Origin of the sequence: Gordonia caeni (assembly GCF_039537105.1) — a bacterium.
GTDB classification, from domain to species: Bacteria; Actinomycetota; Actinomycetes; order Mycobacteriales; family Mycobacteriaceae; genus Gordonia; species Gordonia caeni.
Genome location: NZ_BAAAZW010000013.1, coordinates 1 through 56,309, shown reverse-complemented (window position 1 = coordinate 56,309; position 56,309 = coordinate 1). Strand labels below are relative to the sequence as shown.

54 protein-coding genes, 1 tRNA gene and 2 pseudogenes (1 of these 57 running past the window's edge) are annotated in these 56,309 nt (G+C 69.8%); 29 read left to right on the top strand and 28 right to left on the bottom strand.

Translation table 11 applies throughout. The annotated features are described in order from the left end of the window. On the bottom strand, nt 1-1,061 hold the 5' portion of the coding sequence (locus tag ABD732_RS17320) for a linear amide C-N hydrolase (protein ID WP_344785795.1). 58 nt of this gene lie to the left of the window's left edge; the window shows 1,061 of its 1,119 coding nt (coding positions 1-1,061); its start codon is at nt 1,059-1,061; its stop codon lies off the left edge, out of view. A gap of 204 nt (nt 1,062-1,265) precedes the next feature. Beyond that, nucleotides 1,266-2,628, bottom strand: a pseudogene (locus ABD732_RS17315) (FAD-binding oxidoreductase). Nucleotides 2,629-2,749: 121 nt separating this feature from the next. Between ABD732_RS17315 and ABD732_RS17310 the strand changes: the two are divergent. Both ABD732_RS17310 and ABD732_RS17305 read left to right on the top strand, forming a co-directional pair. Next, nucleotides 2,750-3,655 (top strand): LysR family transcriptional regulator, encoded by a 906-nt coding sequence (locus ABD732_RS17310; RefSeq protein WP_344785793.1) that lies wholly within the window; start codon nt 2,750-2,752, stop codon nt 3,653-3,655. Nucleotides 3,656-3,657: 2 nt separating this feature from the next. After that, nucleotides 3,658-4,536: a DNA-3-methyladenine glycosylase family protein gene (locus tag ABD732_RS17305; RefSeq protein ID WP_344785859.1), complete on the top strand. Its 879-nt coding sequence runs from the start codon at nt 3,658-3,660 to the stop codon at nt 4,534-4,536. Here the strand turns inward: ABD732_RS17305 and ABD732_RS17300 are convergent. The 9 genes from ABD732_RS17300 to ramB form a co-directional block, all read right to left on the bottom strand. Next, complete coding sequence (locus ABD732_RS17300) at nt 4,521-5,378, bottom strand: ABC transporter permease (RefSeq protein ID WP_344785791.1); 858 nt, start codon at nt 5,376-5,378, stop codon at nt 4,521-4,523. The two genes, ABD732_RS17305 and ABD732_RS17300, sit on opposite strands and share 16 nt — an antisense overlap. Further along, a complete protein-coding gene (locus ABD732_RS17295) occupies nt 5,375-6,088 on the bottom strand; it encodes an ABC transporter ATP-binding protein (protein ID WP_344785789.1) in 714 nt (237 codons plus the stop codon). Before ABD732_RS17295 ends, ABD732_RS17300 begins: the two co-directional genes overlap by 4 nt. 5 nt (nt 6,089-6,093) lie before the next feature. Then, nucleotides 6,094-6,567 (bottom strand): MTB12 C-terminal domain-containing protein, encoded by a 474-nt coding sequence (locus tag ABD732_RS17290; protein WP_344785787.1) that lies wholly within the window; start codon nt 6,565-6,567, stop codon nt 6,094-6,096. Nucleotides 6,568-6,662: 95 nt separating this feature from the next. Further along, nucleotides 6,663-7,310: a helix-turn-helix transcriptional regulator gene (locus ABD732_RS17285; protein WP_344785785.1), complete on the bottom strand. Its 648-nt coding sequence runs from the start codon at nt 7,308-7,310 to the stop codon at nt 6,663-6,665. Further along, nucleotides 7,307-7,645, bottom strand: coding sequence for a cupin domain-containing protein (locus ABD732_RS17280; protein ID WP_344785783.1), 339 nt, complete (start codon nt 7,643-7,645; stop codon nt 7,307-7,309). The genes ABD732_RS17285 and ABD732_RS17280 overlap by 4 nt, the downstream gene beginning before the upstream one ends. After that, entirely contained in the window at nt 7,638-8,450 is an 813-nt protein-coding gene (locus ABD732_RS17275) for a class I SAM-dependent methyltransferase (protein WP_344785781.1), read from the bottom strand. The genes ABD732_RS17280 and ABD732_RS17275 overlap by 8 nt, the downstream gene beginning before the upstream one ends. A 123-nt stretch (nt 8,451-8,573) precedes the next feature. After that, the gene (locus ABD732_RS17270) at nt 8,574-9,218 is read right to left on the bottom strand and encodes a class I SAM-dependent methyltransferase (protein WP_344785779.1); all 645 of its coding nucleotides are present in this window, start codon (nt 9,216-9,218) and stop codon (nt 8,574-8,576) included. 14 nt (nt 9,219-9,232) lie between these two features. Continuing rightward, complete coding sequence (locus tag ABD732_RS17265) at nt 9,233-9,766, bottom strand: carboxymuconolactone decarboxylase family protein (RefSeq protein ID WP_344785777.1); 534 nt, start codon at nt 9,764-9,766, stop codon at nt 9,233-9,235. A 55-nt stretch (nt 9,767-9,821) separates the two neighbouring features. After that, nucleotides 9,822-11,246 (bottom strand): acetate metabolism transcriptional regulator RamB, encoded by a 1,425-nt coding sequence (gene ramB, locus ABD732_RS17260; protein WP_344785775.1) that lies wholly within the window; start codon nt 11,244-11,246, stop codon nt 9,822-9,824. Nucleotides 11,247-11,284: 38 nt separating this feature from the next. Here ramB and ABD732_RS17255 point away from each other — a divergent pair, with 38 nt between their 5' ends. The 4 genes from ABD732_RS17255 to ABD732_RS17240 all read left to right on the top strand — a co-directional run bounded on the left by ABD732_RS17255 (nt 11,285) and on the right by ABD732_RS17240 (nt 16,001). Further along, on the top strand, nt 11,285-12,025 hold the full coding sequence (locus tag ABD732_RS17255; protein ID WP_344785773.1) for a hypothetical protein: 741 nt from the start codon (nt 11,285-11,287) through the stop codon (nt 12,023-12,025). 352 nt (nt 12,026-12,377) lie between these two features. Then, nucleotides 12,378-13,673, top strand: a complete 1,296-nt coding sequence (gene aceA / locus ABD732_RS17250; RefSeq protein ID WP_344785771.1) for an isocitrate lyase — start codon at nt 12,378-12,380, stop codon at nt 13,671-13,673. A 154-nt stretch (nt 13,674-13,827) separates the two neighbouring features. Further along, nucleotides 13,828-14,718: a 3-hydroxybutyryl-CoA dehydrogenase gene (locus tag ABD732_RS17245; protein WP_344785769.1), complete on the top strand. Its 891-nt coding sequence runs from the start codon at nt 13,828-13,830 to the stop codon at nt 14,716-14,718. A 554-nt stretch (nt 14,719-15,272) separates the two neighbouring features. After that, on the top strand, nt 15,273-16,001 hold the full coding sequence (locus tag ABD732_RS17240) for a heparin-binding hemagglutinin (RefSeq protein ID WP_344785767.1): 729 nt from the start codon (nt 15,273-15,275) through the stop codon (nt 15,999-16,001). A 100-nt stretch (nt 16,002-16,101) separates the two neighbouring features. Here the strand turns inward: ABD732_RS17240 and ABD732_RS17235 are convergent, their stop codons facing one another. The 3 genes from ABD732_RS17235 to ABD732_RS17225 are packed head-to-tail and all read right to left on the bottom strand — an operon-like array spanning nt 16,102 to nt 18,583. Next, nucleotides 16,102-16,965, bottom strand: coding sequence for a polyphosphate kinase 2 family protein (locus ABD732_RS17235; RefSeq protein ID WP_344785765.1), 864 nt, complete (start codon nt 16,963-16,965; stop codon nt 16,102-16,104). A 50-nt stretch (nt 16,966-17,015) separates the two neighbouring features. Further along, complete coding sequence (locus ABD732_RS17230) at nt 17,016-17,804, bottom strand: SDR family NAD(P)-dependent oxidoreductase (RefSeq protein WP_344785763.1); 789 nt, start codon at nt 17,802-17,804, stop codon at nt 17,016-17,018. Beyond that, on the bottom strand, nt 17,801-18,583 hold the full coding sequence (locus ABD732_RS17225; RefSeq protein WP_344785761.1) for a TetR/AcrR family transcriptional regulator: 783 nt from the start codon (nt 18,581-18,583) through the stop codon (nt 17,801-17,803). The genes ABD732_RS17230 and ABD732_RS17225 overlap by 4 nt, the downstream gene beginning before the upstream one ends. A 22-nt stretch (nt 18,584-18,605) precedes the next feature. Here ABD732_RS17225 and ABD732_RS17220 point away from each other — a divergent pair, with 22 nt between their 5' ends. The 5 genes from ABD732_RS17220 (at nt 18,606) to ABD732_RS17200 (ending at nt 22,817) form a co-directional block, all read left to right on the top strand. Beyond that, complete coding sequence (locus ABD732_RS17220) at nt 18,606-19,934, top strand: DUF445 domain-containing protein (RefSeq protein ID WP_425553084.1); 1,329 nt, start codon at nt 18,606-18,608, stop codon at nt 19,932-19,934. A gap of 155 nt (nt 19,935-20,089) precedes the next feature. Next, entirely contained in the window at nt 20,090-20,560 is a 471-nt protein-coding gene (locus tag ABD732_RS17215; RefSeq protein ID WP_344785857.1) for a helix-turn-helix domain-containing protein, read from the top strand. 47 nt (nt 20,561-20,607) lie between these two features. Beyond that, nucleotides 20,608-20,976: a DUF2516 family protein gene (locus tag ABD732_RS17210; RefSeq protein WP_344785757.1), complete on the top strand. Its 369-nt coding sequence runs from the start codon at nt 20,608-20,610 to the stop codon at nt 20,974-20,976. A gap of 16 nt (nt 20,977-20,992) precedes the next feature. Then, nucleotides 20,993-21,772: a MerR family transcriptional regulator gene (locus tag ABD732_RS17205; RefSeq protein ID WP_344785754.1), complete on the top strand. Its 780-nt coding sequence runs from the start codon at nt 20,993-20,995 to the stop codon at nt 21,770-21,772. Further along, a complete protein-coding gene (locus tag ABD732_RS17200; protein WP_344785752.1) occupies nt 21,759-22,817 on the top strand; it encodes an alpha/beta fold hydrolase in 1,059 nt (352 codons plus the stop codon). The genes ABD732_RS17205 and ABD732_RS17200 overlap by 14 nt, the downstream gene beginning before the upstream one ends. A gap of 24 nt (nt 22,818-22,841) precedes the next feature. On the opposite strand, the gene ABD732_RS17195 is transcribed toward ABD732_RS17200, so the two are convergent. After that, nucleotides 22,842-23,927 (bottom strand): UDP-N-acetylmuramate dehydrogenase, encoded by a 1,086-nt coding sequence (locus tag ABD732_RS17195; RefSeq protein ID WP_344785750.1) that lies wholly within the window; start codon nt 23,925-23,927, stop codon nt 22,842-22,844. Between the two features lie 24 nt (nt 23,928-23,951). Here ABD732_RS17195 and ABD732_RS17190 point away from each other — a divergent pair, with 24 nt between their 5' ends. From ABD732_RS17190 to ABD732_RS17170, 5 genes are all read left to right on the top strand, one after another. Continuing rightward, the gene (locus ABD732_RS17190) at nt 23,952-24,443 is read left to right on the top strand and encodes a DUF2505 domain-containing protein (RefSeq protein ID WP_344785748.1); all 492 of its coding nucleotides are present in this window, start codon (nt 23,952-23,954) and stop codon (nt 24,441-24,443) included. Between the two features lie 62 nt (nt 24,444-24,505). Further along, nucleotides 24,506-25,018 carry a DUF2505 domain-containing protein gene (locus ABD732_RS17185; protein ID WP_344785746.1) on the top strand — a complete coding sequence of 171 codons (513 nt, stop codon included), beginning with the start codon at nt 24,506-24,508 and terminating at the stop codon, nt 25,016-25,018. 63 nt (nt 25,019-25,081) lie between these two features. Continuing rightward, nucleotides 25,082-25,900 (top strand): hypothetical protein, encoded by an 819-nt coding sequence (locus tag ABD732_RS17180; RefSeq protein WP_344785744.1) that lies wholly within the window; start codon nt 25,082-25,084, stop codon nt 25,898-25,900. A gap of 53 nt (nt 25,901-25,953) precedes the next feature. After that, a complete protein-coding gene (locus ABD732_RS17175) occupies nt 25,954-26,769 on the top strand; it encodes a carbon-nitrogen hydrolase family protein (protein WP_344785742.1) in 816 nt (271 codons plus the stop codon). 6 nt (nt 26,770-26,775) lie between these two features. Further along, complete coding sequence (locus tag ABD732_RS17170; RefSeq protein ID WP_344785740.1) at nt 26,776-27,936, top strand: LmeA family phospholipid-binding protein; 1,161 nt, start codon at nt 26,776-26,778, stop codon at nt 27,934-27,936. Nucleotides 27,937-27,946: 10 nt separating this feature from the next. Here ABD732_RS17170 and purU read toward each other — a convergent pair whose 3' ends face one another. Next, nucleotides 27,947-28,825 (bottom strand): formyltetrahydrofolate deformylase, encoded by an 879-nt coding sequence (gene purU / locus ABD732_RS17165; RefSeq protein WP_344785855.1) that lies wholly within the window; start codon nt 28,823-28,825, stop codon nt 27,947-27,949. 51 nt (nt 28,826-28,876) lie between these two features. On the opposite strand from purU, the gene deoC reads away from it, so the two are divergent. Beyond that, on the top strand, nt 28,877-29,551 hold the full coding sequence (gene deoC / locus ABD732_RS17160; protein WP_344785738.1) for a deoxyribose-phosphate aldolase: 675 nt from the start codon (nt 28,877-28,879) through the stop codon (nt 29,549-29,551). A gap of 13 nt (nt 29,552-29,564) precedes the next feature. On the opposite strand, the gene sigM is transcribed toward deoC, so the two are convergent. Continuing rightward, nucleotides 29,565-30,131 carry an RNA polymerase sigma factor SigM gene (gene sigM, locus ABD732_RS17155; protein ID WP_344785736.1) on the bottom strand — a complete coding sequence of 189 codons (567 nt, stop codon included), beginning with the start codon at nt 30,129-30,131 and terminating at the stop codon, nt 29,565-29,567. 332 nt (nt 30,132-30,463) lie between these two features. Then, on the bottom strand, nt 30,464-31,234 hold the full coding sequence (locus ABD732_RS17150) for an SDR family oxidoreductase (protein WP_344785734.1): 771 nt from the start codon (nt 31,232-31,234) through the stop codon (nt 30,464-30,466). 41 nt (nt 31,235-31,275) lie between these two features. On the opposite strand from ABD732_RS17150, the gene ABD732_RS17145 reads away from it, so the two are divergent. Beyond that, a complete protein-coding gene (locus tag ABD732_RS17145; RefSeq protein WP_344785732.1) occupies nt 31,276-32,421 on the top strand; it encodes an ROK family transcriptional regulator in 1,146 nt (381 codons plus the stop codon). A gap of 155 nt (nt 32,422-32,576) precedes the next feature. Further along, on the top strand, nt 32,577-34,403 hold the full coding sequence (locus ABD732_RS17140; protein WP_344785730.1) for an HNH endonuclease signature motif containing protein: 1,827 nt from the start codon (nt 32,577-32,579) through the stop codon (nt 34,401-34,403). Between the two features lie 6 nt (nt 34,404-34,409). Here the strand turns inward: ABD732_RS17140 and otsB are convergent, their stop codons facing one another. From otsB to ABD732_RS17115, 5 genes are read right to left on the bottom strand one after another with little or no spacing between them, the layout of a single operon-like run. Further along, nucleotides 34,410-35,210, bottom strand: coding sequence for a trehalose-phosphatase (otsB, locus tag ABD732_RS17135; protein WP_344785728.1), 801 nt, complete (start codon nt 35,208-35,210; stop codon nt 34,410-34,412). Between the two features lie 6 nt (nt 35,211-35,216). After that, entirely contained in the window at nt 35,217-36,623 is a 1,407-nt protein-coding gene (locus tag ABD732_RS17130; protein ID WP_344785726.1) for an alpha,alpha-trehalose-phosphate synthase (UDP-forming), read from the bottom strand. Nucleotides 36,624-36,627: 4 nt separating this feature from the next. After that, on the bottom strand, nt 36,628-36,792 hold the full coding sequence (locus tag ABD732_RS17125; RefSeq protein WP_344785724.1) for a hypothetical protein: 165 nt from the start codon (nt 36,790-36,792) through the stop codon (nt 36,628-36,630). Nucleotides 36,793-36,802: 10 nt separating this feature from the next. After that, on the bottom strand, nt 36,803-37,624 hold the full coding sequence (locus ABD732_RS17120) for a MerR family transcriptional regulator (RefSeq protein WP_344785722.1): 822 nt from the start codon (nt 37,622-37,624) through the stop codon (nt 36,803-36,805). Nucleotides 37,625-37,662: 38 nt separating this feature from the next. After that, entirely contained in the window at nt 37,663-39,081 is a 1,419-nt protein-coding gene (locus ABD732_RS17115; protein ID WP_344785720.1) for a threonine/serine exporter family protein, read from the bottom strand. Nucleotides 39,082-39,087: 6 nt separating this feature from the next. Between ABD732_RS17115 and ABD732_RS17110 the strand changes: the two genes are divergently transcribed. Continuing rightward, nucleotides 39,088-39,159: transfer RNA gene (locus tag ABD732_RS17110), tRNA-Thr, on the top strand. 219 nt (nt 39,160-39,378) lie between these two features. Here ABD732_RS17110 and ABD732_RS17105 read toward each other — a convergent pair. Genes ABD732_RS17105 through ABD732_RS17095 form a run of 3 tightly spaced genes read right to left on the bottom strand, consistent with a single transcriptional unit; the run spans nt 39,379 to nt 42,543 of the window. Beyond that, nucleotides 39,379-39,843, bottom strand: a complete 465-nt coding sequence (locus tag ABD732_RS17105; RefSeq protein ID WP_344785718.1) for a GyrI-like domain-containing protein — start codon at nt 39,841-39,843, stop codon at nt 39,379-39,381. Nucleotides 39,844-39,892: 49 nt separating this feature from the next. After that, nucleotides 39,893-41,242, bottom strand: a complete 1,350-nt coding sequence (locus ABD732_RS17100; protein WP_344785716.1) for a lipase family protein — start codon at nt 41,240-41,242, stop codon at nt 39,893-39,895. Between the two features lie 11 nt (nt 41,243-41,253). After that, nucleotides 41,254-42,543, bottom strand: coding sequence for a hypothetical protein (locus ABD732_RS17095; protein ID WP_344785714.1), 1,290 nt, complete (start codon nt 42,541-42,543; stop codon nt 41,254-41,256). A gap of 334 nt (nt 42,544-42,877) precedes the next feature. On the opposite strand from ABD732_RS17095, the gene ABD732_RS17090 reads away from it, so the two are divergent. From ABD732_RS17090 to ABD732_RS17065, 6 genes are read left to right on the top strand one after another with little or no spacing between them, the layout of a single operon-like run. After that, complete coding sequence (locus ABD732_RS17090; protein ID WP_344785712.1) at nt 42,878-44,461, top strand: carboxylesterase/lipase family protein; 1,584 nt, start codon at nt 42,878-42,880, stop codon at nt 44,459-44,461. Further along, complete coding sequence (locus ABD732_RS17085) at nt 44,458-44,859, top strand: RidA family protein (RefSeq protein ID WP_344785710.1); 402 nt, start codon at nt 44,458-44,460, stop codon at nt 44,857-44,859. Before ABD732_RS17090 ends, ABD732_RS17085 begins: the two co-directional genes overlap by 4 nt. Beyond that, nucleotides 44,840-46,036, top strand: a complete 1,197-nt coding sequence (locus tag ABD732_RS17080) for a winged helix DNA-binding domain-containing protein (protein WP_344785708.1) — start codon at nt 44,840-44,842, stop codon at nt 46,034-46,036. The genes ABD732_RS17085 and ABD732_RS17080 overlap by 20 nt, the downstream gene beginning before the upstream one ends. A 53-nt stretch (nt 46,037-46,089) precedes the next feature. Beyond that, the gene (locus tag ABD732_RS17075; RefSeq protein ID WP_344785706.1) at nt 46,090-46,803 is read left to right on the top strand and encodes a response regulator transcription factor; all 714 of its coding nucleotides are present in this window, start codon (nt 46,090-46,092) and stop codon (nt 46,801-46,803) included. Nucleotides 46,804-46,806: 3 nt separating this feature from the next. Then, nucleotides 46,807-48,261 (top strand): sensor histidine kinase, encoded by a 1,455-nt coding sequence (locus ABD732_RS17070; RefSeq protein ID WP_344785704.1) that lies wholly within the window; start codon nt 46,807-46,809, stop codon nt 48,259-48,261. A 10-nt stretch (nt 48,262-48,271) separates the two neighbouring features. Then, nucleotides 48,272-48,709, top strand: a complete 438-nt coding sequence (locus ABD732_RS17065) for an HIT family protein (RefSeq protein ID WP_344785702.1) — start codon at nt 48,272-48,274, stop codon at nt 48,707-48,709. 10 nt (nt 48,710-48,719) lie between these two features. On the opposite strand, the gene ABD732_RS17060 is transcribed toward ABD732_RS17065, so the two are convergent. Continuing rightward, nucleotides 48,720-49,340 (bottom strand): TM7S3/TM198-like domain-containing protein, encoded by a 621-nt coding sequence (locus tag ABD732_RS17060; RefSeq protein ID WP_344785700.1) that lies wholly within the window; start codon nt 49,338-49,340, stop codon nt 48,720-48,722. 61 nt (nt 49,341-49,401) lie between these two features. Further along, the gene (locus ABD732_RS17055; RefSeq protein ID WP_344785698.1) at nt 49,402-51,492 is read right to left on the bottom strand and encodes a RecQ family ATP-dependent DNA helicase; all 2,091 of its coding nucleotides are present in this window, start codon (nt 51,490-51,492) and stop codon (nt 49,402-49,404) included. Nucleotides 51,493-51,598: 106 nt separating this feature from the next. Between ABD732_RS17055 and ABD732_RS17050 the strand changes: the two are divergent. The 3 genes and pseudogenes from ABD732_RS17050 to purD all read left to right on the top strand — a co-directional run bounded on the left by ABD732_RS17050 (nt 51,599) and on the right by purD (nt 56,167). Next, nucleotides 51,599-52,869, top strand: a pseudogene (locus ABD732_RS17050) (bifunctional glycosyltransferase family 2/GtrA family protein). Next, nucleotides 52,866-54,872: an ArnT family glycosyltransferase gene (locus tag ABD732_RS17045; protein ID WP_344785696.1), complete on the top strand. Its 2,007-nt coding sequence runs from the start codon at nt 52,866-52,868 to the stop codon at nt 54,870-54,872. The pseudogene ABD732_RS17050 and the gene ABD732_RS17045 overlap by 4 nt, the downstream one beginning before the upstream one ends. Before the next feature lie 41 nt (nt 54,873-54,913). After that, entirely contained in the window at nt 54,914-56,167 is a 1,254-nt protein-coding gene (purD, locus tag ABD732_RS17040; RefSeq protein ID WP_344785694.1) for a phosphoribosylamine--glycine ligase, read from the top strand. The last annotated feature ends 142 nt before the right edge of the window (nt 56,168-56,309 follow it).

The following is a 56,309-nucleotide window of genomic DNA, read 5'->3' as shown; positions in this document are numbered from 1 at the left end:
GCCCGGCTCTCGGCCGACTTCACGCCGCCGAGGGCCTTGCCCGCTTCGACGACGGCTTCGCCGATGAGCTTGGCCTGTTCGATCGAGACGATGTGGAACTTGTGGTGCTTCTTGAAGTGCTTGTGCACCTCGCCGGCGATGCCGCCCTCGAGGGCGAGGTCGCTGAGCAGATCCAGCTTGGCCTCCCCGGACCCCTCGGAGAAGTCGAGGTCCTTCAGATCCACCCACACCAGATTGGGGCGGGTGGACGACTCGAACGCGTACCGCAGGTTGGTCAGGTCGATCACCACCTGCCACAGCGTCTGGGAGGCATCGGGCTTGCCCGGCTCCGGGTTACGGAACGGCTGGGCGCAGTTGCGGATGATGCTGAGCATCGCGGCCATCGCCTGAACCTGCGAGGTCGGCACCGGCTGATCCTTGACGTAGTACAGAGCGCGCGCGAACCGGTCGGCGGCGTCGCAGGTGCCCGGCAGCGGCTTGTCACCGCCCAGGTTCTGGTACTGCTTCACCAGCTCGAGCTGCTTGTCGTAGGTGGGGGAGTTCGTCATCACCTGGTAGTCGCGGCTGTGGTAGATGTGCAGCTCGCCGTCGATGTACTCGAAGATCACCGAGTCGCCGCTGGCATCGTCGAGCGCCAGGTGCAGCGCCGGCGTGCTCTTGCCGGTCGGATCGGCCATCGGGATCACCTGCGGCTGATTCTTCTCCGACCAGGCGACGGCTTCGCCGACGGTGGCGAAGTTGTCCAGGTAGTACTGCAGCCACACCGACATGGCCAGCTGCGGCCGCGAATCGTCGGGCGTGCCGTAGTCCGACTCGGCCAGCCACAGGATGTGCCCGGCCAGACCCTTCTCGTTGACGCCGTCGGTGGAGAGGATGTCGTACACGCCGGCGATCACGCTGCCGTACTTGGCCGTCCACTTCAGTTCGCCTTCGACGCGGTCGTTGCGCTTGATCCCGCGGGGCAGCTTCCAGAGGTTGGTGTGAAGATCCTGGTGGAAGTCCATGTTGCGGCCGACGATGACGGAGCCGTCGGCATCCGGCCAGATCACACGAGTGCACATTGCGCAGTAGTTCCCTTCAGAGTGGTCGGCCCTTGGCCGGTCGACGGTGCCGAACATCGCCCGTAGGAGGGCACTGCCGAATCCGACTCCGGCGCAAGCGGTGTCGGATCGAGCTTACGGTCGCCGCGTCGCCGCCACCGGCCGATGCCGCAGATCGGCACAAGAGGGGGGCGGCACGGCACAGAATCACTCGCCGAATCGTGCTCAGGAGAATCGGAGGATGTGTGGATTGAGGACCGCGGTCGGGTCGAAGGCGGTCCGGACCGATGCCATGACCTGCCGGTCGACGTCGGCGCGGCCCAGTCCGATCCACGGTAGTTTGGCGCGCCCGACGCCGTGCTCGGCGCTGATACTGCCGCCGAAGCGGGCCACCGCCTGCAGCACCGCATCGGTCACCCGATCGCGTCGGTGTGCCGGTACGTCGAGCAGATTCACGTGGACGTTCCCATCCACGAAATGCCCGAAACAGATCGGCCGGACGCCGGGAAAGTCGTTGTGCAGCAGGCTGGAGAGCTCGTCGAGGAAGCTCTGCATCCCCCGGAGGGGCACGGCGATGTCGAGTTTGAGCACAGGTGTCGACGAGGCGGCCGCCACCGATTCGGTGTGGCTCTCCCGGTAATGCCACAGTCGGCGACTGTGACCGCCCGCCAGGGTCGCGTCGACGATGCCGTCGGCGCCGGACAGCGCGCCGAGGAGCGGCTCTGCCGGGTCGGCCGGCCCGGAGACCTCGAAGAGCGCGGCGTAGGCGGTGCGTGCTTCGAGCGGGTGACGCACGCCCTGCTGCTCGCACACCAGGTCCAGGCCGGCCGCGGTCATCAGTTCCCCGGCTTCGAGGGTCAGTCCGGCTGCCGAGATCCCGTCGCGAAGGGCGAATGCGTCGGCGACGGTGTCGACGCCGGCGACGACGGTCGCGGTGGCGTGTGCCGGGACCACCAGGCGCAACAGGACCCGGGTGAGCACGGCGAGGGTGCCTTCGGCTCCGGCGAGGAGACCGGGTAGGTCGTAGCCGATGTTGTCCTTGGCGAGGGCGGTCCAGCGGGTCACCACCCGGCCGTCGGCCAGGACGGCTTCGATGCCGAGCAGCCGGGAAACGGGTGCTGCCGTTCTTGACCATCGCCACGCCCCCGGCGTTGGTCGAGACCATTCCGCCCAGTGTCGCCGACTCTCGCGAGGCGAGATCGGTGCCCAGGGCGAGGCCGTGCTCGGCAGCGGCCCGTTGGGCCTCGGCGACCCGGACGCCGGCTCCGGCCGCGAGGGTGCGGCCGACCGGATCGACCTCGTCGATCCGGTTCATTCTCGTCGTCGACAAGACCACCTCGCCGTGCATCGGGATCGAGCCGCCGACCAGGCCGGTGTTCCCGCCCTGCGGGACCACGGAGAGTCCGGTGCGGTGGCAGAAGGCGAGGACGGCCGAGACCTCGGTGGTGTCGGCGGGGCGGACCACCGCGGCGGTGTGACCGTGCCAGTGTCCGGTCCAGTCGGTGACGTAGCCGGCCACTACGCCGGGGTCGGTGAGTACGTGGGGCCGCCCGACGATGTCGGCCAGGGCGGTGTGCAGTGCGGTCATGGGGTGGGGCTCCTGAGGGGCGCCGGGGGTGGGTTCGGGCCCCTCAAGCGTCGGCCGTCCGCGGCGGATGCGTCCAACGCAGATCTCCGATCAGGAGATCGATGTTGCTTATAATCGCTGGGTGAACCTCAAGCGGGCGGGCTATCTGGTGGCCGTCGCCGAACACCTCAGCTTCACGCGTGCGGCGACCGAACTATTCGTCGCGCAGTCCGCGCTCAGCCAGCAGATCAAGGTGCTCGAGCGGGAGCTGGGGGTGGAACTGTTCGACCGGAGGGGACCCCGGATCGCGCTGACTCCGGCGGGCGAGGTGGCGGTGCGCGAAGCGAAGTACCTGCTGGCCGCTGCAGACCGTGCGGCCGGGCGCATCCGGAGAGCCGCACGGGGCGCGGGCGGAACGTTGACGCTGGCGCTGACGCGGTCCTGGGCCGGTGGGCGCGTCGGCGAGGCGATCGCCGAGTTCCGGCGCCGTCCCGAGGTCGAGGTGATCGAGCACCGTGGATTCTCGGCGGTGAACCTGCGGCAGGTGGTTGACGGGGCCGCCGATGTCGGGGTGGTACGCCAGCCGGTGGACGCCGTCGACGGGGTGACCGTCCGTCGGGTGGATACGGAACCGGTGCGACTGGCGGTGCCCGCCGGGCACCCGCTGGCGGCGGCCGAACGGATCGACCCGCGGGACCTCGACGGTGAGCCGATGGTGCTGTGGCCGCGCGAGAACGCTCCGGGCTTCTACGATCGGCTCGCCGGAATCTGGCCCGGGGGCACCCCGCGCACGGTCCGCCACGAGGCCGACGACGAGCTGGTCCTGCGGGCCGTCGCCGATGGGGTCGGCGTCGCGCCGATCCCGGCGGGGCGTGCGGCCACCATCCAGGTGCCCGGTGTGGTGCTTCGCGAGCTCGCCGGTCCGGCTGTTCGACTGGCGGTCGGGATCGCGAGCCTGGACGAGAATCCGAACCCGGCGGTTGCGGACTTCCTGGGCATAGTCGATCAGCTCTCGCCTCCGGTGGCCCCGGCTCGACGGGACCGGTGACCGTGCCCGACCTCGAGCTGGTGCGCCGCTGGCGGCCGCCCGGCGCGCTGGACGTCGCTGTGGTCTTGGGTGTGCATCAGCGCGGCGCCCACGATCCGGCCTACCGGCGCGCGCCGGACGGCTCGGTGTGGCGAGCCAGCCACACGCCGGACGGCCCGGGCACCGTCGCGGTGACCGCCGACGCCGGCGAGGTGGTGGGCCGCGCCTGGGGTGCCGGCGCAGCTTGGCTGCTCGACCGGCTCCCGGCGATGCTGGGGGCCGACGACGATCCGGCCTCGCTGCCGCTCGACTCGCCCGCCGTGGCGCGACTGGCCGCCCGGGCGGGCGGCCTGCGGATCGGCCGCACCGACCGGGTCTGGGAAGCGCTGGTACCGGCGGTGATGGAACAGAAGGTGGTCTCGGCGGAGGCCTACCGGGGCTGGCGGCATCTGCTGCGCCGCTACGGCGAACCCGCGCCCGGGCCGTGTGACCTGCGGGTACCGCCGCCGCGTGCGCGCTGGCGCGAGATCACCGAGGCCGACTGGCATCGCAGCGGGCTGGAGCCGGTGCGGATGCGGATCATCCGGAACGCCGCCGCCGTCGACGTCGAGACCAAGGCCGGCGTGCTGACCGCGCTGCGCGGCATCGGGCCCTGGACGGCGGCGCATGCGCGGAGCCGTGCGCTCGGGGACGCCGATGCCGTGCCCTACGGCGACTACCACGTGCCGTCGATCGTGGGGCAGACCCTGATCGGCGAACCCGTCGACGACGCCGGGATGGCCGAGCTGCTGGCGCCGTACGCCGGGCACCGCTACCGTGTGATCCGGATGTGCGAGCTGTACGGCGTCCGCCCGCCGCGCCGCGGCCCGCGCAGGCCGGTGCGCGACTACCGGGAGTTCTGAGGCAGCCGCGGACTCCGGGCCGGGCGGCCCGGGCGGCGGCGCAGCGCGACGGCCGCGGCCCCGAGCACGAAGACGGCGGCGCAGATCGCGCCGAACCACACCAGGGCCCCGGTCACGCCCCACGGGGGAGTGATCACCAGGTCCTGGCCGGTGCCCCAGACGCCGTTGAGGAACGGCATGAACGACTGGATCTTGCTGCCGTTGGGAACGAAGATGATGGCGTCCTCCATCACGAACACCCAGAACAGCAGGATCGCGAGGGTGCCGGCCGGATGGCCGATCAGCCCGGCCAGCCCCACCCCCAGACCGCAGGCGAAGAAGGCGTAGATCGGCACGGTGATCAAGAACCGGATCCCGGCCGGCGAGGTGAGCGCCACGTCGCCGTAGACGGTCGGGAAGGCCACCGGGAGCGCCGACATCACGACGGCCACCAGCACCGCACTCACGACGGCGGTGAGCAGGCCGTAGTAGATCCACCGCGCCGCCGCCGACGTCCACGACCGCGGATACAGGTAGCGGTCCACGTCCCGGGCCGGGCCGCGCATGCTGGTCGCCTGCGCGTAGGCGGCGGCCAGCGCACCGACCACCGCGGTGAAGGTGATGATCCAGTAGACCGAGTTCGACGAGGTGGCCGCGCTCACCGAGATCGCGCTGCTGTTCAGCCGCGAGATCCGTTCGGCCACCGCGGCGATGCCGAAGGTGATGATCAGTGGGAGGACCACCCCGGCCGGCAGGGCGCAGAGGATCAGGAAACTGCGCAGTCCGGTGGTGCGCACCCGTTCGGCGTGCACGCCTCGACCCACTTGGGCCGCGGCATCGACGGCGGCTGACCCCGGGCTCATGCGGTCACCGGCTCGGTGAGGGCGGCCAGGTAGGCCGTCTCCAGATCCGGATGATCGCCGGTGAACTCGGCGACCGACAGGGCGGCGGCGATCCGGTGGTCGTCCACCAGTGCCACGCGGTCGGCGCTGCGCGCCACCTCGCTGAGCAGATGCGAGGCCACCAGGACCGCCCGCCCCTGTGCGGTGAGACCGGTCAGCAGTTCGCGCAGCCAGACGATGCCCTCCACGTCGAGACCGTTGAGCGGCTCGTCGAAGACCAGTGCGCCGGCGTCGGGCAGCAGTGCGGCGGCGATCCCCAGCCGCTGGCGCATACCGAGCGAGTAGTCGCCGATGCGCTGCTGACCGTAGGCGCCCACCCCCGTGCGCTCGAGCACTTCGTCCACGCGGGCGCGGTCGATGCCGGCCGCGGCGGCGATCCAGCGTAAGTGCCGGCGCGCGGTGTGGCCGGGGTGCACCGGTTCGATGCCCAGGTGCATGCCCAGCCGCCGGGCGGGCGAGCCGAGCCGGCGGACCGGGGTGCCGTCGAGGGTGACGGTGCCGGCGGACGGGGTCACCATGCCGCACACGCTGCGCAGCAGCGTCGACTTGCCGGCGCCGTTGCGGCCGAGCAGGTAGACCAGCTCACCGGCGGCGACCGACAGGTCGGCGTCGTGCAGGATGGTGCGGCCGCCGAGGTCGACGCGCAGTCCGCGCACCTCGATGCGGGCCACGGCCGTCAGGCGTTGCAGTAGATGTTCAGGCCGACCGTCTTCACACCCTGGCAGATCGAGTTGTTCGCCAGGCGCCAGTTGCCGTCGATCTTCTTGAACTCGACGGTGGTGTTCACCGTCGGCCGGCCGGCCGAGGAGGCCTGCAGGGTGGCGTGCACGGTGTCGCCGCTGCGCTGCGTCACCTCGGTGATCTGGTGGGATCCGCGCGGGGCGCGGAACAGTCCGAGGTTGTACACCGTCTTGGGCACCACCACCGCGTCCATGCCGCCCTCCAGGTTGCGGGCCTTGGCCTCGTCGGAGGCATCGGTGGCCACCAGGAACTCGATCACCTCGCCGAGCTCGTCGGCGGTCGGCTCATCCGCGGTGAGGGTGAAATCGGCGGGCAGCGCGTGCGCGGCCGGTGCGGACAGGGTGAGGCCGGCGGTGGCGGCGGCCACGGCCAGCACGGTGAGCAACAGCAGGCGGAAACGGCGGATCATGATGATCTCCTCAATGGTTGTAGAGCGGTGGTTGCACAGCAGTGGGGGAAGGGAAGCGGGTTCCGGGTCCGGTGCGGGGATGCGCCGGGCGGCGTTCAGTCGCGCGAGGCCGGTGACAGTTCGGCCAGGCTGAGTCGCAGTTCGCAGGCGCCGCCGCTGTCGGGCCGGACGGTCACCCCGTAGTGCGCGGACAGGTCGGCCGAACCCTCGTCCAGCGCGGCTTCGAGGATGCCGCGGACCACGCCGCAGGCCACCTCGGGCAGCTCGGCCTCCAGGTCTTGCAGGGGGCAGCCGCAGAGGGTGACCTCGTGGTCGCCGAAGGCGGAGACGACGCCGGTGATCCGGAATCCCAGCCGGGTGAGGATGGTTTCGGTCAGCACCACCGGATCGGGGATGGCCTCGTCGAGGTCACCGGGCGGCAGATGCTTGGCCGCCCACGCGCGTCCCACCTCGGCCGCCAGCGCCTCGCGGGCCTCCGGCGTCTCGCCGAGCCGGGCGATCAGCATCACCACCAGATCGCCGATCGGCGGCGGAACGACGATGCGGTAGCCGATGCGCGGGCGTCCCACCCCGTCCGGCGGCAGGACCACGGCCACCGCCGCCCCCTCGTCCACCAGATTGTTCAGGTGGAAGCGGGCGGTGGTGACGTGCACCTCGAGGTGCGCCGCGATGGTGTGCGCGTCGATGGGTTCCGCGGCCTCGGCGACGAGGGAGCGCACGCGGTCGCGCTGGCGGGGCGTCATCGGCCGTGCACCAGGATCAGCGTGGCGGCACCGTCGGTGCGCGCGGTCAGCGCGTGCGGGATCCGGGTGTCCACGCGGACGGCCGTGCCGCCGCGCAGTTCACTGGTGACGCCCTCGACGGTGAAGTCGACCCGGCCGGACTGGCCGAGCACCACGATCGGATGCGCCGCGGTGTGCTCGCGCATCGCCTGGCCCTCGCGGAAGGAGAGCCGGAGGATGGTCTCCGAGTCCCCGCGGTGCACCACGGTGATGTCGGGGCGATCACCGGTCCCGTCGGAGTTGGTTTCGGCGAGGCCGGTCAGGTACGACCAGTTCGCGTCCGGGTTCTCACTCATGGCTGGCAGGCTTTCGGGCGATGATCTCGATGGCGGCGAGCTCGTTTCGGTACTTGCGGAACACGCTGCGCATGCCCAGGATACGTCGTCGCGCGTCGCCGTTGCGCAGCACGTTCCCGACGATCTTCAGCGCACGCAGCGGGCCCTCGTCGGAGATCACCCGGCGCGGCTCCAGCAACGCCATCCGTGCGAAGCGGACCCGCTCGATCTCGAAGCCGGCCGCGGTCAGCCGCTCGCGCCACTCCTGCTCGGTGAGCGGACGGGCGTTCACCTTGATCGACCGGGCGAGCGCCTTGCGGATCTCGGTCTTCTGCTCGTCGCTCAGGGTGTCCGGTTCCAGGGCGAGCTCGTGGATCGCGTAGCGGCCGCCGGGGCGCAGCACCCGGAAGGCCTCGGTGATGATCGCATCCTTGCCGCGCTCGGACTGCATGGTCAGCATGGCCTCGCCGACCACCACGTCGCCGGTGCCGGCGTCCAGCCCGGTCGCGGCGGCGTCGGCCTCCACCAGCCGGCCGCGGTCGCCGATGGCCTGCTGGGTCAGGGTGACGGCGTCGGGGTCGGCCTCCACGCCCACGTAGCTCTTCGGTCCGGCGGCGAGGATGTCGGCCGCCGTCTTGCCCAGGCCGGGGGCCAGCTCCACCACGTCGGCACCCTGCAGGGCGGCGTCGTCGAGCAGGTGTCGGGTCAGTTCCAGTCCGCCGGGGCGCAGCACGCGCTTGCCCATCCGGGCGAGCAGCCAGTGGCCCGGCATGTCCTCGTCCTTGCGGGCGGCGAGGGGTAGATCTGCGGGCGTGGTCTCGGACATGGACGGCTCCTGACATTGGAAGGAAGTGGTTCCGCTAAATAGCGTACCCTTACCTAAAATCCGGCGACATAGTCCATAGGTCCCTGATCGGGACGGGGCCGATCTGGACGAAGTCGGTCGAGGTCAGCGCAGTGGCTTGCGGGCGTGCACGTACTGACCGACGCCGGTGATCGTCTGCTCCACTTGGGTCAGCTCGTGCGCCGCCAGCCGGGTGAGCAGTTCCGTCCGGCCGAACAGGCGCAGCCCGGTGAGGCCCGCGAGGGCGGCGGCGCCGGGGAGCGCGGCCACCGACGCGCGGACCGAGGTGAAGATGATCAGTTCGCCGCCGGGCGCCACCACGCGCGCCATCTCGTCGAGCACGGGGAGTGGATCGGGGATCAGGTACAGCGCGGCCAGGCAGGTGACGGTGTCGAACGATTCCGACGCGAACGGCAGGTGATGGGCGTCGCCGCGGACGAAGCAGCCCCGCTCGATCGGATTGGCGGTGGCGGCCTGGGTGAGCATGGCCTGCGAGTAGTCCAGGCCGACGTAGACGCCGTCGCCGGTGAGTCCCCGAGCGGCGTCCTGCGCGTAATTTCCTGGGCCGCAGGCGATGTCGAGAACACTGCGCTCGCCCGGGCGGACCAGATAGGCGCGCAGGGCGCGGTCGTAGGTCAGCGTCGACGATCCTCCCAGGCTGAAACCGCGGGTGAACACCGGCCGCCAGGCGCGCTCATAGAGCTGCGAGAAGACGCGGTTGTGCATCAGGCGTTCGGCGGGAGAGGCCATGGTGATCGCCGCCTTCAGAACTCGTCGCGCTCGATGCGCAGCGTGGAGATGGTGGTGGCGAGCATGTCGTACTGGCCGACCAGCAGCACCAGGGCGATCGCCTTGCGTTCGGACAGGTGGCGGCGCAGCGCGGACCAGGTGTCGTCGGAGACGTCCCGCTCGCGCACCAGCTCGTCGGTGGCGCGCAGCAGTACCGCCTCGCGGTCGCCCCAGCCGGCGTCCGGGCCGTCGATGATCTGCTGGAACTGCTCCGGCGAGATCCCGGCCTTGGCCCCCAGTCGGCGGTGGTGGTCGAGTTCGTAGTCGCAGTTCCGCAGATGGGCGACCCGGATGATGATCATCTCGGTCTCGCGCCGGGACAGTTCCCCGAAGGGCATCATCCGGCTGGAGTAGTGCAGCCAGCCGCGGAACAGGCCTTTGCTGCGGCCCAGGGTCGCGAAGATGTGAGCGTTGTCGGTGCCGGTGGCCAGGGACATGGCCCGGACGATGGCCCAGTTGATCGGGCCCAGCTCACGCAGGTGGCCGGGGGTGATGCGGGGAGTGCTCATGACTCGACGGTAGCCGAAACGCTGTGGGATGGATCACCGTGCGGTGCGGCGGCGATCAGGCGTCCGAGCTCATGTACGGCGAGACGGTGCTGCGATGCTCGTCGATGGTGAGCGTGGTGCCCAGCGGTGGGAAGGCGCGCTGGGCGCAGTTGGGCCGGTCGCAGACACGGCAGCCGGCGCCGATCGGGGTCACCCGGGCCTGCGGGCCCAGTTCCAGACCGTCGGAGTAGATCACCCGTCCGGCCTGGCGCAGCTCGCAGCCCATGCCGATGGCGAAGGTCTTCGGCGACTGGCCGTAGCGGGCGGCGCGGCGCTCCACGGTCCGGGAGATCCAGAAGTACTCGCGGCCGTCGGGCATCTCGGTGATCTGGGTGAGGATCTTGCCGGGGGAGCCGAAGCTCTCGTAGACGTTCCACAGCGGGCAGGTGCCGCCGCTGGCCGAGAAGTGGAAGCTGGTCGCCGACTGGCGCTTGGACATGTTGCCGGCCCGGTCGATCCGGACGAAGGTCCACGGGACGCCGCGCAGGTTCGGTCGTTGCAAGGTGGACAACCGGTGGCAGATGGTCTCGTAGGAGACCGAGTAGAAGGCCGACAGCCGCTCGATGTCGTACCGGAAGTCCTCGGCGGCGCCGTGGAACTGCGCGTAGGGCAGCACCGCAGCCCCCGCGAAGTAGTTGGCCAGGCCCTGTCGTGCCAGGGCCACCGCGTCCTCGGTGGTGAAGGTCCCCTCGTTCACCAGTTCGTCGATCAGGTCGCCGAACTCCAGGTAGCCCAGTTCGGCGGCGATCCGGAAGGTGCGCTGACCGAGTGAGAGGGAGGCGGCGAAGTCGAGCTGTCGCGCGTCCCGGTCGAAGCGGTGCAGGACGTTGTCGCCCAGGTCGACGCGCCGGTTGATCCGGATGCCGTGCACCTCGGCCAGGCGGTCGGTCAGCCCCGTGCGGATGTCGACCGAGTGCATGCGCATCCGGGAGGTCAGCTCCTCGGCGGCCACGTCGAGCTCGTGGATGTAGTTGCGGCGGTTGTAGAAGTAGTGACGCACCTCCTCGTGGGGGGCGCTGATGGAACCGCGCAGCCCGGAATCGTTGCGCCCGGAGGTCACCGCCGCCAATTGCTCGGAGACCAGGCGGTACTGCCGGTGCAGGTTCACCATCGCCTCGGCGATGGTGCGGTGCCCGCTGACCATCGAGCTGATCTCGGCGGCCTCGGACGCCGACGGGTCGGACTCGAGGTCGTCGTCGAGCAACGCCTCGCGCAGCTCGGCGATCAGCCGGACGTCGTCCTGCGGATCGAAGAAGCCGATGTCGATGCCGAAGACCTCGCTGATCCGGCCCAGCACGGAGGCGGTGAGCGGCCGGGAGTCGTGCTCCATCTGGTTCAGGTACGACGCCGAAATGCCCAGCGTGCGTGCCATCGCCTGCTGCGACAGGCCGCGTTCGCCGCGCAGTTGCCTCAGTCGTGATCCCACGTAGGTCTTGCTCATCGGGAGTCCCCTCTGCCGGCGGCCGGTACGGTGACCGCGTGTCCATCATCGCGCCGCGACGACCGATCCTGTCTGTTCTGGCCCTGGCCGCCGGGGCGGCGACGCTGCTGAGCGCCTGCGGCACCGACGAGGCCGAGCGCCCGCTGACCGGACTGGTGATCCCCGCGGCGAGCATTCCCGGCGGCTACACCGTGGTCCCGGCCCAGGTGGACGACCTGGTGGCCGGCAACCGCGAGACCCTGGAGCAGGCATCCTCGGTGGAGTTCACCCCGGCGCAGTGCGCGCCGACCGCCGACGCCGCCTTCACCCCGCAGTTGACCGACACGAACACGGTCCTGCTGGTGGCGCAGTCCGAGGAGGCGACGCTCTCGGAAGTGGTGAGCACCGCCCGGCGGGACGTCGATGCCGACCGTCGCGCCACCACCGGGATGTGTCGGGTGGTGACCGCCGCGCCGAGCACCGGGTCGCTGGCCGGGGCCCGCATCGTCACCACCACCTCGGAGCTGCCCGCGCCCGGCGGAGACGCCGTGGAGCAGGCTCTGGTGGTCCGGTCCGACAGCGTCACCACGCTGGCCGGCGGAGGGGTCCGGGTGCGCAGTGCGCTGCTGTCCAATGTGCTGGTGCGCCGGCCCGGCGGCGAGATCGTCACGGTGCAGCTGAACGTCGGATCCTCCGATCCGAGCGTGCAGGCCGCCGCGCCGGAGCAGATCAGCCCGCCGATGCCCGAGGACGAGTACCTCGGGCTGGTCGACGAGGCCGTCCAGCGCGCCGCCGGCTGACCGGCGGCCCTGTGAGATCGCCCACGATCTCCGCGGTGGCCGAACCGTGCGGGCGCACCGAGGGCCTGGCGGGGCGGAACCGCAAGTTACTCGCGAGTTCGAGGTTTTCCCAGTACGCGCGTACTTTTTAGCGAGCTTGCGAATCCGAGGCACCCCTCAATCTTTGCAAGATTTGCAAAAGCTGACAAAAAGCTGGCCGGGGTTTGCAGTCGGCATCGTCTGGACCAGGGCATTTGCGTTGTGGCACTCTGAATCCAGGCAACGCCTCGAGGTGTCCTCTGATTCGCAAGTCGGAAGACCCCGGAATCAACAAGCACTGCCGCACAGGCAGTGGAGTAGAAAGCGAAGGCTTATGAGCAACGTCGGACAGCCCCGTACCGCCGCGGAGATCCAGAAGGATTGGGACACCAACCCGCGCTGGGCCGGTATCACCCGTGATTACACCGCCGAGCAGGTCGCCGCGCTCCAGGGCACCGTCGTCGAGGAGCAGACCCTCGCTCGTCGCGGCGCTGAGATCCTTTGGGACGCCGTCAGCAAGAAGGACGACAGCTACATCAACGCGCTGGGCGCCCTCACCGGCAACATGGCCGTGCAGCAGGTGCGCGCCGGCCTGAAGGCCATCTACCTCTCCGGTTGGCAGGTCGCCGGTGACGCGAACCTCTCGGGTCACACCTACCCGGACCAGTCGCTGTACCCGGCCAACTCGGTCCCGCAGGTCGTCCGCCGCATCAACAACGCCCTGCTGCGCGCCGACGAGATCGCCCGCGTCGAGGGCGACGATTCCGTCGACAACTGGCTGGTCCCGATCGTCGCCGACGGTGAGGCCGGCTTCGGTGGCGCGCTGAACGTCTACGAGCTCCAGAAGGCCATGATCGCCGCAGGCGTCGCCGGCTCGCACTGGGAGGACCAGCTCGCGTCGGAGAAGAAGTGCGGCCACCTCGGTGGCAAGGTGCTGATCCCGACCCAGCAGCACATCCGCACCCTGACCTCGGCTCGCCTGGCCGCCGACGTCGCCGACACCCCGACCGTGGTGATCGCCCGCACCGACGCCGAGGCTGCGACCCTGCTGACCTCGGACGTCGATGAGCGCGACCGCCCGTTCCTGGACGGCACCCGCACCGCCGAGGGCTTCTACGGCATCAAGAACGGTGTCGAGCCCTGCATCGCTCGTGCGAAGGCTTACGCGCCCTACTCCGACCTGATCTGGATGGAGACCGGTGTTCCGGACCTCGAGGTCGCCAAGCACTTCGCCGAGTCGGTCAAGGCTGACTTCCCGGACCAGCTGCTCGCCTACAACTGCAGCCCGTCCTTCAACTGGAAGGCTCACCTGGACGACGACACCATCGCGAAGTTCCAGCGCGAGCTGGGTGCGATGGGCTTCAAGTTCCAGTTCATCACCCTGGCCGGCTTCCACTCGCTCAACTACGGCATGTTCGACCTGGCTTACGGCTACGCCCGCAACGGCATGACCGCCTTCGTCGACCTGCAGGAGCGCGAGTTCAAGGCTGCCGAGGAGCGCGGCTTCACCGCCATCAAGCACCAGCGTGAGGTCGGTGCCGGCTACTTCGACCAGGTCGCCACCACGGTGGACCCGAACACCTCCACCGCAGCCCTGAAGGGCTCGACGGAAGAGGGCCAGTTCCACTAGGAACCAGCTCCTCTCGCTGAGAGGCAGACACCATGACGATCCCGGGGCAGGCAGAGAGATCCGCGCCTGCCCCGGGATCAGTGGTAACCGGACCCGTTCGGTGACCGCCGCGCCGCCGCCGGCACCCGGGTCCACGCAATCGCAGGAGCCAAGAATGACGACCGAAAAGATCTCGCGTGTCGGCGTGATCGGTGCCGGACAGATGGGCGCCGGAATCGCCGAGGTGTGCGCCCGGGCCGGCACGGAGGTGCTGGTCTACGAGCCCACCCGCGAACTGTCGGCGGCCGGTCGTGCCCGCATCCTGGGATCGCTCGATCGCGGGGTCTCCTCCGGCAAGCTCACCCAGCGTGAACGCGAGCAGGCCACCTGGCGGCTCCGCTTCACCGAAGACCTGAGCGACTTCGCCGACCGGGAACTGGTGGTCGAGGCCGTCGTCGAGGACGAGGAGATCAAGACCGCGATCTTCGCCGAACTCGATCAGGTCGTCACCGATCCCGGCGCCGTTCTGGCATCGAACACCGCTTCCATTCCGATCATGAAGCTGGGCATGGCGACGCAGAACGCCGGCCGGGTGATCGGCATGCACTTCTTCCATCCGGTACCGGTGCTGCCGCTGATGGAACTGGTCACCACCTTGATGACCGCCCCCGAGGTCTCCGATCGGGCCGAGGCCTTCGCGCACGACGTGCTGGGCAAGCAGGTGGTGCGGTCGGCCGACCGCTCCGGGTACGTGGTCAACGCGCTGCTGGTGCCGTACCTCCTGTCCGGAATCCGGATGGTCGAGAGCGGTTTCGCCACCGTCGAGGACATCGACAAGGCGATGGTGCTGGGCTGTGCGCACCCGATGGGCCCCCTCAAGCTGACCGACCTGGTGGGCCTGGACACGGTCAAGGCCATCGCCGACAAGATGTACGAGGAGTTCAAAGAGCCCCTCTACTCGCCGCCCCCGCTGCTGCTGCGCATGGTGGAGGCCGGGCGCCTCGGCAAGAAGGCCGGCCGCGGTTTCTACCGGTACGGCGCCAACGGCGTGAAGACCGCCTCCTGACCGGGTTCTCCCCGCGCTGATCGAGTCCGCTTCAATTCGTTGCTCGAGTCGGCTCCAGTTCGCCGTTCGAGTCGGCTCCAGTTCGCCGATCGAGCGCAGTCGAGATCATCCGGCAGAACAGCCGCACTCCGGCTGCCGCAGAGGGCGGCAACAAGAACACCTGATCGCGATCAACCGGCCGATAATCCTTCGCCATCCACCCATTATCCCAGGTCAAACCCCATAATCACGGGTGCCGCGCCGTCAAGAACGGGACCTCAAAACGAAACAGCCCGGAATGTCCCCCTGTTCCCGCCCAGGCGCCGCTCTTCGTCGAGGCGAGCCGAGTAGTCGGCATCGACCGAGTCTGATAGTTGACGCAGGAGCGTGAACTCAGAGAGTCGGCAAGCATAACCGCACATATCCTCGGCGTCGACCGGGTGAAATGGACCACAAGTGCTAGCACGTTGCTAGCTTTTGTTAGCACTTCGCTGCATAATCAAAGTGTCAATCAATCCGGATCCGGACTTGTGGGACCCCCCACAGGAGAGCGCGGATCGAACAAAGGAGCCGATATGAGCACCGCCGAACGCACCCTCCCCACTCCCGTCTACGCCGTCGTCGGCGCCGGTGACGTCGTGGTCCAGGAGGCCAAGGACGTCCTCGACCGTCTGCGGGACCGCGCCGAGAACGCGCAGACCCGTCTGGCCGAGACCCGCACCCGTCTCGCCGACCTGCCCTCCGAGGTGGACGTCGACGAGCTGAAGGCCAAGCTGACCGTCGACGAGATCAAGACCAAGCTCAACAAGGACGAGCTGCGCAAGGTCACCAAGCCGTACGTCGAGACCGCGACCGACTTCTACAACGACCTCGCCGAGCGCGGCCAGGGCGCCGTGGAGCGTCTGCGCACCCAGCCCGTCGTCCAGGAGAACCTGGATCGTGTGGGCAAGGTGTACAACGACGCCGTCGACCTGACCGAGGAGGCGCTGGGCGCCGTCTCGCACCAGACCCGCACCGTCGGTGAGCGCGCCGCGTCGCTGGCCGGTATCGCCGCCGACCGCGTCGAGGATGCCGCCGTGGACCTCGAAGAGGCCGGCAACAAGGTCAAGGCCGACGCCAAGACCGCCGCTCAGAAGATCGACGGCGCCGCCGGCACCGTCGAGGCCAAGGCCCGCACCGCCAAGAGCTCGCCGGCCAAGCGCATCGCCGCCGCCGAGGCTCCCGCCAAGGCCAAGAAGGCTCCGGCCCGCAAGGCTCCGGCCCGCAAGACCGCTGCCAAGGCTGCTCCGAAGACCGCCAAGTGATTCGGCTCGCCTGAACGGGCGAGACACGCACGGCAGAACCGGCCCCGCACCCGCAAGGGTGTGGGGCCGGTGTCGTTGTGCGGGTCAGTCGTTGTGCGGGTCAGTCCTCGAGCGCGGCGACGAGGCGCTGCTGCTCGGCCACGTTGAAATCGGCGGGCGGCCACTGCAGATCGAGTCCGTCCAGGGTGTCGCGCAGCAGTCGGGCGATCGCGAGCCGCGAGAACCACTTGCTGTCGGCCGGGATCACGTACCAGGGGGCGACGGCGGTGTCGGTCAGATCGAAGATGTCCTGGTAGGCCGCCAGGTAGGCGTCCCAGTGAGCGCGCTCTTCGATGTCGCTCGGATCGTACTTCCAGTACTTGTCCGGGCGGTCCAGACGCTTGGTCAGGCGCTTGGTCTGTTCGGCTTTGGAGACCACGAGCGCACACTTGATCACGGTGGTACCGGCGGCGACGAGTTCTCGTTCGAACTCGTTGATCAGGGCGTAGCGTCCGCGCCACTTCGCCTCCGGCACCAGGCCGTGCACGCGCACCGGGAGCACGTCCTCGTAGTGGGAGCGGTCGAAGATGCCGATCTTCCCGGCCGGTGGGAGGGCCGTGCGGATGCGCCAGAGGAAATCGTGCGCGAGTTCTTCGCGGGTGGGCTTTCCGAAGCCGCGGACGGTCAGGCCCTGCGGGTCCATCATTCCGCCGACATGCCGGACGATCCCGCCCTTGCCTGCAGTGTCCATGCCCTGGAGGACCAGCAGCACGCTGCGGCTGCCGCCGGAGCGGCCTTCGGCGAACAGTCGCTCCTGGAGATCGGACAGGTCGCGGCCGTACTCGGCGAGCAACTTCTCGCCGGTCTTGCGGTCGCCGTCGAAGCCGGGCTTGGACGCCGGGTCGAAGTCGGCGATCGGCCCCACCGTCGAGGCGCGGAGGGACTTCTCCGGATCGATGCTCCACGCGTCCTTCGTCTTGCCCATGGCTTCCCCTCTGCTGTGCGGTCGGTGCTGTGCGGTCGGGCAGGCCGGAGTCAGGCAGGCGGGAACAGCGGGCCGCCGCCGAACGGTCCGCGATGCGAAGCCGGCGCGGTGCCGTCGTCGTTGGCCAGTCCGTATTCGGCCCCGAGCTCGGCGGTCACCAGCGTGTGGCCGCTGCGGGCCGCCAGTTCCGGGTCGCGTGCCAGCCGGTCGATCACCCGGCCGATGAACGTGGGGTCCTCCGCCTCGGCGATCGGGAAGCCCGCGAACTCGGCGATCCCGGCCGACAGCAGCAGTTCGGTGCGCACCAGCCCGGGCCAGAGCGAGACTGCGCTGACCCCGGTGTCGCGCAGTTCATGGGCCATGTCGTAGGTCATCTTGTCCAGGCCGGCCTTGCTCATCCCGTACAGGACCGAGTGCAGGTGCCCGCGGGTGCCGAACGACGAGATCGACGTGATCAGACCCGAGCCGCGCGCGGTCATCATGCGGGCGGCGTGCACCGAAGCGACGTAGTGGGCTCGCAGCCCCACGGTGATGAGGGTGTCCCAGTCGTCGATCGGGCGCTCGTAGAACTTCTCGGTGAATCCGGCGAAGCCGCGCGGGGCCGCCCAGACATTGTTCACCAGCAGGTCCAGCCGCCCGACGGTGGAGGAGAGGCGATCGAAGACGGCGGCCACGGCCGCATCGTCGGTGTGATCGCAAGCGAGACTGGTGATTCCGTCCGGGCCGCTGCCGTGTCGGGAGGTGCCGAAGACCTGCCAGCCGGCGTCGCGCAGCGCCGTCGCGACGCCCTTGCCGACGCCCCGGCTGGTGCCGGTGACCAGGGCCACTGGTGCGGTCATGACCGATCCTGCCGCAGGATCTGGGGCACCGGCGGCGGGTTCGCCGCGAACCCGGCGGTGGAGCCGCGGGCCTGCATCACGCCCGCGACGCCGCCCCAGACGAGCATGGCCAGTTCGTCGACCAACCGGGCGGCGTCGATCCGCTGATCGTCCAGCCAGCGACAGACGGCCAGCTCCACACCGCCGACCATCATCAGGGCCCAGGTGGTGGCCCCGCCGGTCTCGGCGTTCCGGTCGATCAGGCGGCTGCGCACGGTGGATTCGATGGCGTCGGAGAAGACGCGCTGCGCCGCGGCGATCGTGCCCGGTCCGGAGTTCTCGGTGGCCACGCAGTAGTGGTACAGGTTCGGATCCTCGGCGACGGAGCGGACGTAGACGCCGATCACCGTGTGCACCAGTTCGTAGTCGCCGAGGTCTTCGGTCAGGGCCTCGGTCAACCGGGGCAGCACGGTGTTCTGGATGTAGGCCTCACTGACCGCGGACGCCAGATCGTTCTTGTCGGTGAAGTAGCGGTACAGCACGGTCTTGGAGATGCCGATGTGTCCGGCGATCTCGTCCATGCCCGCCTCCGGCCCGAGGGTGCGCACCGCGTCGATGGTGCCGTTGATCAACTCGGACCGGCGGGCCTCCTTGTGCCGAGCCCAGCGCTGCTTGCGGCCGTCGGAGGCCACCGCCTCCACGGCGGGCCCCAACAGACGCTGTTCCAGTTCACGGGTCAGCGTGGCGGCAGCATTGACCGCAGCGCGTGCAGCGCTGGCGGGACCCGGTGCAGTAGCCATCATCTAGCAACCCTAATCGCTCATGGGTGACACTGGTTTGATGTCGACCAGCTTCTCACCGACCACGTCCGCGCCGACGGCGCCGTCCGGGCTGACCGAGCCGGATACCGAGCGGGTCCGCAACCTCCGCAAGATGAAGTTGCTGGCGGTCTCGCTGCTGCTGGTGGCCGCGATGATCTACCTGTTCACGCGGTGGCTCGAACACCGCGACGGGCAGGACGTGGCCGCCTGGGTCGGCTACGTGCGCGCCGCCGCCGAGGCCGGCATGGTCGGTGCGCTGGCAGACTGGTTCGCGGTCACCGCGCTGTTCAAACATCCTCTGGGAATTCCGATTCCGCACACCGCGCTGATTCCTCGGAAGAAGGACGAGATCGGCGAGCAGCTCGGCGGATTCATCGAAGAGAACTTCATGACCCCCGAAGTGATCGAGGAGCGGGCGATCTCGGTGGACCTGCCCGGCCGCGTCTCGAACTGGCTGGCCGATCCGGCCCACGCCGACCGGGTGAACGCCGAGGCCTCGCGGGCCATCGCACTGCTGGCCGAGATGCTCGGCGACGAGGACATCGAGAAGTTCATCCAGGCATGCCTCAAATGGGCGGCCGAGCCGATGTGGGCGCCGCCGGCCGGGCGGATCCTCGAGCAGTTGGTCGACGAGGATCGGCTGGAGCCGGTGATCCAGCTCCTCTGCGACCGCGCGCACGACTGGGCGCTGGGCAGCCAGGACCTCATCGATCGCGTGGTCGACCGGGACGGGCCGGCATGGACGCCGCGGTTCGTCAACAATCTGGTCGGCGACAAGATCTACCGCGAGCTCACCGAGTTCACCTACAAGGTGCGCGACGATCCGCAGCACGAGTTGCGGCTGGCGATGAACGAGTTCGTCCGCACGTTCTCCGACGATCTGCAGAACGACGAGGCGATGATCGCCAAGTTCGAGGAGATCAAGAAGGAGCTCCTCGGCCGCGACGAGGTGACCGGTGCGGCATCGACGGCCTGGCAGGCGGGCAAGGCGGTGATCGAGCAGATGCTCGAAGACCCGCAGTCCACCCTGCGCACCTCACTGTCGGAGGGGGCGATCCGGCTTGCCGTCCGGATCCGTGACGACCAGCCGCTGCAGGACAAGATGAACACCTGGGTGGCGCGGGCCGCCCGGCACGTGGCCGAGAACTACTCCACCGAGATCATCTCCGTCATCACCGACACCGTCCGCGGCTGGGATGCGGCGGAGACCAGCCGCAAGCTGGAGCTGCAGGTGGGACGCGACCTGCAATTCATTCGCATCAACGGCACCGTCGTCGGTTCTCTCGCCGGTCTCGCGATCTACACCGTCTCGGTGCTGCTGTTCCATTGATCTCATTCCCCGGCCGCGCTTGCATTTGTTAGCGCCGGTTCGGGATACTCGGTGGTGAGAGGATGGCAGCGGTGAGTAGCAACGAAAACGGGCAGGTCGTGACACCTTCGGAAGAGGGCGCCGGCGACGGCGAGCACTCGGGTCCGGTCGATGTGATGGCCACCGCGGCTCAGGACATCGGGGGCTTCATCCGCACCCAGCGCATGGCGGCCAAGGTCTCGCTGCGCCAGCTCGCCGAACGTGCCGGAGTCAGCAATCCGTACCTGTCGCAGATCGAGCGCGGCCTGCGCAAGCCGTCCGCGGACGTGCTCGCCCAGATCGCCAAGGGACTGCGCGTCTCGGCCGAGGTGCTGTACGTCCGCGCCGGCATCCTGGAGGAGCGCCCGGCCAGTCCGGTGCGCGACGCGCTCCTGGTCGACACCTCGATCAGCGAGCGCCAGAAGCAGATGCTCCTGGAGATCTACGATTCCTTCCGCAACGAGAACGCCGCCCAGCTCGCGATCGACGCCGCCGAGGCGAGCGCCGGCGAGACCGGTGCCGCCGCGATGACGGCCGCCGAGGCGAGTGCGGCTCAGCTGCTCCCCGAGACCACGTCGGCCCCCGGGCAGACTCCGACCGCGGACTGAGAGCGGCGGTCGATGAGCCGGAGCGGCACGCGGTTAGAGTGGTTCTCGTGACTGTTGGCTGGGTCGTGAACCTGTTCATCTTCTACCTGATGCTCGTCGTCACCGGTGTGACGCTGATCGGCGGTGCGGCGGCGCTGGTGCATGCCATCGCCACCCGGCCCGACGCCTTTCCGGCGGTCGACACCAAGAGCAAGGGGTTCTGGGTGGCGATCCTGGCGGTCTCGACCGTGGTCGCCGGGTTGCTGGGGGTGCTCCGGCTGCTGTCGCTGCCGGTGATCGCCTCGGGACAGGTGCTCACTTCGTTCACCGGACTGCTGTTCCTGGCGGCGGTGATCGGCATCTGCGTCTACCTGGCCGAGGTGCGCCCGCGCGTCGACGACATTCAGGGCCGGTCCTGGTTCCGGAAGGCCGCGTGAACGGCGGGATCGGTCGGTGACCGAATACCGCATCGCCGAACTCGCGGAGGCCTCGGGAATCAGCGTCCGCAACATCCGCGTCTACCAGGACCGCGGACTGCTGCCTCCGCCCGAGGTCCGCGGCCGCACCGGCTGGTACTCCGAAGAACACCTGGTGCGCCTGAATCTGATCTCGAGGCTGCTCGAACGCGGCTACACCTTCGCCACCATCAGTGAACTGCTGATCGCCGCCAGCCACGGCATGAAGGTGGAACACGTGCTGCGCGACAAACCGCGACCCGGCCGGCTGCGGAGCTGGAAGCGCGCGGCGACCATCACCATCACCGAGCTGCGCAAGACTCTCGGGGCCAGCGACTGGAGCATCGGAGTGAGTCAGAAGCTCGGGCTCCTGGTCAAAGACGGCACCAACTTCGCCGTCCGCAACCCCGAACTGCTCGAAGGCGCCGAGGTGCTGGTCAAGGGTGGGATCGACATCGATACGCTGCTCGACCGGTGGCTGCGCGTGGAATCGGATCTGGCCGACGTCGCGGCCAGCTTCGTCGCGATCATCACCGACAAGTACTTCGACGAGAATCTGCCGAACCTCAGCGAGAAGTCGGTCTCCGAACTGGCCGAGCTGATCCAGACGGTGCGCCCGATGGCGCACGACATCGTCGAGACCGCCTTCGGGAAGGCCCTGGACGCGGAGATCTCCAAGGCCATCGGCGAGGCGAACAAGTATTACGACGGTGGCGAGGCCCTCGGGGGCCTCGCCGTAGAGGAATCCGAAGAGGGGACATCCGATGGGCTGGCCTGAACGACGGCGCCGCGCGGCGTGGATCGGGGCCGGCGCGGCCGCCCTGGTGGCGGGCGGTGTCGCGACCACACTCGGCGGCATCGTGCTGGCGGCGCGCCAGTTCCCGGACCCGGTCGACGACGGTCCCGACCCCCTGCTGACCGACCCGAGTGACACTCGGTCGTCCGTGGTGGCCACCGCCGACGGCACTCTGCTGCACGTGGAGACCTCGCTGGATCTGGACGAGTACCCCGGCGACGAGGTGGTGGTGCTGGTCCACGGCTGGACGTGCAGCACCCGGTTCTGGAATGCGCAGATGAATCATCTCGCCGGCGACCGCCCGTTCATCGCCTACGACCACCGCGGCCACGGCCTGTCCGAGATGGGCAAGGCCAAGGTGACCGTCGAGATGCTGGGCCAGGACCTCGAAGCCGTCCTGGCGTCGGTACTGCCCGAGGGCAAGCGTGCGGTCCTGGTCGGCCACAGCATGGGTGGGATGGCGATCTTGTCGTGGGCGGCGCAGTTCCCGTCCGCGGTCACCGAGCGCGCGGCGGCGGCGATCCTGGTGTCGACCACCCCGCGGGAGGTGGTTCAGCAGCAGCTGCTGACCCCGGCGAACCTCCCGGCGTACACCCGCGTGGTGCGGCCGCTGGTGGCGCGGTCCTTCGTCTCGACACCGATGCCCTTGCCGAGTAACAAGCTGACCAGCAGGCTCACGCATTACATGGCGCTCGGCCCCGGAGCGCGGGCCGCGCACGTCGACTTCAGCGACGAGATGATCTCGCGCGGGTCCCCGAAGTCCCGGGCGGCCTGGGGGTCGGCGCTCTACCGGCTGAACGTGGTGGCCGGCCTCGAGGCGCTGTCGGTCCCGACCGCCGTGGTGGTGGGCAGCGACGACCTGCTGACGCCGCCGGTGCACGCCGACTTCATGGCCGAGGCGCTCGACCGCAACGGCGTGCTGCTCGAGTACAGCACCTATCCGGGTGCCGGGCACATGGTGCCGATCGAGCGGGCCCCGGAGTTCAATCAGCTGATCGACGACGTCCTGGCCGCGCTCACCTCCTGAGTCCCACCACCGACGCGGGCGACCTCAGCCCAGTTCGCAGCCGACGAAGACCGGCTCGGGGTGCAGCGTGACCCCGAAGGCCTCGCGGACCCCGTCGCGCACCGTCGTCGCCAGGGCGAGGAGTTCGGCGGTGGTCGCCGCGCCCCGATTGGTCAGTGCGAGAGTGTGTTTGGTGGACAACCGGGCCGGCGCTTCTTCGCCCGGGTAGCCGCGGGTGAACCCGGCCCGTTCGATCAGCCAGCCCGCGGACAGCTTCACGCCGCCGTCGGCGGGGAACTGCGGGACCGTCGTCTCGGCGCCCACCCGCGCGGCGATCCGGTCCAGCACGCCCGGCAGGTCGGTCTCGCCGACGATCGGGTTGGTGAAGAAGCTGCCGGCGCTCCAGGTGTCGTGGTCGCCGGCGTCGAGCACCATGCCCTTGCCGCGCCGGAGGGCGAGCACCCGTTCGCGCGCGGCGGCGGCGTCGGTGCTTTCGCCTTCGGCGACGCCGAGCTCGCGGGCCAGTTCCCGGTAGCGGATGGGCGCCGAACGGCCGTCGGGCTTGAGCCAGAAGGAGACGCTCAGGACCACATGGTCGTCGCGGCCCTTGAGTCGGCTGGTTCGGTAGGCCAGTCGGAGCCATTCCGGGGCCACCTCGGTCACCTCACCGTTCGCCCGGTCCAGGAGCCGGACGCTGCGCAGCATGTCGGCCACTTCCACGCCGTAGGCCCCGACGTTCTGCACCGGCGTGGTGCCCGCGGCGCCGGGGATTCCGGACAGGCATTCCAGGCCGCCGTAGCCTTGTTCGACGGTGGCGGCGACCAGGGCATCCCAGTCGGTGCCGGCTTCGGCCTCGACATACGGTGCGGTCTCGCCGTCGCGCAGGTCCGTGCCGAATTCGATCCCGGCGCCCTCGATCAGCACCGCGGTGCCGTCGAAGCCGTCGTCGCTGATCACCAGGTTGGAGCCACCGCCGATCAGCAGGATCGGCTCGCCGGCACGGTCGCTGTCGACCACCGCGTCGATCAGCGCCGCGGTGTCCGGGCAGCGGCGTACGGCGCGTGCCGGACCGCCCAGGCGCAGGGTGGTGAACTCGGCCAGACGGGGGCCGATCGGATGCGGAATGCTCACCCGGCTAACGGTAGCCTGAGCACCATGGCGAGCAACTTCGAGTATTCGGTCAGCTACCCGTTCGGCGTGGCGGCACTGTGGCCGCTGTTCAGCAGTGAGCAGTACTGGCGCGACCTGATCGAGGCGACCAACGCCGAGCACGGCAGTCTGGTGTCGTTCAGCCACGACGGCAACAAGGTGACGGTCGCCACCAAGCAGGGCGTCGGCGCGGAGGAGCTGCCGTCGGTGGTCACCGCGGTGCGCCCCGGCGACGTGGAGATCCCGCGCACCATCGACTTCGTCAACGCCGGCGACCAGATCATCGGCCAGATGGAGGCCTCGGTCTCCGGTGCCCCGGCAAAGATCCACGGCGACATCACCATCGGCGGCGATCCGGCCCGGGCGGAGTATCACGGCAACTGCGAGGTCGGCATCCCGTTCGTCGGCAGCAAGATCGAACGGGCCGTGATCGACCAGGTGAAGCACCTTCTGGACGCCGAGCGGGACGCGACGATCGAGATCGCACAGCGCGGCTGACCGCCCGCGCCGGCGGAGCGGGGATTTTCGTCTCCGGCGCTCGCTCGTTACTCTCAATCCCCATGGCACGACGGCTCAGCTATTCAGCGCGCTTCGACTTCTCCGCGGAGAAGCTCCACGAGGCGCAGATGGAACGGCAGTACTGGCAGGATCTTGCCGACGGCTTCCGCATGTTGACCCCGATCTCCGAACTCGACGAGTTCTCCTCGGGCCCCGACGGCATGCGAGTGGTCCTCAAGCAGGCCATCACCCGGGACATGCTGCCGCCCGTGGCGCAGACGGTGATGATGAAGGACATGATGATCACCCGGGTGGAGACGCTCGGCTCCTACCACCCGGAAGAGACGCCGGGGACTTACACCGCGTCGATTCCGGCCGGCCCGGGCAGCCTGACGGGCGAGCAGGTCCTGTTCCCGACCGAGACCGGTTGCACGCTCCGCAAGACCACCGAGGTGAAGGTCTACATCCCGTTCGTGAACGCGAAACTCGAGCAGCTGATGCTGATCAACCTGGTCGATCTGTTCCGGGCCGAGGCTGAATACTCCCAGTTCTGGGTCGGCAAGCACCTGGTCTGACCACGGGCGACGCCGGTCCTCCGAACGGCCGACAGTGCGACCTGCGCAGCTACGATGGCGCACATGACGACGCCTGGTGGGTCCGGAAAGGACCGCGACGAGGACGGGCAGCCGCCGTCCCTGGCTTACAGCGCCGAGCCGGCCCGGCCCGGCCCGGGGCAGCCGCAGCACACGTCTCCCTACCCGGGAGCCCAATACCCGAGCGGCCAGTACCCCAGTGCCCAGTATCCCGGTGCGCAGTATCCGGGCGGCCAGTATTACGACCCCCAATACCCGGGTGGCCAGTACCCGGGTGGCCAGTACCCGCCACCGCCGCCTCCGTCGTCCTCGTCGAGGACGGTGCAGATCGTGCTCAGCGTGGTCATCATCGCCCTGCTGGCCGCCGGCGGGGTAGTTGCCTGGCAGTGGGTGAAGGGCGGCGACGGTGCCGATCAGGCCGATTCGCCGCCGGCGACGCAGACCGACGTCACCACCACCACGACGACGACCACCACGCCGGCCGCGCTGGGAGACCAGCTCCGCGAGCAGGCACAGCAGGACCGCACCGAAGTGATGGGCGGGTCGAACGGGCGCTGGGCCGTCCAGCTCAGCTCCAAGCACGAAGGGCTGGTGGCCGAGGGGCGCACCTGGACCGAGGCCGACATCCTGGCCGAACACCAGCATCTGCGGTCGCGATACGGCCAGACCCGCCTGCTGTGGAGCACGGACTGGCCGGTCTTCAGCTACGACGGCTGGTGGGTGACGGTGGTGACGGGCGACTTCGCGAGCCCCGAACAAGCGAACGCCTGGTGCCGCAAGGAGGGCTTCGACCGCGACCACTGCTTCGCCAAGCTCCTCCGGACCACTGGCGGCCCCGAGGGCACCACGGTCTACTGGAGGTAGTTCCGAGGCCGGCGATAGGGTCGGCGGAGTTCCGGACGAGTGGAGGTACGACGATGCGGATCGCGCTGGCGCAATGCAGTTCCGGGACCGACCCGGCCGAGAACCTGCGGCTGGTCGGCGAACTGACCCGGGAGGCCGCTGCTGCTGGGGCCGAGCTCGTCGTCTTTCCGGAGGCGATGATGTGCCGGTTCGGGGTGCCGCTGGGCGACGTCGCCGAGCCCCTCGACGGGCCGTGGGCGCGCCGGGTCGCCGAAATCGCCGAGGAGACTGGAACCGCGGTGATCGCGGGAATGTTCACCCCGTCCGGCGACGGCCGGGTGCGCAACACGCTGGTGATCGCGGTGCCCGGCGCACCGATGCGCGGCTACCACAAGATCCACCTGTACGACGCCTTCGGCTTCGCCGAGTCGGCGACCGTGGCACCCGGCGACGAGCCGGTGGTGGTGGAGATCGCCGGGCATCGCGTCGGCGTCGCCACCTGCTATGACATCCGGTTTCCGGCCTTGTTCACCGAGTTGGCGGGCCGGGGCGCCGAGTTGATCGTGGTACCCGCGTCGTGGGGTGCGGGCCCGGGCAAGCGGGAGCAGTGGCAACTTCTCGCGTCGGCCCGCGCACTCGACAGCGCCACCTTCGTGGCGGCGGTGGGACAGGCGGAACCGGACGATCCCCGGGTGCGAGAATCTAAGGCTCCCACGGGTATCGGGTACAGCCGAATCTCAGATCCCTTCGGTAGCGTGGTCGCCGACCACGGCTCCGGGCAGCAGCTGGGAGTTCACGACATCGACCTGTCGGTGGTCGGGAAGGCGCGTGAAGCGTCCGCCGTGCTGGCCAACCAGCGCGACATCCCCCGATCCGGCCCGAACGAGTAGAGGCGCATGAGCGACGAGGAGAACCCGGACAACGGCGGCACCCCCGACCCCGCACCCGACCCTGCGTCCGACTCGGCCGCCGATCCCACTCCGGGCGCGGACGCGGAATCGGCCCCGGAGCCGGCGACGCCCGCGGACGGCGCACTGCCCGAGGTGCCCGGCGAGACGCCTGCTCCCGACTCTTCCGCGCCCGGGACTCCCCTCCCTGAGGCGCCGTCCCCCGAGGCGGCGTCCGACGAGGCCGCTGCGTCCGACGACGAGCCGACCACGGATTCCCTGCCGCAGGTGCCCGCGCCGAGTGTCGACGGGCCGCTCACCGTGCCGGTGACCCGGCAGCTGCCCGCCGACGACGGCTTCGCCTCCGTGGACCCGATGCCCGGCGAGAGCCCGCCGCCGTCGGAGCAGACTCCGGTGGTGCGCACCAGCCCCCGCCGCCGCGGCACGTGGCGGACGGTCGCACTGATCTCCGCCGCGGTGGTGCTGCTGGTGGTGATCGCGGGCGTGGGCACCGAGCTGTATCTGCGTAATCGCGTGACCAGCTGTCTGGAAACGGCGTTCGGTGATCTGACCGGCACCTCGACCAGCGTCTCGGTGCCGCGTGGTCCGATGCTGGGCGCATGGATCACCGGTGAGGTGGCCTGGGTGCAGGTGGACACCAACGACTCCGCGTCGAGCTCGGCCATGCGGCTGCATGCGCGCGCCGACGAGGTGAGCCGTGACGGCCGCTCCGCACAGAGCCTGCGGGGTACCGCGTACGTCCCGTACGACCGCGTCAGAGAACTCGCCGGCCAGGAGGGGAACGACGGCGCCCAGATCGAGTCGATCACCGGCAACGGTGCCGACGGCACCCTCACCGTCGAGTCCAGCTATCGCGTGGCCTTCCTGTCGGTGCCGGCGACCGTCGTCGTCACCCCGGCCGTCGAGGACGGCCGGGTGGTGTTCCGTGTGGACGAGGCCAAGGCCTTCGGGATCGGCCTGCCCAACGACTTCGCCCAGCAACTGGTGGACCAGGTGGCCGAGGCGATGCTCGGCCCGATGTTCTCGGAGATCTCAGTGGACTCACTGGAAGTGTCCGATCAGGGGATCGACTTCGCCTTCGCCGGGCAGGACGTGAACCTGCAGGCGGCCTCGCAGGTCAGCGGCACCGGCGGTCAGTGCGGCGCCTGAGCCGGGCGGCTCAGGCGAAGACGACGGTCTTGCGGCCGTGCACCAGTACCCGGTCCTCCAGGTGCCAGCGCACCCCGCGGGACAGGACCAGCGTCTCGATGTCGCGGCCCTGCCGCACCATGTCGGCCGGCCGCTGCTCGTGATTGATCCGGCCCACGTCCTGCTCGATGATCGGGCCGGCATCCAGGTCGGCGGTGACGTAGTGGCACGTCGCCCCGATCAGCTTCACGCCCCGGTCGAAGGCCTGATGGTACGGGCGGGCGCCGACGAAGCTCGGCAGGAAGCTGTGGTGGATGTTGATGGCACGACCGGCCCACGCCTCGCACAGCTCGGCCGGCAGGATCTGCATGAACCGGGCCAGGACGATCGCGTCGGGGGAGTGGGCGTCGACGATCTCGCGCACCTGCGCGAACGCGGCGACCTTGCCCTCGGGATCGCCGGCCGGGAACGGTACGTGGTGGAACGGGACGCCGAACCGGGTGGTCAGCGATTCCAGGTCCCGGTGGTTGCCCACCACCGCGCGAATCCGCGCGGGCAGCTCGCCTCGCTCGGCCCGCGACAGCAGATCGGTGAGGCAGTGACTGTCCTTGCTCACCAGCAGCACCACCGACTTGGGTTCGCCGGTGTCGGTGAGCCGCCACTCGGTCTCCGGGCCGAGCTCGGCGGCGACGGCGGCGAAGCGGGCGCGGATCTCGTCGACGGGCATCTCGACCGAGGCGGCGGCCACCGCCTGCCGGGTGAAGAACCAGCCCGACGTCTGGTCGGAGTGGTAGGCGGCCTCGGTGATCCAGCCGCCGATGTCGGAGATGAACCCCGAGATCGCGGCGACGATGCCGGTGCGGTCCGGGCAGCCCAGGGTCAAGACGAAACTGCGCCCGTCGTCGGGCATGCGGGAGGTGTCGGCAACGTTCACGCGGTCCAGTGTGCCAAGCTCGTTGTCGTGACTGAAACCAACCTGCGCCGGGCCGAGGTCGCGGCCATCGTCGACCACACACTGCTCAAGCCGGAGGCCACCCGGGCCGACGCCGAAGCGGCGGTCGCGCAGGCGAGCAGGCTCGGCACGTACGCGGTGTGCCTGTCGCCGTCGTTCCTGCCGATCGACACCGGCGACCAGAAGACGTGCGTGGTGGTCGGGTTCCCGTCCGGCAAGCACCATTCGCTGGTCAAGGCGGCAGAGGCGCGACTGGCGGTGGACTCCGGGGCCGACGAGGTCGACATGGTGATCGACGTGGGCGCCGCCGTCGACGGCCGGTACGAGGAGATCTTCGCCGACGTCATCACCGTCCGGGAGGGCGCCGCCGACGCGGTGCTGAAGGTGATCGTCGAGTCGGCGGTGCTGCTGGAGACGATCGGCGCCGAGGGGCTGGCCGAGGTGTGCCGTCAGGCGGTCGCGGGCGGTGCCGACTTCGTGAAGACCTCGACCGGATTCCATCCGGCCGGCGGGGCGAGCGTGGAAGCGGTGCGGGTGATGTCCGAGGCGGTCGGCGGCAAGGCCGGAGTCAAGGCCAGCGGCGGTATCCGGGACGCGCAGTTCGCGGCCGAGCTGATCGGTGCGGGCGCCACGCGGCTGGGCCTGTCGGGCACCGAGGCAGTGCTGGCGGGCTTCCCGGAGTAGTCGCGCCCGGGCCTCAATCGTCGTCACGCAGGTGGCCCAGGACCAGGGCCAGCTTCAGCCGCCCGCGTGCGCAGCGGCTCTTCACGGTGCCCGGCGCGATGCCGAGCAGCTCGGCGGTCTCGTCCACGGAGCGGCCCTCGAAGTCGACGGCGATGATCGCATCCCGCTGACCGGCCGGCAGCACGTCCAGGGCGCGGCCGATCGACAGCCGGAGGTCGATGTTGTCGGTGAAGTCGGCCTCGGACCGGTCGGGGAGAGTGTCGTCGCGCTCGGGGAGCGGACTCGTGTCGTGGTGCCGGCGCCGCCGGATCCGGTCGAAACCGGAGTTCACCACGATCCGGTGCATCCAGCACAGCACCGACGCGTCGGCCCGGAACCGTGCGGCCGTACGGATGATGCTCACGTACGCCTCCTGCAGGGCGTCGGCTGCGTCATCGAGGTCGCCGGTGGTCCGCAGAGCCACCGCCCAGAGATACTTCTGATGCCTGTCGAACAGCTCGCCGAAGGCTTCGCCGTCGCCCCGTGCCCCCGCACGCAGCAAGTCGGCATCGCTCACCGCTTCCAAGATCCCCCGAGTCATGCGAGTGACTGTAAACGTACGACCGGGCCTGATTCAGGCGTTTCTAGAAGGGTTGTGGATACGGCTTTTCCGTGTGCATCCAACCGTTGACAGAACGGACCGCGTGGTCTGTGACCAGCGTGAACACTCGGGTGTGCGCTGTCTCAGCACTGCCCCGACGGACGCGTCGTGTGGCTGGGCGCCCCCGATCGCGCCACCGGCTGACACCTGCCGCGGATTTTGGCTCTTTGACCGACCATGACGGTCGGTTCAAGCACCAAGATCGCAGCGGCTACTGCCAGACCAGGTGCTTAGTGCTCGGAGCCAGGCGGCAGTTCAAAAGTCTGCGGGTCCTATCCGGTGCGGATGTTGCGGCGGGCGTCGACCTGATCGCGGGGCTTGATGACGATCTGATCCAGGTTCACATGCGGCGGCCGGGAGGCCGCGAAGGCGATCACATCGGCGACGTCGTCGGCGGTCAGCGGGGTGAGTCCGTCGTAGACCTTCTCGGCGCGTTCGGCGTCGCCCTCGAAACGCACCAGGGAGAACTCGGTCTCCACCATGCCCGGGCAGACCTCGGTGAGCCGCACCGGCTTTCCGAGCAGTTCCGGGCGCAGGGTGCGGTGCAGAACGCCCTGTGCGTGCTTGGCAGAGGTGTAACCGCCGCCGTTGTCGTAGGTGTCCAGCGCGGCGATGGAGGTCACGGTGACGATGAGCCCGTCGCCGGAGGCGATGAGCGCGGGCAGCAGGGCCTTGGTGATACGCAGGGTGCCGACCACGTTGGTCTCCCACATCCAGCGCCAGTCGTCCAGATTGGCCTCGGCGATCGGCGCCAGACCTTTGGCGCCGCCGGCGTTGTTCACCAGGACGTGCACCGTGTCGAGGGTGGCGGCGAAGCGTTCCACCGAGGCGGGATCGGTGACGTCGAGATACATTGCGCGGCCGCCGATCTCGTCGGCGAGTGCGTCGATGCGGTCGGTGCGCCGGGCGCCGACGACCACGAAATAGCCGTCGCGCGCCAGGGCGCGCGCCGTCGCCGCGCCGATACCAGAGCTGGCACCGGTCACCACCGCCACCCGTCGTGCCTGCCCACCTGCCGTGTCCGTGCTCTCCGAGATCGTCATGGCGCCCAGTCTAGGCGCCTGCGGCTGCTAGATTCGACGCCATGACCGGCACCGGAGTGGCTGCGGCGAGACTGCGCGTGGGTACGGCGCCGGCCAGCCTGGTGCTCAACGCGATCCGCATCGGCGGACCCTCCATGCGGGACCAGATCACCGCCCGGACCGGCCTGTCCGCGGCGACGGTCAACCGCCAGATCACCGCGCTGGTCGCCGCCGGAATGGTCGACGAGCGACCCGAGCTCCTCGACGGCCGCGGCGTCGGCCGCCCCAAGATCCCGATCACCCTCGACCGGGATCGCTTCTGCGTGGCCGGCATGCACATCGGCGCGCGGCGGACCGCTCTGGTGATCGCCGACCTGGGCGGGCGGACGCTGTACAGCCACGCCATCGCGACCCAGGAGCTGTCCGGGGTGAACGCGCCGAATGCGGTCGATCGGCTGTGCGGGCAACTGGCCGAACTCACGGCGCGATTCTCCGGCCGCCGTCTCCTGTGGGCGGGCGCCGCGCTCGGTGGTGCGGTCGACGCCGACACCGGCGTCGTCGACCACCCGATCCTGCGCTGGCGCGGCGAGCCGCTGGGGCAGCGGTTGACCGAGGCGCTGGGGGTGCCGGTGTCGGTGGCCGAGCACGTGCAGGCGATGGCTGCCGCAGAGCTGCTGCTGGGCGGGGAGGTGGTGCCGCACGGCGCCGCCCTGTTCTTCTATGCGCGGGAGACCGTCGGCATGGCGGTGATCGTCGAGGACGAGGTCTATCAGCCCACCCGCGGCGCTGGGTCCATCGCGAGTCTGCCGGTGCAACCGGGGCCGCTCGACACCGAGGCAGTGGCGCCGCTGCAGTCGGTGGTCGGCACCGCGGCACTCAAGGCCGCGGCCGCCCGGCTCGGGACCGGCGATGACGCCACCGTTCTCGCCGACGCACGCGCTCGGGTGCTGGGTGAGGCGGTCGCGATGATGCGCGACGTGATCAACCCCGATTCGGTGATCGTGGCCGGGGACGCCTTCTCTGCGCACCCCCGTGGCCTGGCCCCGGTGCAAGCGGCCTTCGATGCGGTCAGTACGACGCCGTGGCCACTGGAGATCACTCCGACGCGTTTCGGCGCGCACGTGCCGGAGATGGCTCCGATCGCGGTCGCACTCTCGGCCGTTTACGTCGATCCGCTGGCCGTCGCCGGCGAGTTGTCGTCGCGCTGAAACTGCTTCGAAAAAACTTCGCTCGAACACTTGTGCCCATGGATCGATGCCTGTACATTGAGATTAGGGAACACTTGATCGATAGCTCAGTGGTACTGATCTCAGTATTCGACGGGCGCGGCAGAGGGTTCGGCCACCTTGGGGGAGGTGAGCTCATGGGGCGACACCGCGACTCGCGGGCGTTGCCGCCGTCGGCGTGGCCGACTGCCGATTTGTCGGGCATGGGGCTGGCACCTGCCACCGGAGACCTCACCGAGCTGTCGCTGTCTCAGCTTCAGCACAACCTCAACATCGGCAAGAACGGCCAGGCCTTCCTGGACTGGAGCCAGTTCCAGTACGCCCTGGCGATCTACGACAGGGTGGCCGCCGGAATCGCCGAGGAGAAGCTCGGGGCCGTCGAGCGCAGCGTGATCGACGTCTACTCGCGGGCCGTGCTGCCGGTGCAGACCGCGATGGAGTGCACCGACTACCAGGCGCGGATGCTGCTCGACGATGCCTTCGCCGCCCGCGACCGGCTCCCGCGGTGCGCGGAGCTCCTGCGAGTGGGCCGGATCGACCGCCGCCGCTTCCACAAGATCGTCACCGAGACCGATCTGCTCACCGACGAACTCGAAATCGCCCTGGCCGACCAGCTGATCGCCGCCGAGATCGCTGGCCTGCGTGGATCGGCCGGCCTGTCCGAGGCGGAGGCAGCCGGCATCGCTCGTCGCCACGCGATCGAGATCGACCCCGACGCCGAGCGTCGCAAGCGCGAGAACGCCAAGGCCAACCGCACCGTGCGGTCCCAGTCGCTCGACGACGGGATGGCTCAGCTCACCGTGGTCGCCTCGGCCGAAGACATCCGCCTGGCGGTCAAGACCCTCGACGCCTTCATCGCCGGGCTGTGCCCCAACGACCCCCGCACCAAGGGCGCCGCCCGCTCGGACGCCGCCATCGCGCGGCTGCTGGGTCGCGCCTTCGGCTGCCAGTGCGAGCGCGAAGACTGCACGGCCCGCTTCGACGACGCCGCCCTGGACACCCGCGCCGCCCGCGTCGTGGTGCACGCGATATGCGACTCCACCACCCTCGACGGCGGCGACAAGTCCGGGGTCCTCGACGGCTACGGGGTGATCTCCGCCGATCACGTCCGGGAACTCGCCGGCCGCGACGACGCCGCCGTCCACCACCACGATCTGAACGACCTCTGCGACGACGAGCCCGCCGACGGGCCCGGTGACCGGGTTCTCCCCGGCGAGGACGACCGTGCCGGCGATGAGGCGGCCGTCCATCGACGACCGTCCCGCCCCGACACCCCGGACGAGTGCCGGGGCGATACCCCGTGCCCCGACCCCGAAAACAGCGATCAGGACCCGCGGCCTCCCGGCGACGCCCCCGGTCCGCCCGCCGTGATCTCCCGGACGGCCTTGCCCAGCGACCCGTATCGACCCAACACCCTCACCGAGGTGGTGACGCGGTTCCTCTGGGGCACCTGCTCGATGCCCGGTTGCGAGCGGGCGGCGTTCTCGTGCGACCTGGACCACGTGGCCGAGTACGACAACATCTGCCCGGAGCAGGGCGGCCCGACGTGCATCTGCAATCTTCAGCCCAAATGTCGCTTCCATCATCTCGTGAAAACGAGCTTGGAGGGATTCGTCGACGAACTGTGGATCGACCCGGACGGGATCTACCGCTCGGCCGTCACCACGCCGGAGGGGGTCACCGTCGAGTCGGTGGCGCCCAACCAGTGGATGTTCCCGACACTGGCGACGATGCGCTGCCGCCACCAGCTCGCCGGCACCGTCGCCACCGGTACCGCAACCGCCACCGACCCGGACGCCCTGCCCGCCCGCACACGCACCCGCACGCAGAACAAGCACGCGCGCCGCCGGGCCGAACGCAACCGGAACCGCCGGGACCGCGAGGCCCGGGCCGCCGCCGAGCAGAAGGAAGCCGAGCGTGCACGCCAGGCCGAGTTCGACGAGACGGGCGACCCGCCTTTCTGAAAGACCTCAGGCGCCGGGGCGATGGGCGGCGACGTACTCCAGGACCGCGGTGACCCCGTCGGTGGTCGGCACGCGGAACTCGGCGGCGGTCTTGCCGTCGCCGACCTTGATCCCGACGTCCTTGCCGCGCCCGTCGTGGGGTGCGCCGTCTCGCCGGAGCAGGTGGGCGAAGGCCTTCTCGTCGGTCACATCGTCGCCGAGGTAGAGGACCGCTTCGGCGCCGTAACCCTCTCGCAGGCGATCGAGGGCGAGACCCTTGCTGGTCTCGATCACCGCCAGCTCGATGACGGCCTTGCCCTTGGTCGCGTGAACACCGTGCCAGCCCGCCGGGCCGTCGTTCGCCAGCTGCAGCGCCACATCGCCGTCCTCGGGGGTGGCGTTGCGGACGTGCAGGGTGGTGCTGGCGGGTTTGGTCTCCACGCTGGTGCCGGGGATCTTCTCGGCGATGGACCTGAACTCGGCGATGATCCGGTCCAGCAGTGTCTGCTGGTCCACGGTCAGGGGCTGATCGAAACCGGTGTCGAATTCGGCGCCGTGGCTGCCGACCAGGACCAGCGGATCGCCGGCGCCGGAGATGGCGGCCAAGTCGTCGCGGGCGCGGCCGGAGATCATCGCGGCGAGGGTGTCGCGCCGTTCAGCGCAGGCCAGCAGGGCCGCGAGCGAATCCGGGTTCGGCACGGCCAGTTCCGGTCTCGGCTGAATCGGGGCGATGCAGCCGTCGTAATCGGAGGCCACCAAGACCCGTCCCAGACGGCAGAAGTCGTCGAGCGCTTCCCGCAGTTCGTCACCGATACCGTGTGCGCTCAACGTGATTCACTCCTCGGTCAGCGTGTCCAGGAAGCTTCGTGCCCACTGGTCCACATCGTTGTTCATCACCTGATCACGCAGGATCGCCATCCGGCGGCGGCGTTCGGCATCGTCGTCGGTCACCGCGGCGATCACCGCGTCGTCGGTGGACGCCGGATCGTACGGATTCATCACGTACGCCGCGTCCAATTCCATTGCCGCCCCGGTGAATTCGCTCAGGACCAGTGCCCCGTCGAGATCGGGGTGGGAAGCGATGTACTCCTTGGTCACCAAATTCATGCCGTCTCGCAGCGGGGTCACCAGGGCGACGTCTGCTGCCACGAAATAGGCGAGCAACTCGTCGCGCGGGACCGGCTGCAGAAGGTAGCGGACCGGCGGTGAGGCGACGGTCCCGTAGGTGCCGTTGATGTGCGCCACGGTCCGTTCGACGGTGTCGCGCAGCACGGCGTAGCTTTCCACGTTCTCCCGGCTGGGACTGGCCAGCTGAACCAGGACCGTGTCGGCGGGATCGAGCCGGCCGTCGGCGAACAGCCGCTCCAGCGACTGGATCCGGACGTCGATGCCCTTGGTGTAGTCCAGGCGGTCGACGCCCAGCAGCAGCGTCTTGGGATTCCCGAGCTGCTCGCGGATCTCCTCGGCGCGCTGAATCACCGGCGCGGCGGCGGCCTGCTCGGCCACTCCCGCCGAGTCGATGGAGATCGGGAAGGCACCCACTCGCACGGTGCGGTCGCCGAAACGCACGGTGCCGAAGTCCGACCGGACGCCGACCGGCGCATCCGAGGTTTCGGCGCCCAGCAGCCGCCGGGACAGGGTCAGGAAGTTCTGTGCCCCGCCGGGCAGGTGGAAGCCGATCAGATCGGCGCCCAGTAGGCCCTCGAGGATCTCCCGTCGCCACGGCAGCTGACTGAACAGCTCGAACGGCGGGAACGGGATGTGCAGAAAGAAGCCGATCTTCAGATCGGGGCGCAACTCGCGGAGCATGGCCGGAACCAGTTGCAGCTGGTAGTCCTGCACCCATACGGCGGCGCCGGGAGCAGCCGCCGCAGAGGCGGCCTCGGCGAATCGCCGGTTCACCTCGACGTAGACGTCCCACCAGTCCGCCCGGTACTCGGGCTTCACCAGCACGTCGTGGTACAGCGGCCACAGAGTCGAGTTGGCGAAGCCCTCGTAGTAGTCCTCCACCTCGCGGGCGCTCAGCGGGACCGCGTGGATGTCGATGCCGTCGACGTGCGGATCGTCGGACGAATCGGCGCTGCCGGTCCATCCGACCCACGCGCCGGGCTGGCTGTCGAAGATCGGCGCCAGGGCGGTGACGAGACCGCCGGGTGCGCGCGTCCAGGTGACGGTGCCGTCGGCGGCGACCTGCTTGTTGACCGGCAGGCGGTTGGCGACGACGACGAAGTCGGCCCCCATGGATCTAGTCGTCTTCTCCCGGAGCAATGCCCAGCATGGCGAACAGCATGCGGGCCTCGTCGGCGTCGGTCGCGTACGCGGCCACCACGCGGCGGGCCGAGATCGCGGTCTCGTCGGCTACGGGTTCCAGCTCTTCTTCTTCGACGATGTCAGTGGTCTTCGGAGGCATGGCACTCATTCTACCTGGTAGTGCGCTGGTTGGTCTCCTTCGCCTCTCGCCGCCGCCGGTCGCCCCGGTCGGCGGCGGCGACGATCGCATCCCGGACGTACTGAGCCAGACCGGGTTCCAGGTCGTCGTAGGTGGCGGTGAACCGAGGATCGCTGACGTACATCTCGCCGAGGTTGCGGTGGAAGTCGTGGGAGCAGTCGTAGAAACGGGTGTGGATCTGCAGGCGGGCGCGTTCGGCCGCGTCCATGGCTTCGGGGCCGTCCGGCGGCAGGCCGGCGCGCTTGGCGGCGACGAAGGCCGCGTTGATGGTGTCGGTCTCGGCCTTGATCTCGGTCCAGTCGGCCGTCGAGTACGACGCGGTGCGGGCCGCGGACTGGCGCCAGGCGTCGGTGTCACCCCAGCGTTCCTGTGCTTCGGAGCGGTATTCGTCGGTGAAGGCGTCGCCGAAGAGGTGACGGAGTTCGGCGTCGGTGGCGGGACGGTTGTTCACGGTGGTCTCCAATGCTCGGTCGATGGCGGCCAGGAGCTCGGTGAGCTCGGCGTGCCGGGTGAGGACGGCGGCGCGCTGCCGCCGCAGGTGCTCGACGGGGGAGGTGTCCGACGAGAGCAGATCGGCGATCTGATCCAGCGGCAGCTCCAGCCGGCGATACACCACGATCTGCTGCAGTCGCTCCAGGTCGGCGTCGTCGTACAGGCGGTAACCGGCCGGCGATCGCCCGCTGGGCGTCAGCAGCCCGATGGCGTCGTAGTGGTGCAGGGTGCGCACGGTGACGCCGGTCAGGTCGGCCAGCCGGCCGACCGTCCATTCCCGGGGCTGCGGTGCTGAGGTCATGCATTCATGGTGGTCCCTGACGCCGGGGGAGGGTCAAGTCACGGTCGTCGCAGATACCGGACCTGGCGCAGCGCTTGCGGCAGCGCCGGGATGTTCGGGCGCCGCAACCGGCGCGCGATGAACTCACCGAGCGTCACCCCGGCGGCCAGTGAACAGCCGATGCCGAACGCTGTGGCCATCTCGGCACCACCGGCGGAGGGGTCGTCGTTCAGGAGTCCGTACATGCCGCGGTAGATCGCCAGACCGGGCAGCATCGGGGTGATGCCGGCGACGGCGACCACCAGCGGGGGCGTCAGTGCGCGGCGGGCGGCCAGACCACCGATCAGGCCCACCAGGACGGCGGCGACGGCGCAGCTGATCAGCGGGCTGTGGGTGTACACCATCATCAGGCCCTGGATACCGCCGCCGAGAGCGCCGGCCACGAGCGCCGCCGGAAGTGCGCGGCGTTCGGCGTAACTCGCCATGGCGAAGGCGCCCGAGGCGATCGCACCGCCGATGATCCGGGCGGGCAGTTCGGAGGCGCCGAACGGGATCACCGTGGTCAGTTCGGGCAGCTCGATGTCGAAGAGCCCGACGAACCGCACCGCCAGCGCGACGCCCACCAGGATGCCGCCGGTCATCACCAGCACCTCGGTGAACCGCGCGGTCCCGGTGATCGGAGCGCCGGTGATGGCGTCCTGCACGGCGCCGACCAGGGACAACCCGGACAGCAGCACGATGATCCCGGTCGCGATGATCTGGGACGGGGGGACGGTGAGGTCGGTGTTCTGCACCAGCCGGAACAGGAAGGCGGCCGGTAGCACCGCGATGAATCCGCCCGCGAACTGCTGGAAGAAGATGGGCGTGCCGATGCGATTGAGCTGCCGGTTCACCACCACGATCGCCGCCGAGGTGAGGAACGCGGTGATCGCCACCAGCCACGAGGCGCCAAGGAAGGTGGCGATGCCGTAGGCCATGAGGCCCCAGGCCATGGTCGAGATCCAGCGCGCGTACGGGTGCGGTGCGGCGACGATGACGTCCACGATCCGGTGCGCGGACGCCGGGGTGATGGCCAGCCGCCGGATGCGGCGCACCAGCCGGTCGATCTCGGCCAGCCGGGTGAAGTCGAGCGAGCGGTAATGCACCGTCCGCGAGATGGTGATCGGCGGCAGCGTGCTGCCGCGGCGCGCGCAGACCAGCACCGTGTTGAAGGTGACGTCCACATCGATGTCGTCCAGGCCGTAGATGCCGGCGACGAACTCCACCTGATCGCGGGTGTCGACCGCACCGGTGCCCGCGTCGAGCACCACGGCGCCGATCCGCGCGGCCAGATCGAGCACCTCGGTGATCGCCGCCTCGTCGTGCAGGTCGATGGGCTTTCGCGGGGCGACGACGATGCTGCCCGGCTCGATCGTGTCGGCGGTGGCCTGGGCGGAGCCGAGGACGGCGTTCAGACCGCGGCGGATATACTCACGCACGCGCCCGCCTCCTTAGCTCAGTGGTAGAGCAACGCTCTTGTAAAGCGTAGGTCGTCGGTTCAATCCCGACAGGGGGCTCAACGAACACTCTGGCCGGAGCGGATTTCGCCGTTCCAGCCAGGGTGTTTCTCGTATCCCTGATCGTCACATCGCCTCGCTCGCTGGGTGGATCTGCCTCGCAGCTTTCCACGCCCGTGCGCGGCCGTGCATCCGGGGCTGATCGTCGATGGTGAAGCTGCAGATGAAGGTGGCGGACGTCGCCGTCGCCGTCGACCACGAGGGCCGTCGCGAGCTCGCTCAGTAGGCGACGAACAGATCGGCGCGCAGCTCGGCGGCCGGGGTGACCGACGGGTCGGTCACGTAGACCTCCGCGATCAGTCTGGGCTCGCCGAGGTCGCGGGCGGTGAAGTCGTCGATCAGCCGCTGCCAGCTCTCCCCGAGGGTGTCGTAGCCGCCGAGATGACTCAGGGCGATGGCCTTGCCCGCCGGGAACGTGCTCGCGGTGAAACCGTCGGGAACCACGGCCACCGGGAACCCGATCTCCAGGTCGAACCAGCCGTCGGGAATTCCCGAATAGACGGCGTACCCGGGGCCGATCGGGCCGGCCGCGGCGAGGCCGGTGTAACCGGCGTCGAAGATGGACGGCAGGTCGGCCATGGTCACCGCTTCGGAGAACTCGGTCACCGTGGTGACGCCCTCCGGCAGATCGACCGGGGTCGGGGTGGTGAAGGGGTCGTCGCGCAGAATCAGGGGGACGCTCATGCCCTCACGGTAGTGCCGATCAGCCCTTCGGTCATCCCCCGAGACCGGCTCAGTCCTTCAGATTGGCGGCGAGCCAATCGACGGTCTGCATGCCGAGCAGATCGGTGCCCCAGCCGTACAGGTCGGTGATGAACTTGACCATGCTGCAGTCGGTCGGCTGGTAGTCGACCTTCGCGTCGCGCCCCCGCCACGCCTTGGCGAGCTTGCGCGAATCGGCGGCCGGCACCAGCGACATCGGGGAGTCGTCGGCGGCGCAGGAGGCGATCAGCGTCCGGTTGCCCTCGGCCGGTGTGCCCTTGCCGAGCAGATTGTCGCGGTAGGCGTGCTGGAAGTCCGGGATGTCCGCGGGAGCCTTGCCGTTGAACAGCGTGTGCAGCGGCACCATCGGCATCGTGAAGTAGGCCGGGGTCTGGCACTGGGTGCGGTAGTAGTCGGCGACGGCCTTGCCGGCGTCGTTGAGCTTGTCGTCGACCTTCATCTCCGGATAGTGCGGTTCCAGCCCCAGGAGGGTGGCCATGGCGAATCCCGAGCCCACCGAGCCGTCGGCGGTGCGGATGAAGTTCTTGTAGTCGACCACCATGCCCTCGAGCACCGTCGCCCGGATGTTCAGCTCCGGCGCGTACTGCTCGTGGAGCTCGGAGGCGAAGCCGATCCCGACGCCGCCGCCGGCGATGCCGAACAGGCCGACCGGGGCATCCTTCGACAACCCGATCTCCTCGCGGCCCATCGTGGCGCGCAGACCGTCGAGGGTGGTCATGGCGTTGTACTTGCCGGCGAAGACGCCGTGCGGGCTCATGTCGCCGTTGTTGCCGACGTCCGAGATCACCACGGCGTAGCCCTTGCCGAACAGCTGGGCCAGCGGGCCGAGTGCCGACCACGAGGCGCCGTCCATGGGGTCGGCGCCGGTCCACATCGCCGACGGATGACAGTTGCCGCCGACGCTGTCGTTGGCCATCTGATAGCCGATCACCTTGCGGTCGGCGTTGTTCTCACCGTCCCGCGGGATCATGACGATGCCGGTGGAGATGTCGCGGCGGCCCTGCAGGTCCGTGGTGACGAACATCGTCTTCCACGCGTCCAGGTCGGCCGGGCGCACGCCGGTGAACTGGACGGCGACCTTCTTGGCGCGCAGCAGCGTGCCGGGCTGGTCCGAGTCCTTCAGCGCCGGCTCGTCGTAGAACGGGTCGTCGCCGCGCAGCGGTTCGACGATCTGGTCCGGGGTGGCGAGCTCGCCCTTCTGCAGGGCGCCGACGACGTATCCGTTGAACACCTCGTCCAGGCCGGGAGTGCGGTTGGGGGCGGCGGCCGACGGCGCGGCCACCGCACCGAGAGTCACGGCGGTCGCGCACAGCGCGGTCAGTGCGGTCACCATGCCGCGTTTCCCTGATAGGCGGCTCATCGGTAGGCGTTTCACTGGTAAGTCACCTTCATCGTCTCCAGGGCGGACTGCAGGGTGGGCGCGATGTTCCAGATCGGCCGATGGCTTTCGAACTGCTGCTCGTAGGGCACCCGAAGCTGGGCGCGGAGGGTGCCCCAATGGTTGTCGACCAGGTCCTTGTACTTGGGCAGCAGCTGGGAGGTGATGTAGTCCCAGCGTTCGGGGTACACCGACCAGTTCCAGGAGGCCAGCGGCAGCGTCAGGGTCGCGGTTCGCCCGTCGGCGGCGGTGCCCGAGACCTCCAGCGGCCGGTACGACCGCGGAGGCAGCACCCCGGCCACCGACGGTGAACCGGCGACAGTGGTGGCGTAGGTCAGGGCCTCGCCGACGTCGCCCTTGTAGGCGCGGACGGCGTCCCACTGGTCCTTGATCACCTCTCCCTGCTCGCGCTGCAGCAGGCGGGCGTTGCCGGCCGCTACGGCCGCGGGCTCGAGGGAGGCGATCTGCTCCCAGGCGTGCAGGATCTCGTCGTCGATCAGGTCGGCCGAACGCATCTCACGCAGCGCCTCCAGGCCGCCGCGGACATAGGCGCGGTGCTGCGGCATCAGGTCGGTGAAGATGTTCTTCTGCATAACCAGGATCTCGCCTTGTACCGCACGCAGATCGTCGGCCGAGATCACTGCGCCCACCCGGGCCAGGGCGCGCAGCCCCGACGGGAGCTCGTCGACGAAGACCGGTCCGAGCGTGCGGTTGGTCTCGGTGACGATCGCGTTGGCGACGGGCTGCAGCCGGGCGATCTCGTACACGTTGGTCGCGAGCTCGAAGTCGGCCAGCCCGCCGCCGAAGTCGGCACCGACCATGCCCGCCATGCCCGCCCACTGCAGTTCGCGATGCGCCAGTTGCAGGTCTTCGTAGTAGCGGTACGACCTGATCAGGTTGCCGCGGTTGGCGGAGACGCCGGCGCGCGGATTCCAGGACGCCAGGTCGATGCCGGCGGCGCGCGTGGTGTCGGCCAGCCAGTACTGGAGCAACAGGGCGCGGTACGACGACGGGGCGACACCGGTCTGCCGGGCCTGATCCACGAGTCGCTTCAGCGTGGGGACGTCGGTGGGGAGCTTCGGATGGATGCCGCCGGGACCGTGGGCGGCATCGCGATTGACCGTCGGCAGATTCAGGTACTGCTGCAGCGGGCCGGCGGCCGCGGCCGGCGCGGCGAGGTCGGTGCCGCCGCCCACTGCGCCCCCGAGGGTCAGTGCGGCAGCCAGGGTGAGTGCCGCGGCCCGGAGCAGTCCGGGACGGCGGCTGACCGTGGAACGGGTCATGTCGGTTCCTTCTCTTCTGGCGCTGCGCGCCCGGACGGTGGGCGGATCGCAGAACTGTGGCCCGGCGAGATTGAGACAATGTGTGCGAAGTGTCCAATTGCCGGAATGGGAGCAGTGGATCACACGACAACACGCGTTGTCACGAAACGGCTGCTGCGTGGTGACGATCGGGTAACGCAGTGGGGTCGGAGAATCTGCTGGTCACCGCACGTTCTCGGTTCGAGTGCAACCCTGTCGGCCCGACGTCGATCCGAGAGATACCTCCACATACGGCACAAAAGTGATTGATCGCACTCCCGTGAGGAGCCGACCGGATTCCGGCACACTGGTCAGAGTGAGCGATGAGGCGGTAACGGTCGAAACGAGCTTCGGCCCGGTGCGTGGAGAACGCGGTGCCGAGGTGGATGTGTGGCGCGGGGTGCCCTTCGCCGCGCCTCCGGTCGGTGACCTTCGCTGGCGCCGGGCGCGGGACCCGCAGCCGTGGACCGAGCCCCGCGAGGCGACGGCCTTCGGCCACGTCTGCCCGCAACCGGCGATGCCGGTGATCGACCTGGGACCGGGGACGTCGCAGAGCGAGGACTGCCTGTACCTGAACATCTGGTCGCCGGCCGGCGCCGCGCAGTCGGGCGCGCGGCGCCCGGTCCTGGTGTGGATACACGGCGGGGCGTACATCTGCGGTTCGGGTAGTCAGCCGCTGTACGACGGCACCGCCCTGGTCCGCACCTCCGCCGAGGAGGGCCTGCCGGCCATGGTCGTCACCATCAACTACCGGATGGGTGCTTTCGGCTTCGCCGAATGGGGTGACCTGCCCGGGGCCGACCGAGAGTTCGACAGCAACTGCGGGATCTCCGACGTGCTGCAGGCGCTGCGCTGGGTGCAGGCGAATATCGAGCGCTTCGGCGGTGACCCCGATCAGGTGACCGTGTTCGGCGAATCCGCCGGCGGCGGCATCGTCACCACCCTGCTGACCGTCCCGGCTGCGAAGGGGCTGTTCGCCCGCGCCATCGCGCAGAGCTCGCCGGCCACCAGCATCTACGACCGCGAGCGCGGCGGCCGCCACTCCGGCATGCTGCTGACCGAGCTCGGGGCCCCCGCGGACGCCACCGCCGAGGCCGTCCGGAGACTTCCCACGCAAGCGCTGATCTCGGCCGGCACCCGCGTCTTCAATCAGGTCCCGATCACCTATCCGGGCACCATCGCGTTCACCCCGGCCGTCGACGGCGATCTGGTGCCCCGCGATCCGCTGAGTGCCATCCGTGACGGTGAAGCCCACGACGTGCCGCTGCTGATCGGCACCAACCGGGACGAGACCTCCCTGTTCAAATGGATGAAGGCGCCGCTCATGCCGGTCACCCAGGAACAGGTCGATGCCATGTTCGAGCTGATCGCGCAGGAACAGCCCGAGATCGCGATCCCCGCCGACGAGGCCGTCGCCGACGCCTATCCGGCCACCACCCGCAGCCTGGGCAAGAGCAGCGCCAAGTCGATGGGAATCTCCCGCGACCTCGCCTTCCGCATGCCTGCGGTGTGGATCGCCGAGGCGCACAGCCGCCGCGCGCCGGTGTATCTGTATCGCTACGACTGGGCCACCCCGCTGTTCCGCGTCCTGGGCGTCGGCGCCACCCATGCGACCGAACTCCCGTACGTGTGGGGCAACCCGGCGTCGACCAAGCTCGACATCAGCTACCGTCTCGGCGGTCGGCGCACCGGAGCCAAGGTGCAGCGCCGGATGCAGCAGCGCTGGCTGGGCTTCGCTGCCGGCCGCGATCCGGACTCGGCGGAGTCGCCGGCCAGGTGGCGGCCCTACACCACGGACGACCAGCATTCGCTGCTGATCGGCGCGGACGACACCGCGGTCACCGAACTGGACCGGAACCTGCTGCGCGCCTGGGGCGCGGAAGTGCTGAGCTTCCGGTGAGCGGGGCACCGGTGCAGCGGCTGCAGGCGTCCGGGCTGCACGACGGCGGCTTCGCTCACGTGTCGGTGGTGGCACCCGGATCGACGGTATTCACCGCCGGGATCTCGCCGCTCGACAAGAACGGCGAACTGGTCCTCCCCGGCGACGCCTTGGCCCAGACGCGTCGCTGCCTGGAAGCTCTGGCCGAGGTCCTCGCCGAGGCGGGCGCGGGCCCGGAGACCGTGGCCAGGCTGACCGTCTACGTCGTCACCGACAGCAACGACGTGCTAGGGCAGGTCTGGCGGATAGTCGACGACTGGTTCGCCGTCACCCCGGCCGCGATCGTCCTCGGCGTGCAGGTGCTGCCCTACCCGGGACAGGTCGTAGAAGTGGAAGCCGTTGCGGCCGCACGTCTCTGACGACCAGCGACGGGCGCGCCTGCTGCGCAGGCAACTGCTCGATCCGACCGCCCCGGACTCCCCGGAGGAGCTGGTCGACACCGTCGTGGGGTTGCACGCCACGACGGCGTCGACCGTCCACCTGTCCGCATGGGCACGCGACCCGCGGCTGCGACCGGAGCGGCTGGAACAGGCCATGTACACCGATCGTTCCCTGGTGAAGCAGTTGGCCATGCGCCGCACCCTGTTCGTGCTCACGCGGCCCCTGCTGGCCGCCGCCGTGGGCGCCGTCGGCGCCCGGGTGGCGGCCTCCGAGCGCACCAACCTGTTGCGTGATCTGCGTCGTGACGGCCCCGGCGATCCGGAGGGCTGGCTCGCCGCGGCCTGCGAGGCGGTGGTGGAGACCCTCGACGGCGCCACCTGCAGCACGTCGGAGCTGCGTGCCGCGCTGCCCGAGTTCGATCGCACCGTCGAGATCTCACCGGGCAAGTCGTACGGCGGCCCCTCGCCGCTGTTGCCCCGCGTGGTCAACCATCTGGCCGCGCGCGGGGAAGTGGTCCGCGGCGCGAGCACCGCGCCCTGGCATCAGGCCCGCAACACCTGGACGGCGATGCGCACATGGCTGGGCGAAGATCTCGAGCCGCTCGACCCGCACGACGGCCACGTCGACATGGTCCGGCGCTGGCTGCAGGCCTACGGTCCGGGGACGGAGGCCGATCTGGTCTGGTGGCTCGGTTCCACCAAGACCGCGGTGCGCAAAGCCCTCGCCGCGCTGGAGGCGGTGGAGGTGGAGCTGGACTCCGGCGCGGTCGGTTACCTGCTGCCCGGCGATCTGGACGACGTCGAACCGGTGGCGCCGCGGGCGCTGCTGCTGCCGGCGCTGGACCCCACGACGATGGGCTACATCGAGCGCGGCTTCTATCTCGGCGACCACGCCGGTCAGATCTTCGACAGCACCGGCAACGGCGGGCAGACCGCGTGGTGGGACGGACGCATCGTGGGCGGCTGGGTGCAGCGCCCGGACGCGCAGGGCGTCGAGGTGGTGCTGCTCGAGGACCTCCCGCGCGCCGGACGGACAGCACTCGACGAGCGCGCCGGCGAACTTTCGGCCTGGCTGGGGGACGACCGCCCGGTCGCCGGCTTCCCGTCACCGCTGATGCGCGCGGCGCTGCGCGGCGAGCGCCCCGGTGCACAGTGACCTCACAGGAAACCTCCAGACAGTTCCCCGGTGCCCGGTAGACACTGGTGCCCATGAGTGCTGCCCAGCCTGATCGGCCCGCGAAGGTTCTCGTCGTCGACGACGAGGAGAACATCCGCGAACTGTTGTCCGTCTCGCTCAAGTTCCAGGGGTACGAGGTGACCGCTGCCAAGGACGGCCCCAACGCCGTCGACCTGGCGCGGTCGGTGCGCCCCGACGTGGTGGTGCTCGACGTGATGATGCCGGGCATGGACGGCTACGGGGTGCTGCGCCGGTTGCGGGCCGACGGCATCGAGGCCCCGGCCCTGTTCCTGTCCGCGCGGGACACGGTGGAAGACAAGGTGACCGGGCTGACCATCGGCGGCGACGACTACGTCACCAAGCCGTTCAGTCTGGAAGAGGTGATCGCGCGGCTCGAGGTCCTGTTGCGGCGCAGCGGATTCGGCGACGTCGGAGCCGACCCGACCCGTATCCGGTTCGCCGATCTGGAACTGGACGACGAAACGCACGAGGTGTTCAAGAACGGTGAACTGGTGGCGCTCTCGCCGACCGAGTTCACGCTGCTGCGCTACTTCATGGTGAACGCGGGCACCGTGCTGTCCAAGCCGCGGATCCTCGACCACGTCTGGAACTACGACTTCGGCGGCGAAGTGAACGTCGTCGAATCCTATGTCTCATACCTGCGCCGCAAGATCGACACCGGAGACAAGCGGCTCATTCACACCCTGCGCGGCGTCGGGTACGTGATGCGCGAACCCCGGGGCTGACCCGTGAACCGACACCCGGCCACCGCACCGCCGGCCGCCGCACCCGCGCGGCGGGGCATCCCGCTGCGCATCTCGCTGGTGGTGCTCACCCTGGCGCTGGTGACGGTGGGGCTGATCGCCTCCGGACTCGCGGTGACCTCGGCCATGCGCAGCGACCTGATCAACCGCGTCGACACCGGCCTCGTCGAGGCCACCAACACCTGGGCCCGGCCCGGGCACGGCCCGCTGGACGGCGAACCGGGCCGCGGACCCGCACCCGGTCCCCGCAGACCGCCGTCGAACTTCTTCGTCCAGGTCGACAACGGTGTGGTCAGCCAGACCACCAGCGACTACGACTGGTCGCCCGACCTGTCCGGTCTGCCGGCCGAGAACTCGGGCCCGCGCACGGTGCAGTCGGAGGGGGCCGGCCCGGACTGGCGCGTGATCAAACGGACCTACGGCAGCAACAGCGTGGTGGTGGCGACCCCGCTGAAGGACGTCGACGCCACCCTGAGCCGTCTGATCTGGCTGCAGGTCGGGATCGGCGTGCTGGTGGTGCTCGCGCTCGGTGCGGCCGGCTATCTGCTGGTGAGGTCGTCGCTGCGGCCGCTGCGGCAGGTGGAGGAGACCGCGCACGCGATCGCCGAGGGCGACCTGAATCGCCGCGTGCCGGATCTGCGACAGGGCACCGAAGTCGGCAGCCTCGCGACCTCGCTCAACGGCATGCTCGGCCAGATCCAGCGGGCTTTCGCCGCTACCGAGGCCTCCGAGCAGCAGGCCCGGGCCTCGGAGGAGCGCATGCGGCGCTTCGTCGCCGATGCCTCGCACGAACTGCGGACCCCGCTGACCTCCATCAAGGGCTTCGCGGACCTGATCCGCGGCGGCATGACACCCGATCCGGCCGACGGCGTCGCCCGTATCTCCTCCGAGGCCGACCGGATGAGCCTGCTGGTGGAAGACCTGCTGATGCTGGCGCGACTGGACGCGCACCGGCCGCTGGCGAAGGCGCCGGTGGAGCTGCCCATGCTGGTGGAGGATGCGGTGGCCGCCGCCCGGGCCGGCGCCGGCGGGCGGCAGATCATCGTCGCCGAAGGCGCCCCCGGTCCCGGCCCGGTGGTGGACGGGGACGCGGGGCGGCTCACGCAGGTGCTGCGCAATCTGATCGGCAACGCGATCGTGCACACCCCACCGGAGACGCCGATCACCGTGGCCGTCTCGGCCGAAGGGGAGTGGGCGCGCGTCGAGGTGATCGACCGGGGACCGGGCCTGTCCGCGGACGAGGCCGCCCGCGTCTTCGAGCGCTTCTACCGGGGCGACGAGTCCCGTCACCGGGAGAGCGCCGCGGCCGGCAGCGGGCTGGGTCTGTCGATCGTGGCCGCCCTGGTCCAGGCGCACGGCGGCACCTGCGGCGTCGACTCGGCGCCGGGGGAGGGCGCGTGCTTCTGGTTCGTGCTGCCGCGGCTCGACGCCCGCGACTAGAGTCGGCCCCATGGCAACGATTTTCACCAAGATCATCAATGGGGAACTGCCCGGTCGTTTCGTCTGGAAGGACGGCCAGTCGGTGGGCTTCCTGACCATCAATCCGGTCACGCCGGGGCACGTCCTGGTGGTTCCGCGCAAGGAGATCGACCACTGGGAGCAGATCGACACGCCCACCTTCACGCACCTGAGCGATGTCTGCCAGAAGATCGGCCGGGCGGTCAAGAACGCCTACGACGCGCCGCGCATGGGCCTGCTGATCGCCGGCCTGGAGGTGCCGCATCTGCACCTGCACGTCTTCCCGGCGTGGTCGGAGGAACTGTTCGATCTGCGCGAGGCGGAGACCGATCCGGACCCGGCCGTCCTGGACGAGTCGGCGCGCCGCATCCGCGCCTCCCTGCGGGCGATGGGCTACCAGGAGAACGTGCCCGACGAGCCCGGCCGCTGAGCCCGCCCGGTCACCACTGCGCCTGCAGGTCCCGGTTCTGTCCGAGCAGGCGGACCTGCGCGACCACGCCGATGATCGCGAATCCGGCGTAGAGCACCCACCACCACCAGTGCTCGGCGACGGTCGCGGTGACCTGATCGCCGGCGACGTCGGTGGTGCGGATGGTGTCGCTGAGGAACATCATTCCGGCCACGATCGCGGTGGAGCCGCCGAGCGCGCTGAGCACCACCAGGAGCACGGCGGGCAGGTTCACCGCAAGGGTCGCCCAGGCCAGCAGCGCACCGCAGATCACGCCGACGCCGATGATGACCCAGCTCCAGTCGACGCCGAAGGCCGCCATGAGCGCGGTGCCGAGAGCGAAACCGATCGAGACCATGGCCAGCAGGATCGCCACCGCGTAGAAGAGGTAGGCCAGCACGGCGAACAGAATCGCCACCGCGATGCCGACGATCCAGCCGAGCGGAGTGCTCAGGTAGGCGTCGTGGCCGATCCCCGCGACCAGTCCGGCTCCCAGGTTGAACCCGGCGAAGGCGCCCCAGACCGCGATGACGACGCGCATCGCCACCACGCCCCAGAAGCAGAAGACAGCGCCGACGATGACGGCGATGAGCCCGATCGCGATGCTGGACATGGGCTGATGGTACGCAGAATGCGCGTGGACCGGGGGCGATGAGTCAGACGGTTCTCGTGGATCAGACGCTCTGGTGGATCAGCAGCGGGAGCACCGCGCCGGCACCGGCCTCGGCCAGTGCTGCGGCGGCCAGCGTGATCGGCCACGTGGACGTGGTCTCGTCGATCACCAGGAGGACGCTCGCCCCGCCGAACGCCGGCGCCGGCCCCAGCCGGTCTCGCCAGTGCACGGCCTCGGCGGCGCCGTTGGCGTCCCGGCCCGGTCCCGGACCGGGAGTCACCGGGAAGTCGGTGCCCTCGCGGCGGCCGACGGCGCGCAGGCGGGCGGCCAGATCGGTGGCGATGCCGGTGCCCAGATCCAGGGCGCAGATCAGGTCGGGCCGGATGCCGGCGCGGCCCCAATCCGCCAGCACCGCCACCGCCGCCTGGGTGAGCTCGTCGCGGGCGGCGTCGTCGCCGGTGCGTGCGGCGGCCAGCGTGTCGCCCCACTGCGGGGCGTCGGCGAAGGCCAGCACCCGGCCCGGCTCGGCCAGCTGTCCGGCCGGGATCCGGCCGCGGCTGCCGAAGGCGCCGCCCGGCCACATCTTGCGCGGCTCTAGCAGTTGCGCCTGCCTGCGCAGCGCCGCCGAGATGGCGCCCAGCGCGGGACCCGGCACCGCTGCCGCCAGGCCGGGAGTCAGCTCGCCGCGGCAGACGCTGCACCGGCCGCAATCGGCGGCCAGCGGATCGTCGAGGGCCTGCGTGAGCAGCTTCATCAGGCAGTCGCGACCGCCGATGTAGCTGCGCATGATGTCGGCCTCGCGCCGGCGCACCGCCAGCACACCCGCATAATGCTCGGCGTCGTAGGTCCAGCCCCGGCCGGTCAGCACCCAGCCGTCCGCGGTGCGGTCGACGGCCCCGTCCACCGCCAGTTGTTTGCACATCAATTCCACGCGGGTGCGGCGCATACCGGTGCGCGCCTCCAGCTGCGGCACGGAGACCGGCCCGCCGGCCTCCTCCATCGCCGCCAGCAGACGTTCCATGCGTGCCGGGTCGGGGATGGTCGCGGTGGCGAAGTACTCCCAGACCGCCTCGTCCATCGCCGAGGCCAGCAGCACCACGACCGCCTCGTCCAGGGCGCGTCCGGCACGGCCCACCTGCTGGTAGTACGACACCGGCGAGGGTGGGGCGCCCACGTGCACCACGAAGCCCAGATCCGGCTTGTCGAAACCCATACCCAGCGCCGAGGTCGCCACCAGCGACTTGACCCGGTTGGCGAGCAGGTCGTCCTCCAGCCGGTGTCGCTCGTCCGCCGACAGCTGGCCGGTGTAGGCGGCCACCGGGTAGTCGTCACCGTGCAGTGCCTTGACGGCGGTCACCAGCCGGTCGGCGTCGGCGACGGTCAGCACGTAGACGATGCCCGAGCCGGGCAGTGCGGGCAGCTGATCGGCCACCCAGCCGTATCGTTCGATCGGCGACAGACCGTCGATCACGTTGAGGTGCAACGATTTCCGGGCGAGGGGGCCGCGCAGCACCAGCGTGTTCCCGGCGCCCAGCTGGGTCGCGACGTCGTCGGTGACGCGGGCGTTGGCGGTAGCGGTGGTGGCCAGCACCGAAGTCTGCGGGTTCAGCTGCTGCAGCACGTCGGCCACCCGCCGGTAGTCGGGCCGGAAGTCGTGCCCCCAGTCCGAGATGGCGTGCGCCTCGTCGATCACCACCAGCCCCAGTCGCCCGGCGAGCGCGTCCAGGACCCGGCGGCCGAAACCCGGATTGGCCAGCCGCTCGGGGGAGACCAGGAGGACGTCCAGATCCCCGGCGGCCAGGTCGGCCTCGATCGTCGACCACTCGTCGATGTTCGACGAGTTCAGGGTCGCCGCCCGCAGACCGCCGCGGGTGGCAGCCGCCACCTGATCGCGCATCAGCGACAGCAGCGGCGAGACGATCAGTGTCGGCCCGCCGCCGGCCGCCCGCAGCACGGCCGTGGCCGCCCAGTACACCGCCGACTTTCCCCAGCCGGTCGCCTGCACCACCAGAGCGCGCGAACCCGGCGTGGCGAGAGTGGCCACCGCCGTCTCCTGATCGGGGCGCAACCGGGCCTGCGGGCCGGCGAGTGCGGTGATCACCCGGTCGGCCACCTCGCGCTGGGACGGGTTCAGCTGAATCTCCGGTGACATGCCCCGAATCTAGGGCATCCCCGCGACATCGCCGCCTCCGTCGTTCACAGGGACCTCCCAGCGACGCTCCAGGGACGCCGGAGGTGTGGACAACAGGCTGTGGGTCATGACGATCACCACCGATCCGGAAGCGGCACGCCACGCCGCCGACCTCGCTCCAGCTCCGCTGCTCGACGTCGTGGTTCCGGTCTACAACGAGGAAGCCGATCTCGAGCGATCGGTGCGGCGCCTCCACGACTATCTGGTCACCGAGCTGCCCTACTCGGCGCGCATCACCATCGCCGACAATGCCAGCACCGACGCGACCCTGCGGATCGGGCAGCGACTGGCCGCCGAGTTCGGCGACGTCCGGGCGGTCCACCTGGACGAGAAGGGCCGCGGCCGGGCGCTCAACCGGGTGTGGCGGGAGAGTGACGCGCAGATCGTCGCCTACTGCGACGTGGACCTGTCGACCGACCTGAACGCCCTGATGCCGCTGATCGCGCCACTGATCTCCGGGCACTCCGACGTCGCCATCGGCACCCGGCTGAACCGGGCCTCCCAGGTGACGCGCGGTCCCAAGCGCGAGTTCATCTCCCGCAGCTACAACCTGCTCCTGCGAGTCGCGATGCGCGCGCACTTCTCCGACGCCCAATGCGGTTTCAAGGCCATGCGCGCCGACGTCGCCCGCCAGCTGCTGCCCCACGTCGAGGACACCGGCTGGTTCTTCGACACCGAGTTGCTGGTGCTGGCCGAGCGGATCGGGCTGCGCATCGCGAGGTCCCGGTGGACTGGGTCGACGACCCGGACAGCTCTGTCGACATCGTCCCCACCGCCGTTGCCGACCTGAAGGGCTGCGCCCGCGTCGGCTGGGCTCTGGCCGGCGGCCGGCTGCCCATCGATCAGCTGCGCCGCAACGTGGGCCGGGAACGCGACAACGGCCCGGAGCTGGCCGGGGTGCCCGCCGGGATGGCCGGACAGGTGATCCGGTTCGTCACCGTCGGCGTCGCCTCGACCCTCGCCTTCGCGTTGCTGTACCTGCTGCTGCACACCTACGTCGGTGCGCAGACGGCCAATTTCCTGGCTCTGGCGATCACCGCGGTCGCCAACACCGCGGCCAACCGGCGCTTCACCTTCGGGGTGCGCGGCCGCGCGGGCATAGTCCGTCACCACTTGTTCGGGTGGGGCGTCTTCCTGTTCGGCTGGGCCGTCACCGCGGGTTCGCTGGTCGGACTGCACGCGGTCCTGACCACCTGGCCCGATCTGGTCTCCGGTTCCACCCGGGGCCTGGAGCTCGCTGTCCTCATCGTTGCGAACCTCGTCGCGACGGCCACTCGTTTCGTCGGACTGCGCTGGATCTTTGTGCGGCGAAACCATACTCAGGAGGTCGGTGCATGACCACCGCCATCACCAAGGAGGCCGCCCCCGACTCGGGGGCGGCACCCGACCGTCGTCGCCAGTGGATCGAACGCGGCAGCCTGGCGCTGCTGCTGATCGGCACGCTGGTGGCCTATCTCTGCAATCTGTCGGCCAACGGCTGGGCCAACTCCTTCTACACCGCCGCCATCCAGGCCGGTTCGGAGTCGTGGAAGGCCTGGTTCTTCGGCTCCTCGGACATGGCGAACTCGATCACCGTCGACAAACCGCCTGCGTCCCTGTGGATTCCGGGCCTTTCGGTGCGCGTCTTCGGGCTCAACTCGTGGTCGCTGCTGGTGCCGCAGGTGCTGATGGGTGTGTTCTCGGTGTGGTTGCTGTACGCCATCATCCGTCGCTGGTTCGGCCACTGGGCCGGGATCGGGGCGGGTCTGGTGCTGGCGGCGACGCCGGTCGCGGCCCTGATGTTCCGCTTCAACAACCCCGAGGCGCTGCTGATCCTGCTGATGCTGGCGAGTGTCTGGGCCACCATGAAGGGCATCGAGACCGGCCGGTGGCGCCCGATGGTGCTGGCCGGAGTGGCCGTCGGTTTCGGCTTCCTCACCAAGCAGTTGCAGGTCTTCCTGATCCTGCCGGCGCTCGTGGTCGCGTTCTTCGCCTTCGCGCCGGGCACCTGGCTGCGACGCACCGGTCAGCTCTTCGCCGCGTTGGGCGCCATGATCGTCAGCGCCGGCTGGTGGATCCTGGCCGTCGAACTGTGGCCGGCGGATTCGCGGCCGTACATCGGCGGTTCGCAGAACAACTCGATCCTGGAACTGACCCTGGGGTACAACGGCTTCGGCCGGCTCAACGGCAACGAGACCGGCTCGGTGGTGCCCGGTGGCGGTGGTGACGCCGGCGCGGGTGCGAGCTACTTCGGCGGCTACTTCGGTGGGGGCGGCCCCGGTGGCGGACCCGGCGGTGGCGCCGGCGGCGGCATGTGGGGCGAGACCGGATTCTGGCGGATGTTCACCGCCGAGCAGGGAGGTCAGATCGCCTGGCTCATCCCGACCGCACTGATCTTCGCCGTCGCGGCGCTGACCCTGATCGGCCGTGCCCCGCGCACCGATCGGCGGCGGGCCACCCTGGTCGTGTTCGGGATCTGGCTGCTGACCACGATGGTCGTCTTCAGTTACATGCAGGGCATCTTCCACAGCTACTACACCGCGGCCATCGCTCCGGCGCTCGCCGGGCTGATCGCCGCAGCCGCAGCGGTCTGCTGGTCCGAACGGGACAAGCTGTGGGTGGCTCTGGTGCTGGCCGCCGGTTCCTGGACCGCCGCCGTCTGGGCCTTCGTGCTCCTGAATCGCACGCCGGACTTCGTGCCGTGGCTGCGGTGGACGGTCCTGGTGGTCGGGCTGATCGCCGGATCGGCGCTGATCTTCGTCCGCCGGGGCATCGCAGTACGGGCGGTGGCCGGGGCGGCGATCGTCGCCGCCCTCGCCGGACCGGTCGCGTACACCGTCGACACTCTCGCCACCCCGGCGCAGGGCTCCATCATCAGTGCGGGCCCGCAGGTGGCCGGCGGCCACGGCCCGGGCGGCGGTGGTCCCGGTGGCGGCCGGGGCGGCCCGCCCGGCATGCGTGACGGGGGCATGCGTGGTGACGGCGGTACGGGTACCCCGCCGGCCGGCGGGGGACTGCTGAACGGCTCGTCGCCCAGCGAGGAGATCCTCTCCCTGCTGCGTGCGAACGCCGATCAGTACACCTGGGTCGCGGCGGCCATGGGGTCCAACCAGGCCTCCGGGTACCAGATCGAATCGGGTTACTCGGTGATGCCGATCGGCGGCTTCAACGGCACCGATCCGTCGCCCACGCTGGCGCAGTTCAAGCAGTACGTCGACGACGGCGAGATCCACTACTTCATCGGTGGCGGCCGGGGCGGCCCCGGTGGCGGCAGTTCGGAGATCACTGAATGGGTGGAAGCCGAGTTCGACTCGGTGACGGTCGACGGGGTCACCCTGTACGACCTGACCGACCCGAAGTAGCCGGTAGCCCTGGCAGGGCGTGGACCGATTAGGCTGGGCGCGTGCGAGTACTCGTGATCGGCTCGGGCGGCCGCGAACACGCCCTGCTTCTGGGACTGGACCGGGATGCGTCGGTGACCGAACTGCATGCGGCGCCGGGTAACGCCGGCACCGCGGCGGTGGCCACCAATCATGCCGTCGACGTCGCCTCCCGCGAGGCCGTCGTCGAGCTCGCCCGCGGGCTCGACGCGGACCTCGTGGTGATCGGTCCGGAGGTCCCGCTGGTGCTCGGCGTCGCCGAAGCCCTGCGGGAAGCCGGGTTCGCGGTCTTCGGCCCCAGTGCGGCCGCCGCGCAGATCGAAGGGTCCAAGGCCTTCGCCAAGGACGTGATGGCCGCGGCCGGTGTGCGCACCGCGCGCGCCGAGGTGGTCGACAGCCCCGCCGTCCTGGACGCCGCGCTGGACCGTTTCGGTCCCACCTGGGTGGTCAAGGACGACGGCCTGGCCGCCGGCAAGGGCGTGGTGGTCACCACCGACCGCGCCGCCGCGCGGGTGCACGCCGCCGACTGCCTGGAGCACGGGCACCCGGTGCTGTTGGAGAGCTTCCTGGACGGCCCCGAGGTCTCGCTGTTCTGCCTGGTCGACGGCGACACCGTCGTTCCGCTGCTGCCGGCCCAGGACCACAAGCGCGTCGGCGACGGCGACCAGGGTCCGAACACCGGCGGCATGGGTGCCTACACCCCGCTGCCGTGGCTGCCCGAGGGCAGCGTCGAGCAGATCGTCGACGAGGTCTGCCGTCCCGTCGCCGCCGAGCTCGCGCGCCGCGGCACCCCGTTCTCCGGGCTGCTGTACGCCGGGCTGGCGATGGGCGCCGACGGGCCCGCCGTCGTCGAGTTCAACTGCCGGTTCGGCGATCCGGAGACTCAGGCGGTGCTCGACCTGCTCGAGTCGCCGCTGGGCGAGACGCTCAACGCCGTGGCCACCGGGAAGCTGGCCGAGCTGCCGCCGCTGCGCTGGCACGACGGTGCCGCCGTCGTGGTGGTGCTGGCCGCCGAGAACTACCCGGGCACCCCGCGCACCGGCGACAAGATCACCGGCGCCGGCGGCGAGGGAGTCCTGCACGCCGGCACCAAGCTCGACGCCGACGGCGACGTGGTCTCCTCCGGCGGCCGGGTGTTGTCGGTGGTGGGGCGCGGCGCCGATCTCGGTGCCGCCCGCGCCCAGGCCTACGCACGGCTCGCCGAGGTGAAGCTGCCGGGCTCGCACTTCCGTACCGACATCGGTCAGGCCGCCGAAGAGGGTCGCATCACTCTCTGACCGTCGTGCGCTCCGGAGTCATCGCTGATCGAGCGGAGTCGAGATCACCCGCCCGGAGTGAGGCTGCCTGACGGGCGTGGAGGGAGGATCGGGCTGTTTCGATTTCGTTCTGACGGGGCGCGCTGATGGGGCCGCTGTGGCG

Coding starts and splice junctions, on each gene's coding strand:
- ABD732_RS17095 (WP_344785714.1), bottom strand. CDS start 42,543: ATGACCCGTTCCACGGTCAGCCGCCGTCCCGGACTGCTCCGGGCCGCG.
- ABD732_RS17275 (WP_344785781.1), bottom strand. CDS start 8,450: ATGTCCGAGACCACGCCCGCAGATCTACCCCTCGCCGCCCGCAAGGAC.
- ABD732_RS17190 (WP_344785748.1), top strand. CDS start 23,952: ATGGCGAGCAACTTCGAGTATTCGGTCAGCTACCCGTTCGGCGTGGCG.
- ABD732_RS17280 (WP_344785783.1), bottom strand. CDS start 7,645: ATGAGTGAGAACCCGGACGCGAACTGGTCGTACCTGACCGGCCTCGCC.
- ABD732_RS17060 (WP_344785700.1), bottom strand. CDS start 49,340: ATGTCCAGCATCGCGATCGGGCTCATCGCCGTCATCGTCGGCGCTGTC.
- ABD732_RS17185 (WP_344785746.1), top strand. CDS start 24,506: ATGGCACGACGGCTCAGCTATTCAGCGCGCTTCGACTTCTCCGCGGAG.
- purU (WP_344785855.1), bottom strand. CDS start 28,825: ATGCCCGACGACGGGCGCAGTTTCGTCTTGACCCTGGGCTGCCCGGAC.
- ABD732_RS17225 (WP_344785761.1), bottom strand. CDS start 18,583: ATGGCTACTGCACCGGGTCCCGCCAGCGCTGCACGCGCTGCGGTCAAT.
- ramB (WP_344785775.1), bottom strand. CDS start 11,246: ATGAGCAAGACCTACGTGGGATCACGACTGAGGCAACTGCGCGGCGAA.
- ABD732_RS17285 (WP_344785785.1), bottom strand. CDS start 7,310: ATGACGCCCCGCCAGCGCGACCGCGTGCGCTCCCTCGTCGCCGAGGCC.
- ABD732_RS17265 (WP_344785777.1), bottom strand. CDS start 9,766: ATGAGCACTCCCCGCATCACCCCCGGCCACCTGCGTGAGCTGGGCCCG.
- ABD732_RS17125 (WP_344785724.1), bottom strand. CDS start 36,792: ATGCCTCCGAAGACCACTGACATCGTCGAAGAAGAAGAGCTGGAACCC.
- ABD732_RS17065 (WP_344785702.1), top strand. CDS start 48,272: ATGGCAACGATTTTCACCAAGATCATCAATGGGGAACTGCCCGGTCGT.
- ABD732_RS17300 (WP_344785791.1), bottom strand. CDS start 5,378: ATGAGCCCGGGGTCAGCCGCCGTCGATGCCGCGGCCCAAGTGGGTCGA.
- ABD732_RS17270 (WP_344785779.1), bottom strand. CDS start 9,218: ATGGCCTCTCCCGCCGAACGCCTGATGCACAACCGCGTCTTCTCGCAG.
- ABD732_RS17130 (WP_344785726.1), bottom strand. CDS start 36,623: ATGGGGGCCGACTTCGTCGTCGTCGCCAACCGCCTGCCGGTCAACAAG.
- ABD732_RS17120 (WP_344785722.1), bottom strand. CDS start 37,624: ATGACCTCAGCACCGCAGCCCCGGGAATGGACGGTCGGCCGGCTGGCC.
- ABD732_RS17105 (WP_344785718.1), bottom strand. CDS start 39,843: ATGAGCGTCCCCCTGATTCTGCGCGACGACCCCTTCACCACCCCGACC.
- ABD732_RS17235 (WP_344785765.1), bottom strand. CDS start 16,965: ATGGGCAAGACGAAGGACGCGTGGAGCATCGATCCGGAGAAGTCCCTC.
- sigM (WP_344785736.1), bottom strand. CDS start 30,131: ATGACTCGGGGGATCTTGGAAGCGGTGAGCGATGCCGACTTGCTGCGT.
- ABD732_RS17200 (WP_344785752.1), top strand. CDS start 21,759: ATGGGCTGGCCTGAACGACGGCGCCGCGCGGCGTGGATCGGGGCCGGC.
- ABD732_RS17290 (WP_344785787.1), bottom strand. CDS start 6,567: ATGATCCGCCGTTTCCGCCTGCTGTTGCTCACCGTGCTGGCCGTGGCC.
- ABD732_RS17215 (WP_344785857.1), top strand. CDS start 20,090: ATGGCCACCGCGGCTCAGGACATCGGGGGCTTCATCCGCACCCAGCGC.
- ABD732_RS17140 (WP_344785730.1), top strand. CDS start 32,577: ATGGGGCGACACCGCGACTCGCGGGCGTTGCCGCCGTCGGCGTGGCCG.
- ABD732_RS17170 (WP_344785740.1), top strand. CDS start 26,776: ATGAGCGACGAGGAGAACCCGGACAACGGCGGCACCCCCGACCCCGCA.
- ABD732_RS17075 (WP_344785706.1), top strand. CDS start 46,090: ATGAGTGCTGCCCAGCCTGATCGGCCCGCGAAGGTTCTCGTCGTCGAC.
- ABD732_RS17145 (WP_344785732.1), top strand. CDS start 31,276: ATGACCGGCACCGGAGTGGCTGCGGCGAGACTGCGCGTGGGTACGGCG.
- ABD732_RS17230 (WP_344785763.1), bottom strand. CDS start 17,804: ATGACCGCACCAGTGGCCCTGGTCACCGGCACCAGCCGGGGCGTCGGC.
- ABD732_RS17045 (WP_344785696.1), top strand. CDS start 52,866: ATGACCACCGCCATCACCAAGGAGGCCGCCCCCGACTCGGGGGCGGCA.
- ABD732_RS17220 (WP_425553084.1), top strand. CDS start 18,606: ATGGGTGACACTGGTTTGATGTCGACCAGCTTCTCACCGACCACGTCC.
- ABD732_RS17100 (WP_344785716.1), bottom strand. CDS start 41,242: ATGAGCCGCCTATCAGGGAAACGCGGCATGGTGACCGCACTGACCGCG.
- ABD732_RS17245 (WP_344785769.1), top strand. CDS start 13,828: ATGACGACCGAAAAGATCTCGCGTGTCGGCGTGATCGGTGCCGGACAG.
- ABD732_RS17240 (WP_344785767.1), top strand. CDS start 15,273: ATGAGCACCGCCGAACGCACCCTCCCCACTCCCGTCTACGCCGTCGTC.
- ABD732_RS17175 (WP_344785742.1), top strand. CDS start 25,954: ATGCGGATCGCGCTGGCGCAATGCAGTTCCGGGACCGACCCGGCCGAG.
- aceA (WP_344785771.1), top strand. CDS start 12,378: ATGAGCAACGTCGGACAGCCCCGTACCGCCGCGGAGATCCAGAAGGAT.
- ABD732_RS17055 (WP_344785698.1), bottom strand. CDS start 51,492: ATGTCACCGGAGATTCAGCTGAACCCGTCCCAGCGCGAGGTGGCCGAC.
- ABD732_RS17150 (WP_344785734.1), bottom strand. CDS start 31,234: ATGACGATCTCGGAGAGCACGGACACGGCAGGTGGGCAGGCACGACGG.
- ABD732_RS17180 (WP_344785744.1), top strand. CDS start 25,082: ATGACGACGCCTGGTGGGTCCGGAAAGGACCGCGACGAGGACGGGCAG.